The following is a 57,203-nucleotide window of genomic DNA, read 5'->3' as shown; positions in this document are numbered from 1 at the left end:
TACAGCGTCGGCAGCGCCCCCTGGGCAGCGGAGTGGTAGCGCTCGCGATCCTTGGCCCAGTTGCGGCCGAACTCGCTGTCCAGGCCCGGACCGCGTTCGATCAGCTCCGTAACGGCCACGCCAGGATGCGCGGCGATGCTCCGAATTCCCCAGCCCCGCGCCTCGCTGCGGCGCTGCAGTTCGAAGGCGAACATCAGACCGGCCAGCTTGGACTGGGCATAGGCCGCGTAAGGGTTGTAGGACCGCTCGGATTGCAGGTCATCGAAATCGATGCTGCCGCGCGCGGCAGCGATGCTGGACAAGGTCACCACCCGTGCGCCATCGCCCTTGCGCAGAAGCGGCAGCAAGTGGGCCGTCAGGGCGAAGTGGCCCAGATAGTTGGTGGCCAGTTGCGACTCGTAGCCATCGGCCGAGGTGGCGCGCTGCGGAGGCGCCATAATCGCGGCGTTATTGATCAACCCATCGAGGCGCGGCAAGGTCGCGCCGAGACGTTCGCCGAGCGCCTGGACCGATGCCAGATCGGCCAGGTCCAGCGCTTCGAAATGTACCTGCGCGCCGGCAACCTCCTGCTTGATACGGGCGATGGCCTCATCGCCCCGTTGCGGGTTCCGCGCAGCGATCACCACCTGGGCGCCAGCGGCCGCGAGGGCCTTGGCGTCCTCATAGCCCATGCCGCTGGTGCCTCCCGTGACCAGGAAGATACGCCCGCTCTGCGAAGGCATGTCTGCCAGGCTCCAATCCGGTTCTGGCTGGCTCTGGCCACTCGCGATGCCGGAGTCCAGCACGCAGCCCAGCGCCAGGCCAATGGTGGCGAGGCCTCTGCGCCAGGCAGCGCTGGCGATATTGATGGGATCCATCCGCAGGGTTGCACTAGTCATCGTTCGATCCTCACGTAGGGAATGTTCTGGACGGACTGCTACGAGGCGGTGCCGTCGACGTGAGGCATTGTTAACCCCTGGATTGCTGCCGATAAGCCGTACTGAAATGGACGCTATGTACGCTCAACCGTACAATCCGCTCTTCCTTTTAGGAGAGCCGCCATGCGCCAGCCCAACCTGACCGATGTCGCACTCTTCGCCGCGGTAGTGGAAGCGGGTGGGTTCCGGGTGGCCGCCCAGAAACGTGGCATGTCGGCCTCGTCCATCAGCGATGGTGTGCGTCGGTTGGAAAGCGATCTGGGCATCAGGCTGCTCAACCGCACGACCCGCAGCGTGGTCCCGACGGAAGTCGGTGCACGCTTGCTGGAGCGGCTACGCCCGGCTCTTGAGCAAATGAGCGCGGCCTTCGGCGACCTTCACGAAGATGCGCAGCGTCCTGTGGGGACTCTGCGCCTTAATGTACCGGTGCCCGTCGCGCGCTTCGTACTGCCCAAGCTGGTCCCTGCGTTTCTCGCACGCTACCCGGGGGTGAGCATCGAAGTGACGATGGATAACACCTTCCTCGATGTCATCGCCGCCGGCTACGACGCGGGCGTCCGCTACGAGGAAAGCCTGGCCAAGGACATGATTGCGGTGCCCATCGGCCCACGTCGACAACGCTTCGTAGCCGCCGCAGCGCCCGCCTATCTGGAGCGGAACGGCACACCGTTGCATCCCCGCGACCTTCTCAATCACCGCCTGATCGGTCACCGCTTCGAGAGCGGCAAGCTGGGTGTATGGGAGTTCGAAAAAGACGCCGCGAGAATCCGCGTCCCGCCCCAGGGACCGTTGATCAGCTCCTCCCAGGATCTGGAGGTGGGCGCCGCGCTGGGCGGCGTCGGGATCATCTACACCTTCGAGGAATACCTGGGGCCGTTGATCGAACAGGGCGCGCTCCTGCCGGTACTGGAAGACTGGTGGCAGGCTTTCGACGGCCCCTACCTGTACTACAACGACCGCAGGCACGTGCCTTCGCCCCTTCGCGCATTCATAGATTTTCTGAAAACCGAAACCTGGGCGGGCTGAGTCGCCCGCGCCGGGCAGTCGGGGCGTGAACGTTACAGGCCGACGCTGTCGTCGCCCCCACATCCTCCACAGACCGCGTCAGTCTCGACGAAGGGCGCCGATCCGTCGCGTCCTGCTCCCGGACACCGTACCGGCCTGGCGAGCCAAACGCGGACTCATGCGCCCCCACTCAGCGGCAGTTTTAGGCAAGACAGCCAGCGAATCGTGCTAACGAGCCGCCTTCCCTTGCGTAGATGATGGTCGTAACGCTATGGACCGGGCGACCGGGTGCCGAGGTGCGCCGCTCGTAGCCGCTGCTACTTTTCCAAGATGCCCTACCGGCACTCGAATGTCGGAGTCCCAATAACATCATCGTGATGAGCAGGTGAGCCATGGAATTGCGAATTAACCAGAAAACCTATCAGGTCGACGCCGAAGCCGACACGCCGCTGCTGTGGGTCATCCGCGATGACCTGGGGCTGACCGGCACCAAGTACGGCTGCGGCCTGGCGCAATGTGGCGCCTGCTCGGTGCTGGTGGATGGCAACGTGGTGCGCTCCTGCGTCACGCCGGTCGCCGGGGTGGTGGGCCGCGAGGTCACCACCATCGAGGCGATCGAGGCCGACGAAGTGGGCAAGCGCGTGGTCGCCGCTTGGGTCGAGCATCAGGTGGCCCAGTGCGGCTACTGCCAGTCCGGCCAGGTGGTCGCCGCCACCGCCCTGCTGAAGAACAACCCCAAGCCCGATGACGGGCAGATCGCCGCCGCGATGGTGAACCTGTGCCGCTGCGGCACCTACAACGCCATCCAGGCCGCCGTTCACGATCTGGCCAACAGCCTGGCCACGCCCGCTGCGCCTGCCGGGGGGAACGCCTGATGAGTGCCCGTATGAATAGAGAAGCTTCGCCGCTGGGTGAACCCATCAACCTTTCGCGCCGGCGTTTCCTGCTGGCTTCGGGCACGGTGACGGGCGCCCTGGTGCTCGGTTTCGCGCTGCCTTCCGGGTCTGCGCGGATGCAGGCGATGGCCGCCGAAAGCAAGGCGGCGGGCACCCAGGTGGGCGCCTTCCTGGAGATACGGCCGGACAGCACCGTTCGGCTTCTGTGCCCGTTCATCGAAGGCGGACAAGGCACCTACACCGCCATGGCGCAGATCGTCGGCGAGGAGCTGGACGCCGATCCCTCGACCTTTCTGGTCGAGAGCGCGCCGCCCGGCGAGGCCTATGTGGTGATGGAGAATGGCATGCGCATCACCGGCGGCAGCATGTCGGTGCGCATGAGCTACCCGACCATGCGCCGCCTCGGCGCGCTGGCGCGGGCCATGCTGTTGCAGGCCGCCAGCGCGCGGCTGAACGTCCCCGTGGCGGCGTTGACCACCGAGCCCGGCCGCGTGCTGCACCCGGCTTCGGGGCGCTCGCTGACCTACGGCGAGCTGGCTGCGGATGCCCTCGACCTGCCCGTGCCGGACGTCGACAGCGTCACCCTGCGCGATCCCGCCCAGTTCCGCTGGATCGGCAAGCCGGTGCGCCGCCTGGACGCCTACGAAAAATCCACCGGCAAGGCCCTGTACTCCATCGACATGCAGGTGGACGGCATGCTGCACGCCGCGGTGCAGCACGCGCCGCGCCTGGGAATGACGGTGGGCGAGCTGCGCAACGAGGCGCAGGTCAAGGCGATGAAGGGTGTGCATTCGGTCCACCGCCTGCCCGGCGCCGTGGCGGTGGTCGCCGAGCGCTGGTGGCATGCCAAGCGCGCGGTCGAAGCCATCCAGGTGGACTGGCAGGAGGCCGCCGCCGATGCGACCGGGCGGGTGATGCCGGCGGGCTTCTCCACCGTGGCCTACCGTGAACGCCTGGCCAACGAACCCGGTCCGGGACGTGAAGCCGAGAAGGAAGGCGACTTCGCCGGCACCCTGGCCAAGGCGGCCACCAAGGTCGAGGCCACCTACCACAACCAGTACCTCAATCACGCGCAACTCGAGCCACCGTCGGCCCTGGCCCGTTTCAATCCGGACGGCACGCTGGATATCTGGCTGCCCAACCAGGCGCAGGACATGTTCCTGGCCGATATCGCCAAATGCGCCGCCATCGACCCCTCCAGGATCAATCTGCATAGCCCGTTGCTGGGCGGTTTCTTCGGCCGGCACTTTCTCTACGAGACCGCCAACCCGTACCCGCAGGCCATCGAGCTGGCCAAGGCGGTCGGCCGGCCGATCAAGCTGATCTGGAGCCGCGAGGAAGAGTTCCTGCGCGACGCGTTGCGACCGATGGCGGTGGTGAAATTCCGCGCCGCGCTGGACGACAAGGGCCTGCCCGTCGCACTGGAGGCGGTCAGCGCCACGGAGGGGCCGACCGAGTCGCTCGCCGGCAAACCGGGCGACCAGCCCGACCCGACGGCGCTCGAAGGGCTGGCTGGCAAGTCCTATGCGATCCCGCACCGGCGCATCGCGCAGAACTATGTCAAAGGCCCGGTGGTGCTCGGCTACTGGCGCTCGGTGGGCAACTCGCTCAACGACTTCTTCTACGAGGCGTTTCTCGATGAACTGGCCGACAAAGGCGGGCAGGACCCGTTCGAGCTGCGCCTGCACCTGCTGCGAGACAACCCGCGCCTGACCCACTTGCTGCAGAGCGTCGCCGAGCTGTCCGGCGGCTGGAAGCGCGGCCCCTTCACCGCCGAGGATGGCTCGCGGCGCGCGCGGGGCGTGGCCATGGCCTCGCCGTTCGGCACGGAAACGGCGGTGGTCGCCGAGGTGTCCATCGAGAACGGGCAGGTGAAGGTGCATGACATCTGGCAAGCCATCGATCCGGGCAGCATCGTCAACCCGGCCATCGTCGAGGCGCAGGTGAATGGGGGGGTGTCGCTGGGCTTGTCCCAGGCGCTGGTGGAGGAGGCGGTGTACGTCGACGGCAAGCCACGCGGACGCAATTTTGATCTGTACCCGATCCTGCCGCCCGCGCGCATGGCACGCGTGCACGTCAAGGTGATCGAAAGCGGCGCCAAGATGGGCGGGATCGGCGAACCGCCGTTGCCGGCCGTGGCGCCCGCGGTGGCCAATGCGGTGGCGCGGCTGACCGGCCAGCGCATTCGCAGCATGCCCTTCTCGAGCTACACCTTCAGCCAACCCGCCTGACGGAAAGACCTGCCCATGAGCACACGGCCCTACACCAAAATCGCCGGCGCAGTCGTCCTGGCCGGCCTGGTTCTGCTGGCGTTGCTGGTCTGGTACGGCACGCGCGTGCCGACCTCGACGCTCGCCGACGCGGGAAGCGACACCCCGGACGCCGGGCTCATCCAGCGCGGCGAGTATGTGGCGCGCGCCAGTGACTGCGTGGCATGCCACAGCCTGCCGGACGCGGCACCCTTCGCCGGCGGGCTGAAAATGGCCACGCCCCTGGGGGCCATCTACGCCACCAACATCACCCCGGACGGCACGACCGGCATCGGCGGCTACAGCCTGGCCGACTTCGACCGCGCGGTGCGCCACGGCGTGGCCCCGGAGGGTCGCAGGCTGTATCCGGCCATGCCGTATCCGTCGTACTCCAAGCTCAGCGATGACGATGTGCGTGCGCTCTACGCCTTCTTCATGCATGGCGTCTCGCCGGTGGCGCAGGCGAACAAGCCCAGCGAAATCCCCTGGCCGCTGAACATGCGCTGGCCCATCGCCCTGTGGAACCATCTGTTCACCGAACCCGGCAGCTTTGCCGGGCAGCCCGGGCAGAACGCGCAATGGAACCGCGGCGCCTACCTGGTCCAGGGCGCCGGCCACTGCGGCAGCTGCCATACGCCGCGCGGCCTGGCGTTCAACGAGAAGGCCCTGAGCGAATCAGGCGAGCAGTACCTGGCCGGCGCGCTGCTGGATGGCTGGTACGCCCCCAGCCTGCGCAACGACCCCAATACCGGGCTGGGTCGCTGGAGCGAGGCGGATATCGCGCAGCTCCTGAAGACCGGGCGCAACACGCATGCCGTGGTGTTCGGCTCGATGACCGAGGCGTTCAACAACTCCACGCAGTACCTGGGTGACGACGACCTCGCCGCCATCGCCCATTACCTCAAATCCCTGCCGGGCGACCCGCAGCGCGACGGGCCGCCCTGGCAGTACGAAGTCGCGGACGCCTCGGCATTTTCCGGCCCAGGCGGGCACCTGTACCTGACGCAGTGCGCCGCCTGCCACGGCCGGGACGGCAAGGGACAGGCACCCTGGATACCGCCGCTGGCAGGCGCGACCTCGGCGCTGACCACGGCGCCGGATTCGGCCATCAACATCAGCCTCAACGGCTCGCTGCGGGTGGTCAGCGCCGGCGTGCCGGACGCGTATCGAATGCCGGCGTTGCGCGGGCAGCTGTCGGATCAGCAGATCGCCGACGTGCTGTCGTTCGTGCGCACCACCTGGGGCAACCGGGGCGGCAAGGTCGACCCGCAAGCCGTGGCCAAGCTGCGCGCGCACACCGATCCGGCCAGCCCCACGCCGATCGTTCTGCACATGCGCTGAACGACGGGAGGCCCGATGGAAAGTATCGATCTGTTGGTGCTGCGCACCGCCCGCGACTGGCTGCGCGCGGGCGAGCGCGTGGTGCTGGTCACCGTCGCCCGCACCTGGGGTTCCTCGCCGCGGCCGGTGGGCTCGATGATGGCGCTGCGCAACGACGGGCGCGTGGTGGGCAGCGTGTCCGGCGGCTGTATCGAAGACGACCTGATCCAGCGCTACACCACGGCCAACGGCGCGGCGGGGTTGCCGCAGCAGTTACCCGAACGGGTTCGCTACGGCGTCAGCGCCGATGAGGCGCATCGTTTCGGCCTGCCGTGCGGCGGCACGCTGGAACTGGTGATGGAGTTCATGCCGGCCATGGAGCCCCTCGAGGACCTGCTCGCCCGGCTGGAGGCGGGCCAGCTGGTGCGTCGCCAGCTGGACCTGGGCACCGGGCAGGTCAGCCTGGAAAACACCGCGACGCCCGAGCAGTTCAGCTTCGATGGCCAAAGCATGAGCAGCACCCTTGGGCCGGGCTATCGCATGCTGCTGATCGGTGCCGGCGCGCTGGCCGAGTACCTGGCCGTAATGGCGCAGTTCAACGGCTTTCAGGTGACCCTCTGCGACCCACGCCCGCAGCACCTCGAGGGCTGGAGCGTGCCTGGCGTGGAGCGTATCCGCGCCATGCCGGACGACGTGGTCCGGGCATTCGCCGCCGACGTGCGCAGTTGCATCATCGCCCTCACCCACGACCCCAGGCTGGACGACCTGGCGCTGCTGGAGGCTCTGCAAGGGCCGGCGTTCTACATCGGCGCCATCGGCTCGCGGCGCAACAGCCAGGAGCGGCGGCGGCGCCTGATCGAGCACTTCGGCGAGACCGAGCAATCGCTGCGACGCTTGCGCGGGCCGATCGGCCTGTACATCGACAGCAAGACGCCACCGGAGATCGCCGTTAGCGTGATGGCCGAGGTACTGGCCGCGAAGAATGCCGTGGCACTGCCGGACGAGCTTTCCATCAGCCAGGCAAAGGCCCGCGACGACGTGCAACGCTGCGCCTGACCGGAGGCCTTGCGGCAAGTCCGTCACAGCCGCCCAAGGGAATTTCCCCGGCGTTCGTCGCTGACGCCGACAGTGAAGGCAAAGGGGAGAACAATTTCAGTAACAAGAAAACATCATTGACCAATTATGAACAATGATGCTCAATTTATTCCTCCCAATAAGAGGAATACCCAATGCCCCGGCCGCTCGTTGCGCTTCTATCGGTGGTCGCTGTTTCGATCCTCGGATTTCTGGCCCATGCCTATTGGCCAACGACTCACGCGGCGACGGCTCCCGAGGCCATCCACCGCGGCTCGCTGCTCATCGAGAATGCGACCCTCGTCGACCCGAGGACGGGCTCGAAAACGGCCGGCCAGTGGATCGCGATCCGCGAGGGGCGCATCGAGGACATCGGCCCCGCGTCGATGCGCCAGCGTTATCCGGCCTACCGGCGGGTGAACGCGGGAGGTCAGTTCGCGGTGCCGGGATTCAACAACATGCACTCCCATGCGCTTCAGTCAGAGAACGCTCCGGGCGTGCTCACGCTGATGCTCGCCGAGGGCGTGACCGGCTTTCGGCAGATGGCGGGGACGCCCGAGCTGCTCGCTCAACGGGCGGCGGGGCAGCTTCCCCTCACCGAGAAAGCCCCTGCCCTGCTGGCGATGCCCGCCGAGCCGCTGGTTCCCACCAGCGCCGGAACGGTGGACGAACTCGCCGACGTGTTGCGCCAGCAACGCGACGAGGGCGCGGACTTCATCAAGGTCGGCTGGGTGACCCCGCCGATGTTCTATGCCGCGATAGCGCAAGCCCGTGCGCTGGGCATCCCGATTGCCGGGCATGTGCCGGAAGGTGTCGACCCGTCGCGCGCCGAGCTGGCCGGCTTCCGGTCGATCGAGCACCTGGGCCCCGGCGACGTCATATGGATCGCCTGCTCCACGGAAAAGCCGGCCCTGCTCAGCGAGTCCATCGAGCACCCGACGCGCAGCATGCCGAGCTTCAAGCTTCCCAACTTCGCCGCGCCCATCGTCCAGGCCGCCATCGCGGGCAAGATGAAGCGCTACCTGATCAATCCCATCGTCGCGGACAGCCCGGCGCGGGTGGCACGCCTGCACGAGGCGATGACGAGTTTCGACCGGGCGAAATGCGACACGCTGGCGGAGCAGTTCGCCCGCAACGAGACCTGGATGGTGCCGACCCTGGTCAGGCTGCGCACGCAATACATGCAGGACGACCCGGCGTATCGGGAAGACCCGGCGATTCCCTTCATTCCGCCGGCTTCATACCAGCTATGGCTGGAGGTCCTGGGCGACTTCAACCGGCTGCCAGGCCAAACGAAGCAGATATACAAGGACGCCTATGCCAAGCAGAAGACCCTGACGAAGCTGCTCGCCGATGCCGGAGTGCCGATGATGACGGGAACCGACGGCAGCGGTCAGGCGCCGGGGCTTTTCTTGCAGCAGGAGTTCAAGGAGCTTGCCGCCGCCGGGTTGTCGCCGCTGCAGGTGTTGCAGATGACCACGACGCTCCCGGCACGCTTCATGAAGCGAACCGACAGCATGGGGCTGATCGCCAAAGACATGAACGCCGACCTGGTGCTCCTGGCCGCCGACCCTACCAGCAGCGTGGATAACCTGGACCGCATATCGGGCGTGGTTCGGGCCGGAAACTACTACTCCAGGGACGAGCTGGAGGCTTTCAAGAAGGCTATCGCCGACAACCCGGAGAGAACCCTGCCGGTGACGACGAGCGACGTCCACGCCGCCAAGGGCGAGTGACGGCGCAGGCGGGATTCATCGCCCGTAGCGCTCCAACGCTTGCAGCCGGGGATCGCCAGGAGCCACCCGGCGCATCCTGCCGAGGTACGCCTGAGCCTCGGCCCTCTCGCCCTGCTTCGTGTGCAGGTAGATCAGCGCATAGAGCAGGTCGGGGTCGTCCGGGGAAATCTCCAGGCCGTCCCGCAGCACCTTCACCGCCTCATCGTGGCGCTGCAGGCGGGCCAGCAGCAGCCCGTCGTTGTAGCGGATGCGCGAAGAGCCGGGGATCGCGGCCAGGGCCTTATCCATCCAGACCAGCGCTTCGGCTTCCTGGCCGTTTTCCACCAGCAGCAAGGCAAGCATGTAGGCGAGATTGCCCTGGTCGGTGGTCGGCATCTTCCCGAGGTCCACACCTTCGCGCAGCAGTCGCTCGGCCTGGTCCGGATGGCCGAGGCTGTTCGCCAGGGTCACCAGGTTGATCCGGGCCGGGGAAAAGTAAGGGTCCAGCGTCAAGGCGCGGCGGTATTCCTCCATCGCCACGTCGGCGTTGCCCTGACGGGCCAGTAGCTCCGCCAGCTCGAAGCGCCCGCCGGGGAGGTCGGCGTTGCTCCGCAAGCGACGCTCGTAGTCCGCCAGTGCGGCGCTGAACCGGTCGCGCCGGGCTTCGGGTATCCGTTCGATCGGGACGTCCGCCAGCGCGCGCACGGCCTGATCACGCACCGCCAATGCGGGGTCCTCGATCAGTGGCAGCAGCGGCTTCACACGCTCCTGCGCCGGCATGCCGATGAAACCCGAAGCGGCATAGGCCCGAACCAGTGCGCTTTCGTCCCGAACGGCCCTGCTCAGCTCGGGAACGGCGACAGGCCCGAGCGCGGCGAGCCGCTCGACGCCGGTTGCGCGGACGATGGCCGGGTTGCTCTTGTCGTCGATCACCTGAACGAGCGGCCCCAGCGCGCTGCCCTCCCCGCGGCGTGAGGCCTGGAATGCCGCCGCGAATCCGGCGGGCCGAGGGCGCGGGCCAAACCAGCCCTCGATGGCTTCGGCGGCCCAGGCGGGCGACTTGTCCTGATGGCAGCGCGTACAGGCATCGGGGCTGGCCGTGTCGGGGGCGGCATCGGGACGCGGAATCCGTATCGAATGATCGCGGCGCGGATCGACCTGCATATAGGTCGTTTGCGGCATGTGGCAGTTGACGCACTGCGCGCCCGCCGTGCCGGCCAGGTGCCGGTGGTGGGATTCGCTGTCGTAATCCCGGGCCTTGAGCGCCGGGAACCGGTCCAGCGGAGGCTGGGTGTTGTGGCACTGCAGGCAGAGCCCGTTGCCCTGCATCCGCAGCTTGGTGGTGTGGGCATCGTGACAGTCGGTGCAGGCCACGCCGGCGGCGTACATCCGGCTCTGGGTGAAGGAACCGAACTCGTAGACTTCGCCCTTGATCTGCCCATCGGCGTGGTACATGTCTTCGCTCAGGATCGCCGGCAGGCTCTGATCCAGTTGCGGGTGGCCGGGTAGCTGCCCGACGCCCAGCGTCTGCCGCCGGCTGTGGCAGAACGCGCACTGCTCGACCTGCTGCCGGTTGTTCATCGAGCGCAGGTCCACCTGCAGTCCGTTGCCTTCGCCAGCGGCGCGCGGCGCCTCGGAACTGACCTTGCCACGAGCCCAGTCCACATGTGCCTGACCAGGTCCGTGACAGCCCTGGCAACCAACATTCTTCTCCTGCCAGGTGGTGGCGAAGCTGTCGTCCCGGTCATCGTAGCCCTTGAGTAGCCGGGTCGAATGACAGTCGGCGCACATGGCATTCCAGTTCTGGTAGCGACCGGTCCAGTGCAAGGGATCGTCGGGAGCGAAGCGCTGCCCGGGGTAGAGGGAGAACCAGCGCTGTCCGCCCTCCTCTCGCGGGCGGCTGTCCCAGGCGAGGGTCAGCGCCTGCAGGCGGCCGCGGGGAAAGCCCACCAGGTATTGCTGCAACGGGTAGTGACCGAAGGTGTAGCGGATGGGGACGTCCGCCGGCTGGCCGTCTTCTCCCTCGAGGTTGACGAAGAAGTCCTGGCCCTTGCGAAAAAAGCGGGCCTTGACGCCCGCGTCCTCGAACAGCGTTCCATCGAACCTACCCAGCACGTTGTCCGGCGTCGCATCGCGCATCGCCCAGGCGTGGTCCGAATCCTTCCACGCGTTCGCCTGCGCCGAGTGACAGCCCAGGCAGCTGCCGGCGTCCGCGTAACCTTCACGCGCCGTCGCGAGTGCGGGAGGCTGGCCGGCGCCCTGGGCGATCCCCGCGCAGGCGCAGGCGATCATCAGCAGCATCAAGCCGATGCAGCGCATCCGCGGCAGGCCGCTTATCCAGGCGTCTCGCATTCCCGTCCTCATGTTCCGAACTCGGCTTCGATGGCTGCACCCGGTTTCCCGGGCAACGGGCCGCCCGGGAAGTCCCGGCGCGCAAACGGTAGTCGGGCCGTGCCACCCGCGCTACTACGTAGCGGGATCATCTTCGCCAAAAAAAGGCCGCCCGAAGGCGGCAAAGGCATCCAACCGATAGCGCCGGCGGTTCGCGTTCCTAGCGGATACCGACTTTGCGCAAGGCGGACGGCGTGTACTCCGAAGACGACACCACCGAGCCGAAATCGACCTTCGAACGCTCTTCGTTACGCAGGCCGGAGACGATGTAGCGGCCATTCTGCAGGTCATACAGCGTCGAAACGCTCAGCCAGGGAATCTGTTTGTCGTACATCTGGATCGTAAAACCCTCGCCGACTCGCCACAGCGCGCCCCTATTGTCGTAGAGGTCCGCAATCGAGATCTGCCAGCTGTCCTCGTCGACATAGAACTTGCGCTTGGCGTAGATGTGTCGCTGCCCCTCTTTCAACGTGGCCTCGACGACCCACACGCGATGCAGTTCGTAACGGGTCAGGTCCGAGTTGATATGACCGGGCTTGACGATCTCGCTGTACTTCAACGACGGCAACTGCAGGGTGTACGCGTTGTAAGGAATGTACAGCTCCTGCTTGCCCAGGAGTTTCCAGTCGTAGCGATCCGGCGAGCCGTTGTACATGTCGACGTTGTCCGCCACATTCTGGCCCTCGGAGCCCGGCGACGGGCCGTCGTAGGCCACCTGGGGCGCCCGGCGCACCCGACGCTGACCGGCGGTGTAGATCCACGCCTTGCGCGGCTCCTTCACCTGGTCGAGCGTTTCGTGCACCAGCAGCACGTTGCCGGACAGGCGCGCCGGAGAGGTGATGGTCTGCATGAAGTAGAACAGGATGTTGCCGGGATCGGCCGGGTCGTATTCCTTCACGTGGTCGCGGTAGGTGAACCACTGCGTCAGCGTGATCGGAACGTACTGCCCGTCAGCTTGCGGCGCCGTCTGCATGATCGTTCCGCGAATGCTGCCGCCGCGGTAGCGCCCGATGTGGTTCCAGATCACTTCGAGGCCGTTCTGCGGGATGGGGAACGGAATCGCCGTCGAGAATCCCTTCAGGCCGTTGCCCCCCTCCACCAGGCTGGCGGTGGTGGCGTTCTGCCTGATTTCCCGGCCGACCGAATCCGGAATGCCGGCGGTGCGGTGGGTGGTGTAGACCTTCATCTTGAAGGAGCTCGGGTAGCGCTTGAACATCGCCAGCTGCCCCTCGCTCAGCTTGTCCCGATACTTCTCGACGTTTTCCGCGGTGATGGTGAACAGCGGAGACTCCGCTGCGAACGGATCGGTGAGATGCCCGGAGCCATCCACGCTCCCGGCGTCGGCCTTGAGGCCGCCCGTCCAGGCCGGAATGCTTCCGTCGTGGTTCGCCGGGCGCTCGGCGCCCATCGGGGTGAGGCTGTCCCCCAGCTTCGCGGCCTGCTCCGCGGACACCGCGGCATGCAGATTCAGCGCGACCAGCGCCATGGCCATACCCGAGAGGGTGGTGAAAGAACGTTTCATGGGAAATCCTCAGAAGGTCACGCCAAAGCTAAGGGCGACGAAGTCACGATCGGCGTTCATGTTGTACGTGCCGCCGAAGTAGTTGGTATAGGAGAGGCTGGCGTTGTAGGTGCTCAGGTACGTGGCATCCAGGCCCACGCTGACCGCCTTCGCGCCCTCGCTGAAACCCGGCTCCGGTCCGTAGCCATCGACGTCATGGGACCAGACCAGGCTGGGACGGAACTGGACGCCCGGGACGAGGTTGTCGTACTCCCACCCCGCCCGGACGCGATAGCCCCAGGAGGTCGTCGTGACGAAGCCGGAGTTGTTGCAGTACTCGCCACCGCACAGGCTGTTGTCGGGATAGAGTTCGCCCTGGCCGAACACCGAGGCCCGGCCGTAGCGCAGGCCGCCCCGGCCTTCGAGCCCGCCGACGTGGGTTACCCCGACTTCCCCCACCAGCGTCATCCGGCTCGCGCCCATGACGTTCTCGAACAGGTGCAGCGCGGTGACCTGCGCCTGGGCGACTTCCTTGCGCTGATAGCCGTTGCTGCGCCCGCCATCGAGCAGCGGGTACGCACCCGACGAATAGACCGGCGTGAGGGCGGGGTTGCCCACGGCGGCGGTCGTCATGTCCGGGGAATTGATCTGCAGCGGCAGGTTGGGCCGGTAGCTGACTTCTCCCGAAAGGGTCGTGCCGGTCTGCAGCATGGTGCTGAAGCTCAGCCCGTAGAGGCGGATGTCCTCGGGGAAATCGACGTAATACTGGGAAGTCCCCAGACGATACGCCGCCACCAGCTGCTGCCCGGACGCACTCGAGAGAAAGCCGGCGCAACCCGGCGCCGGGATGCCCAGGTTGGAGCAGAGCTGCGGGGCGAACGCCAGGTTGGTCAGGTTGGGGCTGGAAATGGAACTGACGTAGGCCTGGCGGCTGTGATAGTTGGCGGCGTAGGCGCCGAACTCGGTATCGAGCCTGGCCGAAAACCAGCGGAACGCGACGCCCCACTGACCGTCGTCGCGGGGCTCGTTGTTCGCCGCCCGCTTGATCTCGACACCCTCGCTGGTCAGATTGACGCCGAAGGGCGCGAGCGCTTGCTGCGCCAGTGCGTTCTGATCGAGCTTGGGCCCGACCGTGGCGCCGCCACAGCCATCCGCGACGAAGTCGTTCTGGGAAAAGAACGTACCGCAGTTCTCCATCACGGACTTTTCCCAACCCAACTGGTAGAACATGTCCACGCTGAGCTCTTCGGTCAGGGTCTGCGACACGTACAGCATGTTGACGGGAATCAGGCCTTCCTTGACCTCGGAACCGGGTTGGCGGAGGGCGGACACATCGATGACGTTCATCGAGTTGATGCCGCCCCGGATGAAGGTGCTTTCGCCCCAGTTGACGACCTGCTTGCCGAGGCGGACGGTGCCGGACAAGTCGTCCATCAACGTGTAGTTGTGGTAGAGGAACGCGTCGAGAAACTGCGCACCCGAAGCCTTGGCCAATGGCTCGCGACCGCTGTCGTCGATGTCCTTGAAGGGACGGCTTTCGTCCTTCAACTCGAAGTCGTACCAGTAGCGTCCCCGCACGAACAGGCCGCTGTCGCGATACTTGAGTTCCAGGTCGTGAATGCCCTTGAACACCTTCGAGAAGGTCTCGCCGGAGTCGAAATTTCGACGTCCGTCATCCCCACTGCTGCCCCACAGGTCCTTGTCGGGAGACTGGACCGACCAGCTTGCGCCCACGGAAAGCGTGGAATCGAACTGGCCTTCGATATCGCCCATCTGGAAGGTCGCCGCGGGCGCATGGCTGGGCACGAAGGCGTACATGCCCAGGACTATCGGTAAGCGAACGGAACATTTTTTGATCATTGTTATTATCTCTTGGCAAGCAAGTGGTCACTACGGGTCAGGCTTCAGGGCATCTCCCCAGGCAACACCTCCATCGAACGCTGGAACTCACTGAACCCATTCGATGGGGAAGGTGAATTTTCCAAGCCGCTCCTCCAGCCGCGGCCGAAAGTCTCCCGCACGGATATGGGCGACGAGCCCCCGGCGGCTGTCCTGCTGCATGTCGATCGACACCCCGGAAATACCGGCCAGCTCGGACTCCTGCTGGATCACCCAGGTGATTTCTCGCTGCTGCAGGGCGGGTTTGAAGATCTTCCCGACCGGGGTTACCGGCAGGGCCTCGAGAATCTCGATGCGCTTGGGCAGCGCGGCGCGCTCGCTGATGGTCCTGGCGGCGAACGCGATGAGTTCCTCGCGAGTGCAGTGCATCCCCGGGTTCAGCTGCACGTAGGCCACCGGCACCTCACCCGCATGGGCGTCCGGGCAGCCCACGGCCGCCGAAAGGGCCACCGCCGGATGAGCCTGCAACGCCTCCTCGATCTGCTTCGGATCGATGTTGTGGCCACCGCGGATGATCAGTTCCTTCTTCCGCCCGGTCAGCCAGAAGTAACCCTGCGCGTCCTGCCGGCCGAGGTCGCCGGTGTTCAGCCAGGTCTGCCCGCCGATGGCGAGCCAGACGCCCTTGTTGTGCACGGCCTCCAGGTAACCGGCGAACACGTTCGGCCCCTGGATGACGATGACGCCCACTTCGTCGACCTCGGCGTCGCACTGGTACTGACCCTCCTCGTCGAGGATCACCGCGCGCATCCGCTGGTACGGCAGCCGCAAGCCGATGGAGCCCACGCGGCGCTCGCCGTCCGCCGGATTCACCGACGACACGCACGCGGCCTCGGTCAGGCCGTAGCCCTCCAGAATCCGTACGCCGACCAGCGCCTCGAACTCGCGGAACAGCTCCACCGGCATCGGTGCCGCGCCGCACAGGGCGTACTGCAGGCTGGACAGGTCGCGGCCTTCGACCGGCTGCTGGAGAAGCGCCGAATAGACCGTGGGAACGCCGGAGAAGAAGTTGACGCGAAAATGCTCGACCAGCGCCCAGAAGTTGCCGATGACGCCCTCGCCCCGGTATCCCTGCGGCGTGCCGATGACGACCCGGTCGCCGTGGGTCCAGGGCATCAGTCCGGTCACCAGCTGGCCGTTCACATGGAACAGCGGCAGGCCGCAGAAGATCACCTGGCCACTGGCCCTGGGCTGCAGGTTGGTGGCCATGGCCCAGGCGTTGAAGACTTCCGAACCGTGGGTCCGCACGGCGATCTTCGGCAGGCCGGTGGTACCTCCCGTACAGAAATAGGACGACGGCTCATCCGCGCGAATCTGCCGGCCGCTCTTCAGGTAATCGCCGGGCTGCTTGCGCATCAGCGTGCGCAGGTCGTGAATCCGCACGCCCGGATGGCGATGTCGCTCACGCAGCGCCATCCAGCGCAGGACCCCTCCGGGAACGACCCCCACGTAGGATTGCATGCCGACCCAGACGACCTGTTCGACACACGGCAGGGCGGGCAGCTGGCTGGAGAGCTTTTGCCAGAGATCCGCTCCGGGCGTCGGGGCCAGCGTCACCACCACCTTCGCATCGGCCGCGCGCAGCAACTCGGCGATCTGAGCCGCTTCAAGCAACGGGTTGATGGCCAGGACGATGCCGGCGGCTTCGCCGCCCCAGATGGTGAAGTGGGTTTCCGGCAAGTTAGGCAACAGAAACGCGACGACATCCCGAGGCCCGATACCCAACTGGTGAAACGCGTTCGCCGCGCGGGTGATGTCGGCGAACAGCTCGGCGTAGGTCCAGTCGTGGGTACGCTGGTAAGCCTTGGCATCGAGGATGAAGCTGAGCGCCGGTGCCGAACCGTTGGCCAGCGCGCAACGCTGCAAGGCCGCGTAGGTGCTGGGCGGCAGCTGTCGTTCAGCGAGGGGAACCCGCTCCAGCGACTCGATATCGGCCAGGGTTTTGACGGCCATCAGACCTCTCCCACCACGACGTTGCGCTGGGTGCCGAGGTCGATCACGCCGTCCGCGCTGCGAATCGTGGCCTGCACCACGTCGCCGTTCTTCAGGTAGAAATCACTGCGCGCCTCCTGGGCCTTGAGGAACGCCTTCCACTTCACCGCCTCGGGCAGCAGCGCGGCGGCCAGACGTTGCTTGGCGGGCGACGGAATGGCGAGCGCGCAGCCGGAGGGCGTGCCGGTGGCGATCAGGTCGCCCACGCTGAAGTCATGCACGGCGGAGAGTTCACTCAGCGTCTCGGCCGGCCCATGCACCAGATTCGCGGTGCTATCGGACTGCCGCGGGCGATCATTCACCGTCAGGCGCAGCTGCAGTTGCTGGAGGTATCGCATGTCCGTCGCGTCGAGCAGGCACAGGTGCGGGCCGACCGGGCCGAACGTGCGGAAGCTCTTGCCCTTGTAGAACTGCATCTGCGGAATCTGGATATCGCGCGCGGAATAGTCGTTGACGATGACCAGCCCGGCCACGAACTCGTGCAGGTTGTGCGCATCGACCTTCACCGGGCCGGTGATATCGCGGGCGAGGACGAGCCCCAGCTCGATTTCGTAATCGAGGAAGCGAACCTGCCGTGGCTTCACCAGGTCGCTGTCGGCCGCGACGATGCAGCTCGAGGCCTTGGTGAAGATCATGTTGTAGTGCTTGGCATCCGGGTCCATGCCCGACTCGATCATGTGCTGCCGGTAGTTCGCGCCCTGGCAGACGAACTGCTGGTTGCGCGTCACCGGCGACAGCAGCCGTACCTGGCTCATCTCCAGCGCGTCGCCCTCCAGGCGGGCGAGCTGTTCGCGCGAAACCTGGCGGATCAGCTCGCCCGTGGTTTCATAACGCCCGGAAATCGGCACGATGCGCCCCTGGCGCACCACCCCCCAGCGATTCTCGTTCTGATACTCGAAGCGGACTACGTTGACGGACATCGATGTAACTCCTGGCACAGCGAGGCGCCGCGAGCAGGCGGCAGTTTTCGAATGGGGTGTTGCCATGGTCGCGTGCAGCGACAGCGGGCTCAGGCTTCCCAGGACGGCAGCCGCCCTGAGCAGGCCTCGACGGCTGAGAGGACGCATGGGCGCGCTCAGCCGAATAGCCGTTTCAAGGCCATGAGTTTGCGCAGGGTCAGGTCCGGGCTGGAGCGAAGGTTGCGCACCAGCGTCCGGAGATTCCTCAGGTTCATCGCCGGCTTGGTGAAGCTCTTCGGCATCCGCTGGCCCCACTGCGACATCGCCTCGGCACTGACCGCGTGCAACCCCACGGGTTGGTCCGCGGTGAAGAGGTCGCCGTCGCAGTAGTGCTCGTGCTTCTGTCCCCAGGGGTCTTGCCAGTAATCGAAGATCTGGCTGCCGAGGATGTGCCGGCCGATGCCCCAGGCATGCTTCCAGCCGCGCTCGCGCAGGATGCGTTGCCCGACGCCCACCGCATCGGCGTCCACCACTTCGAACGCGCTATGGCTGTACGCCGCCATGAAGCCCTGGGCGAGCGCCAGGGTGTGGTGGTCGGCGGGCTCGTCACCCAGGTCGAGGCGCATGAACGCCACCACCGGATAGCCGTCCTCGAGCACCTGGATATCGCTGGGAATGAAGCCGAAGTGGCGGGTGTACCAGGCGCAGGTGGCCTGGAAGTCAGCGAGTTCGAGCACCACGTGGCCGAGCTTGACCACTTCGGGAGGCGCGATCGGCGGCCGCTGCGTCGCATTGATACGCGGGGATTCGTCCACCAGGTTCAGGGGCAACGCCGGGCGGCGCGCGGCGGGCTCGCAGGGCTGGCGGCCATGGACCGCTTCGACGAGGAATCCGGACGGGTCGGTCAGGCGAACCCGGCGCCCGCCACCCGGCCCTTCCAGCGGCTCGATGGCCGAAGCGCCGGGCAGTCGCGCCAGCGTTTCAAGATCGTCGTACGACGCCAGTTCCAGCGCGAAGCCCAGGAAGCTCGCCTGCGCCGCACGTTCTATCCGGTAGCAGTAAGGCACCGTCCCGGTGCCTCGCAGGTAGAGCCGGTCCGCCTCTCGATGCGCCGTTTGCAAGCCGAAATCGAGCAGGAAGCGCTCGGCGAGATCCAGGTCGGGACGGGCGAAGATCAGGTAGCCCAGGGCCCGCGCCTTCACCGTTGGCGAGGGATGGCGGGCGGGCTGCTGGGTCAGCAGGCGGAGTGAATCGATGTCCTGTTTCATTATTGTTGTTCTCCACAGCTGTTTTCAGGTGACGCCGCTACTCACCCCACGCAAGGCCTCGGCGAGGCGCCGGACCTCACCCTCCTCCGGCTTACACGTCGCACGACATGCCTGCCGATCGACACCCGCAAGGAACTCTCGACGCATCAATTGAACAGTAATGTTCAAATATGGTCAACGAGTATTTTCTTTTTATTGATTTGCAGCATAATCACTCAAGTGAACACTAGTGTTCATTTTTGATGCGACAGTCGTCCGCCAGATAACAACAACCAGGGCCCCGCCGCGGGCTACCCACAACAAGGACCGGCATGAACCTTCCACTCCCTCACCTCCTTCCCGATTCGGTCGATGTCCTCGTCATCGGCAACGGCCCGGTCGGCGCTTCGCTCGTGGCCTTGCTCGGGCGGCACGGCATCAACACACTGGTAGTCGACAAGGTGCATGACGTGCTGCTGCTACCGCGCGCCATCGCCCTGGACAACGAAGCGCTGCGGATCCTGCAGCTCGCAGGCCTCGAGGAAGGCGCCTTCGAGAAAATCGTGATTCCGGAAGTGCGCATGCATTGCCCGATCGTCGGCCAGTTCGGCCGGGCCAACACCCGTGGCAGCCTCGACGGCCACCCCAAGCTGGTGACCTTCTACCAGCCGGATCTGGAGCGCACCTTGCGCGACCAGTGCCGGCACCTCGACAGCGTGACCAGCCTGGGCGGTTTCGAGCTGCTGAATCTGACCCAGGACGCGGAAGGCGTGGACGCCGAACTGCGCGCCGAGGATGGCAGCACCCGGCGCATCAGGGCGCGCTACCTGGTCGGTGCCGACGGCGCCAGCTCGAAGGCCCGCAGCCTGATCGGCCAGGACTTTCGCGGTCGCAGCTACGCCGAGGACTGGCTGATCGTCGATGCCCGCGGCCGGGAGCAGGCGGCGATCGACCATGTCGAATTCCTCTGTGACCATCGCCGGCCGACGCCCCACATGCCCGCGCCAGGGGGCCGGGAACGCTGGGAGTTCATGCTCAAGGGCGGGGAAACGCGCGAGCAGATGGAAGATGCGGAGCACATCGCCAAGCTGCTGGAAAAATGGGTCAAGCCGGATCAGCTGGAGATCGAGCGCAAAGCGGTCTATCGCTTCCACGCGCGGTGCTGCGAACGCTTCCAGAACGGGCGGGTGTTCCTGGTCGGCGATGCCGCACACATCACGCCGCCCTTCGTCGGCCAGGGGCTGGTCGCCGGCCTGCGCGACGCGGCCAACCTGGCCTGGAAGCTGGCATGGGTACTCAAGGGGCGCGCCGCGCCGGGCATCCTCGACAGCTACGACCAGGAGCGCCGCCCCCACGCCCGGGAAATGATCGCCCTCGCCAAGCTGATGGGACGCATGGTGATGCCGGGCAACGCGCCCACCGCGATGCTGGTGCACGGCCTGATGCGCCTGACGCACCTGATCCCGCCCCTGCGCCGCCACTTCGAGGAGCTGGACATCAAGCCGAAGAACATCTTCAAGCGCGGGCTGTTCATGCCTGCCGGCCGCGGTCGCCGCCTGCGCCGTGGCGGGCTGTTCCCCCAGGGGCTGGTACGCCAGGAAAACGGCTCGATCGTCCTCAGCGACGCGGTATTGGGCGACAACCTGGTACTGGTGGGATTGGGTATCGATCCCCGCGCCAGCCTGACAGCGGAGCTTTGCCAACAGTGGGAAAGGCACGGTGGAAGCTACCTTCAGGTCGGCCTGCACGGCCAGAAGCGCCGCGACACGACGCCGTTCGTCGAGGACATCGGCCAGACGCTGCTGACCAGCGCGCCCGCGGGCTCGCTGGCGGTGGTTCGACCGGATCGCATCGTGATGCACGAAGGCGACCCGGCGAAGGCCCGGCAACTGGTGCAGGAAAGCCTGCGCCTGCTCGGGTCCTGAGCCGCCGGTGGATGCCGGGACGCGGTCCCGGCGTCCGCACCGCCGGCATCAGCGGGGTTGGCCCGCCTCAATCAGCGCTGGCGATCCATTTGCGGTAGCGGCTCGACTGCCAGCGGGCCTTCAACTGGCTGCCCAGCAGCGCCAGCAAGGGCGAGGCACCGGGGTGGGTGGGCCGTCCGCTGGCGAGCAGCACCAGCTGTTTCTTGACGATGGCCTGAATGGCAGCGGACGCGAATGCCTTGTTCTTCCAGGATACGGTGAGTGGCGCCACGTCATGCTCGCCGCCCTGCCGCCAGCGGTTCGGCAGGGCCGGCTCGATGGCCAGCGCGGTGGCCATGCCCACCATCGAGACCTGCCCGGACAGCACCCGCTGCGCCACTTCGCGGCGGCGAATGCCGCCGGTCACCATCAGCGGCATCGTCGCCTTCGCGGCGATCCGCTCGGCGAACTCCAGGAAGTAGGCCTCGCGCGCCAGGGAAGCGCCGTCCCGCGTCCGCCCCTGCATGGCCGGGCTTTCGTAGCTGCCGCCGGACAGCTCGACCAGATCGACGCCCATGCCCTCGAGCATGCCCACCACCTGAACGGCGTCCCCGGTGTCGAAACCACCCTTCTGAAAATCCGCGGAGTTGAGCTTGACCGCTACGCAGAACGACGGCCGGACCTTCGCGCGCACGGCCTCGACGGTGCGCAGCAGGATTCGCGCGCGATTCTCCAGGCTGCCGCCCCAGCGATCCGTGCGGCGATTGGAGAGCGGCGAGAGGAACTGGCTGAACAGGTAGCCGTGGGCGGCATGAATCTGCACCCCGCTGAACCCGGCCTGCTCGGCCAGTTCGGCGGCGCGCACGTAACGCTGGATCAGCGCGTCGATTTCGCCCTCTTCGAGCGCCCGCGGCCTGGCGAACAGCTTGTCCAGGCCGGGCATGTCGAGCGCCACCTCCGAGGGTGCGACGGCGACTTGCCCCAGAGCCGCCATCAGTTGGCGGCCGGGATGATTGATCTGCATCCAGGCCTGGGCGCCGTTGCTGCGACAGGCGTCGGCCCAGCGGCGAAAGCGATCCAGGTGGCGATCGTCTTCCAGGACGACGCCGCAGGGTCCGGTCAGCGCGCGCCGATCCACCATCACGTTGCCGGTGATGATCAATCCGGCTCCGCCCTCGGCCCAGGTACGATACAGGCGAATCAGGCGCTCGCTGGGCGCGTGGTCGGCATCGGCGAGGTTCTCTTCCATCGCCGCCTTGGCGATCCGGTTGGCGATCTCCACGCCATTGGGCAGGCGTAGCGGTTCGAAAAGCAGGCTCATGCGGGTCAATCCTTGAGCCGCTGCGCGGCGGCCGAAAGGGGTTTGATGGCGGTGCGCCGCAGCCATTGCAGGGTGTTTTCCGAGGCGTGCACGGGGGCGGCAACGACCGTCTCGTCGGCGCGCGCATAGCGCGAAAACAGCCGCAATGAATTGCCGCGGGCGATGGCCGAGTAGTCGGCCTGCGACCACAACGGGGAAGTCGCCAGCGCCTGGAGTTCGCGCTGCACGGAGGCGTGCGCGAGCATGGGAAGGCCGCTGCCGAACAGCACCTGCGACGGCGCGACGAGTTCCCTGAGCACGGCCATCGACGGAGCGCCCGCGGCGAGCGTGGTGTCGAAATAGAAGCGCCGCAGGTAGGTCATGACGCCCAGCGGAACCTTGTCCTGGAACTCCGGCAGGGCGTTGGCCAGCGAGACCCGCCAGGCGGCGTAGGGCAGGAATCCGCCGCCATTGGCGAGAATCCAGCGGATACGCGGGTAGCGCTCCAGGGTGCCGGCCAGGATCAGGTTGACCGCCGCCCGGGTGATGTCGCAGACGAGTTCGAGCATGACGCCTGGCACCTCCAGCGCCAGCGACTGGCTGCCCGGATGCAGGTTCGCCTGCACGAACACCGTGGCCTGGCGCGCGTCCAGCTCGGCCATCAGTTCATCGAACCGGGGGTCGCCGAGAAAGCGCCCGTCATTGCTGGCGAGCAGCATCACGCCATCCGACTTCAGCGTATCCAGGGCATGTATCGCCTCGGCGCAGGCCTGCTCGGTCGCCGGCAGCGGCAACGCGGCGAAACTTCCGTAGCGCCCGGGATGACGCTGGCCCAGCTCGGCGACGAATTCGTTCGCGCGGCGGGCCTGTTGCGCGGCCGCCTGCGGTTCTCCGCGCCATACCCCGGGCGCGGGCAACGAGAGGATCGCCGTGGCGATGCCGCACCGATCCATCGCCGCGAGGGAATCCGCTTCCGACCATCGAACCGGGCGCCCGCCCGGGCTTGCGGTAGCCAATGAGTCTTCGAGAAATGCAGGCACCACCTGGTGATGCACATCGACGAGATCACCCGCCCTCTCGCGCTTCGCCGCCACTGGAGTCGCCAACTGAACACTCCTCGCCGCCTCATCGCTGGACGGCCCCCGCCCGCCGAGGGCCAGGCAGGATGCGCCCGCGAGAACCCCGGTTCCGATCACAAAGTTTCGACGCTTCATTCGTTCTTCTCCCCGTCGTCTCAGCGACTTCTCATGCGCTCGACGATGGCGCCAACGGGACCGGACAACGTCCGCTTGATCCGATTCGAGAACGGCTCGTCGACATAGAGAGCCTCCGGCTCCGCCCGCTCGTTTGCCTGGCGGCAGCGGGGAAACAGATCCAACGCGTTCCCCCGATGGATGCCATAGAGCTCCTGTGCCGACCACAGCGGATTCTCTTCCAGGGTCTGGCATTGCAGGGTGGTGATCGGGGCCGGGGCGAAGGGGAAATCGCTGCCGAACAGGATGCGCGACGGATCGACGAGCGTCTTCAGGGCTGCCATGGAGTAGCGCGACGGCGACAGGGCGGTGTCGAAGTGAAAGCGCCTGACACCCGCCAGTACGTCCTGCGGGCGGCCCTGTAACGCCGCCAGTTGCTCCAGCCGCCAGGCGACGTAGGGCAGAAAACCGCCGCCGTGGGCCAGAATCCAGCGTATCCGCGGGTACTTTTCCAGCGTGCCGGTGAAGATGAGGTTCACCGCCGCGCGGGTGGTGTCGCAGAGGAATTCGACGAGAAACCCGGGTGCCTGCATGTCCAGCGCCTCACTGGTCTTGTGCAGGTTGGGGTGGACGAAGACCACCGCGTCGCGCGCGTTCAGCTCGGCCATCAGTTCGTCGAAGCGCGCATCACCGAGGAACACGCCATCCGAACTGCCGAAGACCACGACCCCATCGGCGCCGAGCGTGTCCAGGGCATGGACCGCCTCGGCGCAGGAGGCCTCGGTGAACGGCAGCGGCAACAGGGCGAAGCTGCCGTAACGGTCCGGGTGGAGCGCGGTGAGTTCGGCCGCGTACTCATTGCAGGCACGCGCCAGCGCAGCGGCCTGGCCGACCCCGCCGCCCAGGTGTGCCCCGGGCGTGGTCAGCGAGGTGATGCCCCACTGGATGCCGTTGACATCCATGACGTCCAGCGACTTCTGCGCGGACCACCGGGGCAGTTGGGCGCCAGCGTGCGCTTCGAGCCCGTAGCGGTAGATGGCCTCGGAATAGACCGGGGGAATGATGTGGTGATGAACGTCGATACGGCCCTGCTGGATTGTCATTGTTATTGTTCCTGACGTAGGCGGTCGTGGGGTTCAGGTCTTCAGGTCGGGTGGAACGAAAGGCGGCGCGAGCCCCGCCGCGGAAGTCGGACGCTCACCGTGCCCGGAGTCGGCGGCGGTTGCGCCACCGGCGAAGGCCCAGCACCAGGATCAGCACCCCGCCCAGCAGCAACGCCAGGCGGGGCAGATAGAAGAACACCAGCGAGTTGATCTGGACCTGGCGCTTGTAGTCGTAGCCCTCCGGCACGGGCAGTACGCCGACCCGTTCGGCGTACTGGCGGTACTCGTCCTGCAACCGGGCGTAGAGCTCCGGCAGTTGCTCGCGCACATCCGTCGTCTCGCCCGGGTCGCGGCTCAGGTCGTAGAGGTGCCATTGGTTGTCGCCGGCGGGCGGCAGATTGCGCAGCAACTTGTAGTCGCCCTGGAACACCGCCGAGTTGCCGGCGAGCTCGTAGCCAATCGCCTCGCCCGCGGCGTGGACCGACGCGCTTTCCCCGCGCACCAGAGGCAACAGACTGCCGCCGCGCATGGCCTCGACCTCTCGACCGGCGTAGCTGCCGGCCGGCGGCTTGACGCCCGCGATCTCGAGGAGCGTGGGGGCGATGTCCGCGATATGGACGAAGGCCGGCGTCGTTTGCGGGCGGATATGCAGCCCGGGCCCGCTGATGATCATCGGCACACGGGTACCGCCCTCGCTCGCCATGAACTTGTAGCCCGCCAGGGGCGCATTGGCGACGCTGGCCCAGTGGGGGCCGATGGCCGTCCAGGTGCCCTTCTCACCCAGGCGCTCGAAGCTCTGGTCGTACGTCCAGTCCAGCCATTTCCGGAACAGCGCACTGGTCGTGGGATCGGTGGCGGAACCACCGTTGTCAGATAGGAAAACGAAAAGGGTGTTGTCGAACTGCCCGGTGCGCTGGAGGTAGTCGACGAGCCGGCCGATTTCCTGATCCATCGCCGTCGCCATGCCGGCATAGACCTCCATCTTGCGCGCCTCATAGGCGCGCTGCCGATCGCTCAGGCTTTCCCAGGACGCGAAGTCCCCGCCGCCGGCCTTGCTGTCTTCCGGCAGCAGCCCCTGCTCGATCACCCGTTGGCGCCGTTCGTTGCGCAGCACCTCCCAGCCCCGGTCGTAACGGCCCTGATAGCGGTCGCGGAACGGCCTGGGCACCTGGACGGGCGTGTGGTTGGCCTGGAACGCCACGTAGGCGAAGAACGGCTTGCCGCTCTGCCGGTTCTGTTGAAGGTAATCGATGGTCTTGTCGACGAAGAAGCGGGACGAATAGAAGTCCTCCGGCAACGCGCTCAGTTCCCGGCCATCCTCGAACCATTCGGCCTGGGATTTCGTTGGCAGATAAGGGCGCATCTCGAAGTTGTCCGAACCGCTGTCGGCCTGGATGACGGAACGGTCGAAGCCGCGGGCCGGCGGCAGGTTCTGCGGCGTGTCGCCCAGGTGCCATTTGCCCGCCACCGAAGTTCGGTAGCCGGCATCGCGCAACAGCTGGGCGATGGTCACCACCCGCTCGCCCAGCACACCCTGGTAACGGGGGCTCAGCTTCTGTGACAGCGGCGTGGTATCCACCATGTTGCCCACACCCGCGAGGTGGTGATCCACGCCCGTCAGCAATGTGGCGCGAGTCGGTGCACAGGCGGCCGTCGCGTGAAAGTTGCTGAAGCGCACGCCCTGGGAGGCGAGCGAATCGATGGCCGGCGTTTCGATTTCCGAGCCGAACGCGCCGATGTCGGAATACCCCATGTCGTCGGCCACCAGCAGGACGATGTTGGGCGGACGCGGCGAGGAAGCATCGGCGTGAGCCGCGCCTATCAGGGAAAGGCAGCAGGCGAGCAGGCGCAGCGAGGTGCGGGTGAAGAAGGGCATGTTTTCTGACCGGCAGTCATTTGCGAACTGCCGAAGTAAACACCAGGCAATAAATGAACACAAGTGTTCATTTATTGCTTTTAATACACTATTCAGTCCAGGGTATGGACAGCATCAGGCGGGAGCGAGCGGCGGCAGGTCGACGGTCGCCAACTGCTTGGCCTCGTCCTTCGAAAGCCCGAGCGCGCGCAAGGCCAGCTCGGCGATGTCGCTACCGGCATCGCGCCAGGTCCGGTGGCCGTCCTGCACCAGGGTGATCGCGGTCAGCACCGAACCGCCGATCATTGCCAGCACCGATACCAACTGTTCCTGGCGGACGTCGTAGCGCTTCTGGCCCAGCCCCGCCACCAGGTCCGCCAGCGGCTGGCCCGCCCACATCCCACGCAGCGACTGCGAGCTCACCGAGTAGCGCACGATGAACTTGCCCCAGCTCGGCTCCTCGTGGGCACGGCGGATGTAGTAGCGAATGCCGTTGGCCAGACGCAGCGCCGGATCGACATCTTCCGGCGAGCTGCGGGCCACGCGCTGATCCATCTCTTCGCTGAGCTGGGAGGCGACATTGCGGAACAGCCCTTCAACGCTGTCCAGATGCTTGTAGATCGTCCCTCTCGCGACACCCGCCGCTTCGGCCAGCTCACTGATGCTGATCTCGCCCGCGCCCCTCTCGGCGAACAGGCGCATGGCGGCTTCGTGTATACGACGTTGTGCAGCAGTCATAGGTGTTGGCTTCTGTCTGAAATCGAAGCGGAATTGGACATTCATGTTCAGAAAAAATCAAGCCGCGCTTCCCGTGGAACGGCGCCCTTGCCCCATCGGTCAGGCGTACTCGCGCAGGAACATCTTCAGTCCCAGGTCGGTTCCCATGAGCCACAGCACCGTCAACACCAGCAGCAACACCAGCGCCAGGCCGAGGCGCCAGCCCCGTCGCGGGCTGCGGAATGCTATCGCCATGTCCGGCACGCTCATGCACATCAAGGCCAGCAGCGCCGGATTACGCCAGGCCGTGAAGACCAGCCCGAGCAGCACGAGCTTGCTCAGGACGTAAAAGCCAGACGCCATCAGGTTCGCCCTGCCACTCCTCCGGCCTTTGAGGGCGACGAGCGATTGCCCGGCCACCAGGACGAACGCGAACAGCACCAGCCCCTTGAACAGGACGATGGCCACGCCAATGCCACCCGGCGGGCTGTAGATGACGCCATGGGCCTGCTCATAGGCCGCCTGGTCTTTCCGCAATGCCTCCAGCCGCTCGGGGTATTGCCCCGCGAGATCGCGGGTTTCGCCCGGATCGGTGCGAAGATCGAACAACTGCCACATCCCCGAGCCAAGCGGCATCGGCGTCAGCACCGCCTTCCAGTCGCCGTCGATGTAGGCGCGCGAACCATGCACTTCGTAGCCCACGTCCTTCAGCGGCTGCATCTCGTCTGGCCGGCCACGCAGCAGCGGCAGCCATGAGCGGCCTTCGGGAGCGGCCAGCGCCAGGTTGCGCTGCGCCGGGTGCTCGATCCCCACCAGCGCCAGTACCGTGGGCACCACATCGCGGATATGGGTGAAGGTCGAGATGATCTGCCCCGTACCAGGCTCACCCACGGGCTTGACGATGGCGGGCGTGCGGATGCCGCCTTCGTAGACGAAGAACTTGAACAGGTTGAACGCCGCGGTGCTGGCCGTTGCCCAGCCGGCGCCCTGGGAGATGAACGACCCTCTCGCGCCCCGGTTCTGCAGTGAATTGTCGAAGGTATCGTGATAGCGCTGCGTGTGGGTCGAGTACACCTTGGAGGGCGCGCCGTTGGCGCCGTTGTCGCTCATGAACAGGACCAGCGTGTTGCCCAGCTCGCCCTGCCGCTCGAGCAGATCCAGCACCCGGCCGATCTGTTCATCCATGAAGTCGATCATCGCGGCATAGACCTCCATGTCCCTGCGGCTGTTGGCCCGCTCGCCGTCGCTGAGGGAATCCCAGCGCGCGATCACGTCGGGCCAGGCCGCCAGCGTCTGCTCCTTGTCGATCAAGCCGAGCGCCTGCAGCTGGCTGAAGCGTTTCTGCCGCAACGCCTCGTAGCCGGCGTCGTACACGCCCCGGTACTTGGCGATGTAGTCGGCCGGGGCCTGCAATGGGTCGTGGGGCGCCGTGTAGGCCAGGTAGGCGAAGAACGGCTTGTCGCTGCCCCGATCCCGCTCCAGCCATTGCACCAGCCAGTTCGTGTAGTCGCGGGTCGAATAGAAGTCGTCCGGCAGCGTGTCGACCACCTTGCCGTCATGCACGTAGAGGGTCGGCTCGGCGGGGTGCAGCGGCCGGGCATCCGCGTAATGGCTGGCGCCGCCAGGCATCAGCGCGAAGGACTCCTGGAAGCCCCGCTGCGAAGGGCCATAGCGTGGCTCGTCGCCCAGGTGCCATTTCCCCGCATGGTAGGTGCGGTAGCCGTGCTGGGCGAGAATCTCGGCGAGTGTCACCACCCGTTCGTTCAGATGCCCTTCGTAGCCGGGCTGCCCGACCTGGTCGCCCGAAATCACTTGGGAACCGATGCCGGAGACATGATTGTCGACGCCGGTCAGAAGCACGGAACGCGCCGGGGCGCAGGTGGGCAGCGTGTGGAAGTTGCTCAGCCGCACACCCGAAGACGCCAGGCGGTCGATGTTGGGCGTATGGATGTCGCTGCCGCCGAAGGCCCCGATGTCCGTGTAGCCCATGTCGTCGGCGACGATGATCAGGACGTTGGGCGGCTTGGCGCCGCCCTCGGCGGCATACGAGACATTGACCAGCGAAGCGAGAGCGGTGCAGAGCACCAGCAGATACGGCGTCACGCGACTTCGGGCGATGAACATCGAAAAGACCTTCTTGGAGTTATTTTTCTCAGCCTTCGGCGCGGCATTCAGCCACACTCGATCAGGCGTCAATCAAACCACAAAACTGAACAATCGTGTTCATTTTTAACGACGGATAGCAAAACCTGGCTGACTGAAGTTCAACCATCCAGGACGCACCAGTCAGCCCGCTGCGCGGTTTTCGCCTCGCAGCAGGCATCCGGCATTCCACTCATTGCCATTCCCAGGCGAGCACCAGGCCCCTCAATGCCCCCCGCAGCCACATCCCGACGGGTGCCGGGCGGGCGGCGGCAGGCGCTCGGTGCGTTCGGAGCGGTTGGTGAGCAGGGTCGGCAGGAAGTTCACCTGGCGCGTGGCCGGCCCCTGACAGTGCACACAGCGCGCCTCGGCGTCGCGGTCGGCCACCGCGCGACGTTCCTCGAAGAGGCCGCAGTGTTCGCAGCGGTACTCGTAGATCGGCATCGCGGCCTCCCCCTTACCAGTATTTGCCCAGTTCGCCGCGCGGCACGTAGCGGCCCTGGCCGGTCTTGCCGACCCACTGGCCGTCGTCGACCAGCAGCTCGCCGCGCAGCAGCACCTTCTTCACCTTGCCGTGTACGTGGTGGCCCTCGAACAGGGTGAAGTCGCAGTCGCTGTGCTGGGTGGCGGCGCTGATGGTGTGCGCCTCGTTGGGGTCGAAGATGACGATGTCGGCGTCGCTGCCGACGGCGATGGTGCCCTTGCGCGGGAACAGCCCGAAGAGCTTGGCCGGCGCGGTGGACATCAGCTCGACGAAGCGATTGAGCGAGATCCGTCCATTGCGCACGCCGCCGTCGTAGACCACGGTCATGCGCGTCTCGACGCCCGGCACGCCGTTGGGAATCCTGGAGAAATCGTCGCGGCCCAGCGGCTTCTGGTTGACCTTGCCCAGGTGCCCTTCCTTCAGGCAGTAAGGACAGTGGTCGGTGGAGACCAGTTGCAGGTCGTCGGTCTTCAGCGCGGTCCACAGCGCGTTCTGCGAATCCTTCGAGCGCAGCGGCGGGCTCATGACGAAGCGCGCGTGTTCGTAGGTGTCCTCGGCGTCGCTCGCGGCGTAGGCCGAGTCGTCGAAGAACAGGTAGTGCGGGCAGGTCTCGGCGAACACCGGGATGCCCAGGTCGCGGGCCTCGACGACGTGCTTGAGCGCCTCCTTGGCCGACAGGTGAACGAAGTACACCGGCGCCTCGGCCAGTTCGGCAAGCTTGATGCCGCGATGGGTCGCCTCGCCTTCGAGGATCGCCGGACGGGTCAGCGCGTGGTGGCGCGGCGACGTGTGTCCCTGGGCCAGCGCCTCGCGGATCAACAGGTCGACCACGGTGCCGTTCTCCGCGTGCAGGGCGATCATCCCGCCGTGCTGGCCGACCATGCGCATGGCCTGGAAGATCGCCGCGTCGTCGGACATCACGGTGCCCGGATAGGCCATGAACATCTTGAAGCTGGAAACGCCCTCGTGACGGATGGCGTGGCGCATGTCGGCCAGTACCTGCTCGTCGACCTGGGTGACGATGACGTGGAAGCCGTAGTCGATGCTGGCGGTGGAGGCGGCCTTGGACTGCGCGCGCTCGATCGCCTGCAGCGGGCTGGTGCCGGGAATCTGCAGGGCGAAATCGATGATCGTGGTGGTGCCGCCGTGGGCCGCGGAACGCGTGCCCGAGGCGAAGTTGTCGGCGGTCACCGAGGGGCCGAAGGTGTTCTCCATGTGCGTGTGGCAATCCACGCCGCCGGGAAACACCAGCATGCCGGCCGCGTCGATCACCCGCGTGTCGCTGCTGGCCGGCAACTGGCGGCCGATGGCGACGATCTGCTCGCCGTCCACCAGGATGTCGGCGACGTAGTCGTCGACGGCGGTGACGATGCGGCCACCACGGATAAGGGTCAGAGACATGCTTCACTCCGGTCTGCTTGGGCGTTGTTGGCGAAGGCGCGGGCATGCTCGAGGGCGGCCTGCAGGCGCTGGTACTGGAGGCTGTCGATCAGCGGCACCGGCGGGCGCATGGCCGCGCTGGGGAAGCGCCCGAGCATGTGCAGGCAGGCCTTGAGACGCGCGTTGGCGTGGGTGCCGGGCGCGGTGCCGTAGATCGCCTTGGCCAGCGGATAGACGTGTTCGTGCAGGCGCTGCGCCTCGCCGAGGTCCTTCGCCGCCACCGCGCGGTAGAGCGCGACGACCAGTTCGGGAACCACGGCCGCGAGGCTGACCAGGCTGCCTTCGGTGCCGAGGGCGAAACAGGTGAACAGGTGCTCGTCACCCGAGGCCATCACCGCCACGTGCGGCGCGACCTCCTTCACCAGCCGGCGGTTGGCGTCGTAGGCGGCGGTTTCCCAGCTGCCCTCCTTCACCGCCACCACCTCCGGCAGCGCCACCAGCGCGGCGAGGATCTGCGCGGTGTAGGCCATGCCGCCGGTGCCCACGCCGGCCTGGTAGAGCATCAGCGGCAACTGTGCGTTGGCATTGGCGATGCGGTGGTGATTGACCACCGTGGCGAGGTCGGTGGACAGCGTCCAGGAGTACGGCGGGAACAGCAGGATCGAATCGGCGCCAGCCTGTTTGGCATCGTCGGCCTGGGCCTGGGCGTCGTAGCTGTCCTCGGAATTGACCCCGGCGACGATGATCGAGTCGGCCGGGCAGACCGCGCGGGCGATCTCCACCACGCGGCGCTTGTCCTTGCGCGAGAGGGCGAAGTTCTCCCCGGCGTGACCGTTGATCAGAAGCCCGCGAATGCCGTCGACCTGGGCGATCTCGCCCATGTGCCGCGCCAGGCTGTCTTCGTCGAGCAGGCGCCCGTCGTTGTCCATCGGGCACAGCGTGGCCGCGTAGATGCCGTGGAAGGGATGTGGCTGGAGTGGGCTCATGCGCATCGTCTCAGTGGGTCTGTGCGGGGGCGGCCGGCGTTGCGAGCAGCCGGGCCGGATCGAAAAGGGGCATTTCCGGCGTCTCGCCGAGGATGCGCTGGGCCAGCAACTTGCCCATGTACGGGCCGCTGGTGTAGCCGGAATGCACGCAGCCGATGACGTAGGCCTCGTCGAGGCCGGGCAGCGCGCCGAGCATCGGCATGGCGTCGGCGGTTTCCGATTCCAGGCCCAGCCAGATGCGCGCCACGCGGGCATCGGCGAGCGCCGGGATGACGTGCTGGGCCAGGCGCAGGTTGCCGATCAGGTTCGCCGGAATGGTCTCCACGCCGCCGCGCTCGCGGTCGCCGAGGCCCTGCCAGCCGCCGCCGATGAGCACGCTGCCGTTGGCGAACTGCTTCATCGAGAGCAGCCCGCTGGCGATGCTCAGCACCGTGCGCATCACCGGCGGCATGCGCTCGGTGACGATCAGCTGGTTGATCAGGGTCTTCACCGGAATGTGTACGTCGAGCAGCGCCAGCAGTGGCTCCAGCCAGACGCCGCCGGCGAGCACCAGGCGCGTGGCGTCGAAGCTCACGGCGCCGTCCAGGCCGTGCACGCGGTAGCCGCCGGCGAGCCGCTCGACGCGCGTCACCGGAGTCTGCTCGACGATGCGCACGCCGGCCGCGCTGAGCGCGGCGTGGTAGGCGCGGCCGGTCAGGTAGGCACTGGCGAAACCGTCGGTGGTGCAGTGCGCGGCTTCGAGCACGGCCGGGTTGAGCCCGGGCTCGATGGCGCAGGCGGCGGCCGGGTCGAGCAGGTCGATCTGCGCGCCGTATTCGCGGCGGGCCGCGGCGCGGGCGGCAAGAATCTCCCGTTCGTTGTCGGTGAAGGCCAGCGACAGCCCGGGCGCGGCGGTGGCCAGCACGCCCTGGCCGAGCCAGGTTTCGGCTTGCATCCACATGCTCCACGCCTGGATTGCGTAGGGCACCAGCGCGGCGCGGGTCATGTGCAGGGTCAGGGTTCCGGCATTCACTCCGGACGCGCTGCGGCACAGCGCATTGCGCTCCACCAGCACCACGCGCATGCCGGCGCGGGCGAGGAACAGCGCGGTGGTGCAGCCCATCACGCCGCCGCCGACCACGCAGACGTCGAAGCCCTGGGAAATGTTGGAGGAAGTCATCACAGCGGCGCCGCCTTGGGGATCGGAATGTCGGCGTAGACGAACGCGCCGGTCAGCGCGCCGACGCTCATCGGCCGCAACGGCGTGCGCGCGGAGAAGATGCCGACGGCCTCACGCGGCACGTCCAGCCGGGTCGCCAGCAGCTCGGCGGCGACGTCGCCGCAGGTGCGGCCCTGGCAAGGGCCCATGCCGCAGCGCGTCCAGGCCTTGAGCTGGTTGACGTCACGCGCGCCGGCGTCGCAGGCGGCGTCGATTTCGCCACGAGTGACGTCTTCGCAGCGGCAGACTATGGTGTCGGCCGCGATGCCTTGCACATGGCCTTCGCGCAGCGCCATCAGGCGCGCCATCGCATGACCGAATTGTGCGGCGCGGGCGTGGCGCTGCCGTGCCTGGCCCAGCGCCGGGTCGAGCGACCCGGCCGCCGCGCCCAGCTCGCCTGCACAGGCGAGACCCGCCAGCGTGCCGTGTTCCGCAGCGGCCGCGGCACCGGCGATGCCCGCGGCGTCGCCGACGACATAGAGACGCTCGCGGGAAGTCCGCCCGCAATCGTCGGTGATCGCGACCCAGCCGCCGGCCTTGCGCGAATAACGGTGCCGGGCATGCAGCAGGCGGGTGATCTCGGTGGACGGCGTGAGTCCGTGACCGACCGCCACGCAATCCACCAGCACCTGCTTGCGCTCGCCGGGCAAGGCACGCCCGGCGCGGTCGCAGGGCGCCAGCTCGGCGCGCAGGCGCTCGCCCTCGGGAGTGACCCGCACCAGCGTATGCCGCGCGTACAGGGAAGTTCGCGAACGGCGAATCGCCCAGGCCCAGGCCAGGCCCTGGCGCAGGATGTCCGGGCGCGCCAGCATCGCCGGCAGCGCGCGCAGCCAGTCGCCGAAACCGGCCACGTCGACGATCCCGCGCAGTTCGCCACCGGCCTTCAGCGTGCCGGCCGCGACCGCCGCCAGCAGTGGCCCGCAGCCGGCCACCAGGGTGGTCTTGCCGGGCAGGACTTTCTGCGACTTGAGCAGGATGGTGGCAGCGGCCAGCCCGATCACCCCCGGCGTGGTCCAGCCCTCGAACGGGACGACGCGTTCGGTGGTTCCAGAAGCGACAATCAACGCCCGCGACGTGCAGCTCAGCGAACCCTGCGGGCCGACCGCGTCGACCTGGAAGTCGGCGGTCACCGCCCACACCTGGTGGCCGAGGAAGGCGCTCACCCGGCTCTGCGCCAGGGCCTCGCGCAAGGCGTCGCCGGCCTGGCGCTCGGCACTGTCATCGGTCATCCCGGCGAACGCCGGCGCGCGATAGACCTGCCCGCCCGCCGCGCGATTTTCGTCGAACAGGGCGACGCGCAGCCCCGCGGCGGACGCCGCCAGCGCGGCATTGACGCCGGCCGGACCGGCGCCGAGCACGATGAGGTCGTAGTCAGTCATGCAGGCCGACCTCGGCCACACGGCTCACCGAAAGGCCTTCGCTGACTTCGGTCTGGCAGGCCAGCACACGGCGGCCGTCGACCATCACCAGGCACTCCTGGCACGAGCCCATCAGGCAGAACATGCCGCGCGGCTGCTGCTCACGCGGGCTTTCGCGCAGGCCGCGCACGCCTTCGGCGAAGAGTGCCGCGGCGACGCTCTGGCCGGCACGGGCAGAGTAGCGGCGGCCCTCGAAGTGGAAATCGACGACGACCCCACGGTTTGCATCTTGCATGGCGTATCCCGGTATTGGCGGGCCCTGGAACCGGCCCCGCTTGACAAGTCTTACGCCATGCTATCGTATATGTTCCGTATACGCAAAATACGCGAACGATAGATTCCAGCGAACGAAGCGCCTCTTCCGCCCTGGCCCAGCCGATCCCTCCAAGGAGTTAGCACATGAAGCGACCCCAAGCCCTTAGCCATTTATTGACTGCAGGGCTCATCGCCTGCGCAGTGTTCGGCTCGATGAACGCCAGCGCCCGCTCGCTCGACGAGATCATGCAATCGAAGACGCTCATCGTCGGGGTCAACCCGAACCTGCCGCCGCTGGGCGTGTACGACGAGAAGAACGAGATCTCCGGCTTCGATGTCTCGGTCGCACGCAAGATCGCCGACTCGATGGGGGTGAAACTGGAGCTGGTGCCGATCGGCTCGAACGACCGCGTGCCCTTCATCCTCTCGGACAAGATCGACGCGGTGATGGGCGGCATGACGCGCAACGCCGACCGCCTCAAGGTGGTCGACTTCACCGACCCGGTGAACACCGAAGTGCTGGGCATCCTCACCACCGAGGAAAAACCCTACAAGAGCTGGGAAGAGCTCAACGATCCGGCGGTGCGCCTGGTGCAGGTGCGCGGCACCACGCCGGTCAAGCTGATCCAGGAGAAGATTCCCAAGGCCCAGCTGCTGATCCTCGACAACTACCCGGATGCCGTGCGCGCCATCGCCCAGGGCCGTGCCGACGCGCTGATCGACGTGCTCGACTTCATGCTCAGCTACACCAAGAACTACTCGACCAAATGGCGCGTGGTGGATGCACCGATCGAGGTCGACTACGACTGCATCGGCGTGCAGAAAGGCAACACCGAACTCACCGCGCGGCTGAACAGCGAGATCGCTACGCTGCACAAGTCCGGCTTCATCGCCGAAAGCTGGAAGAAGTGGTTCGGCAGCGCGATGCTGCATGATCCGACCGCCGCGCCCGCTGCCGCCCAGTAGCGCTTCCTGAAACAGACGACGACGCCCGCCATCCGCAGCGGGCGTCGTCTCATCCGTCGAGTAAACCCTTGCGATGACCCTGAATTTCCAACCCCTGCTCGAGCAGTGGCCCTATCTGCTCGGCGGCGCCTGGATCAGCCTGCAGATCGCCGTGCTGGCGTTCGCCTTCGGCATGCTCATCGGCCTGCTCTGCGCGGCCGTGCTGCGCTATGGCCCGCGCTTCGCCCGCAGGATCGTCAGCGCCTACGTGATCTTCGCCACCAACACCCCGCAACTGGTGCAGATCTACTTCCTGTTCTTCGCCCTGCCGGAGATCGGCGTGACGCTCTCGCCGTTCACCGCGGTGCTGATCGGCGCGACCTTCAACGCCGGCGCCTACCTCTGCGAGATACAGCGCGCCGGCTTCGACTCGGTTCGCCAGATGGAGATCGAGGCCGCCGAGGTGCTGGGCTTCTCGACACCGCAGATCATCCGCCACGTGATCCTCCCGCACGTGCTGAAGGTGATGTTCCCGCCCCTGTCCAACCAGTTCATCGTGATGACCCTGGGCACCTCGATGGCCTCGATCTTCGGGGTCGAGGAACTCACCGGGCGCACCTACAACCTGAGCTCGCAGACCTACCTGTCGGTGGAGGCATTCTCCATCGCCGCGGTGCTCTACATCGCCATCACGCTGATCGCCACGCTGGTCCTGGCGAGCGCCGGGCGCTACCTGTTCCGCGCCAAGATAAAGGCCTTCTGATGTCCGACTTCCACCTGGCCGAGCTGTTTTCCTATTACAACGTCGTGCTGCTGCTCAAGGGGCTGGCGGCGACCTTCCTGCTCTCGGTGATCGGCTGCTTCGCCGGTTTCGTCGCCGGCTTCGTCATCGCCATCCTGCGCATGACCCAGTCGCTGGCCCTCGCGCCGCTGCGCGCGGCGGCGTTCACCTACTGCTTCCTGTTCCGGCGGATTCCGTTCCTGGTCACGCTGATGCTGGTGTTCTTCGCCAGCCAGTCGTCGAAACTGGAGCTGTCGACCTTCTCCGTGGCACTGGTCAGCGTCTGCCTGATCGCCGCCGCCTACCTGGGCGAGATCATCCGCAGCGGCCTGGAGTCGGTGCACAAGAACCAGTGGGAAGCCGCGCAGACGCTCAACTTCAGCTACCTGGAAAGCCTGCGCCACGTGATCGTCCCGCAGGCTTGGCCGATCATCGTGCCGCCGACCTTCAGCTTCTTCGTGATGTTCATCAAGGACACCGCGCTGGCCTCGCAGATCGGCGTGATGGAGCTGACCTCGGCGAGCAAGGTGCTCACCAACAAGGGCTTTTCGGCCGCGCTGGTCTACGGGACGGTTCTGGTCCTGTATTTCCTGATCTCTTACCCGCTGTCGCGCTTAGGTAAGCGCCTGGAGAACTCTCTTGCCGCAACTCGAAATCGTCGACCTTAAGGCTTCCTACGGGTCGCAGAAGGTACTCGAACATATCAACCTGTCCGTCGAGAAAGGCGAGATCGTCAGCCTGATTGGGCCCTCCGGCTCGGGCAAGAGCACCCTGCTGCGGGTTCTCATGGGCCTGCTGCCGCCCGAACAGGGCACGGTGCGCCTCGACGGCAAGTCGGTGAACTACGCCAACAAGGCCGAGGTGCGCGAACTGCGCTCGTCCATCGCCATCGTCTTCCAGCAGTACAACCTGTTCCAGAACATGACCGTGCTGGAAAACGTGATGATCACCCCGACCCGCATCAAGGGCTGGCCGAAGGCGCAGGTGGAAGCCGACGCCATCCGCCTGCTGACCCGCGTCGGCCTGGCGCATCGCCTCAAGGCCTACCCGGACGAACTCTCCGGCGGCCAGCAGCAGCGCGTCGCCATCGCCCGCGCGCTGGCGCTGAAACCCGAGGTGCTGCTGCTCGACGAGGTCACCGCCGCGCTCGATCCGGAGCTGGTCACCGAGGTGCTCGACACCATTCGCGAACTCGCCTCCGAAGGCATCACGATGTTCATCGTCTCCCACGAAATGAGCTTCGTCCGCGAGGTCTCGTCCAAGGTGGTGTTCATGGCCGACGGCCTGGTCGTGGAAAGCGGCTCGCCGCAGCAGATATTCGACAACCCGCAGGAGCCGCGTGCGCGCGACTTCGTCGGCAAGATCCTTCGCCACTGATCCCTCTTTCAGGTAGCCCCGCGTGAATCAGAGTCCCCTCGTCACCCAATTGCGCCACAGCGTCGACCAGCACTTCCAGGCCGAGGTCGAGTTCCTCGCCGACCTGGTGAGACGCCCCTCCGACAACCCCGCCGGCGACTGCGCCGAGCATGCCGAACTCACCGCCCAAGCCCTCGAGGCGCTGGGCTTCGACGTCGAGCGGCATGCGGTTCCGCAGGCCGAGGTGCACGCCGCCGGCATGCTCAGCGTGACCAACCTGGTGATCCGCCAGCGCTTCGGCGACGGCCCGGTGATCGCCCTCAACGCCCACGGCGACGTGGTCCCGCCCGGCGATGGCTGGAGCTGCGACCCGTATGGCGCGCAGATCCGCGACGGCATGATGTACGGGCGCGGCGCCGCGGTATCGAAGTCGGACTTCGCCACTTACGCCTTCGCCCTGAAGGCGCTGATCGAATCCGGCGCCCCGCTGGCCGGCAGCGTCGAGCTGCACCTGACCTACGACGAGGAAGCCGGCGGCCTGGTCGGCCCGGCGTGGCTGCTGCAGCAGGGCATCGTCAAACCCGATTTCGCCATCTGCGCCGGCTTCACTCACTCGATCACCACTGCGCACAACGGCGCGGTGCACCTGGAAGTGACCGTGCGCGGCAAGTCCGCCCATGCCGCCCGCCCGGACACCGGCCACGATGCCCTGGAGGCGACGAACAAGGTGCTCACGGCGCTCTACGCCTACCGCGACACGCTGAGCCAGACCCGCTCGCAAACCCGCGGTATCGAGCACCCGACGCTGGTGGTCGGCCTGATCGAGGGCGGGATCAACACCAACGTGGTGCCCGACCGGGTCACCCTGCGCCTGGACCGCCGGGTGATTCCTGAGGAAACCCCGCAAGCCGTGCTCGCCGAGGTGAAGGCGCTGATCGCTGGCAGCGTGGCCGGGCTGCCGGGCATCAGCGTCGAGATGAAGGAAATCCTGGTGACCACGCCGCTTTACCAGATCGACGGTGCCGGGCGCCTCGCCGAAGCCCTGCAGCAGGCCTCCGAGCTGACTCTCGGCCACTCGATTCCCACCGAAGGCGTGCCGCTCTACACCGATGCGCGGCTGTACTGCGAGGCGGGCATTCCCACGGTGATCTACGGCGCCGGCCCGCGCACGCTGCTGGAAGCCAACGGCCACCGGGCGGACGAGCGGGTGTCGCTGGAAGACCTGCGCATCGCCACCCAGACGCTCGCCATCGCCCTCAGCGAGCTGCTCAAGCCGGCAAGCTGAGTGGCCCTGGCGGGCGATACGAAGAAAGCTGGACGACGGCGGGCCGAGGCCCGCCAGCGGAGCGGTTACTAAGCGCCTTCGCTGATGCGGTCGAGGACGAACAGCCGCAGGTTCTGCAGGTGGGTGCGCACGGCGGCGCGGGCGGCATCGGCGTCGCCGGAGAGGTAGGCCTCGAGGATCGCCAGGTGCTCGGCGCGGTCCTCTTCGATGCGGTTGAAAGGGCTGACCAGCTCGAACAGCCGGCTATGGGTGCGCACCTGCTCGATCAGCCTGGCCAGCACCGGGTTGCCCGACGCCTGCGCGTACATGGTGTGGACCTGGTCGTCGATCTGCCAGTGCGCCGGCTCCTGCTGGCCCTTGCCGAGGGACTTGAGCTTCTTGATCAGCTGTTCGATCAGGCGTTTGTCGATCTTGCCGATGGACAGGCCGATGGCCTCGGTCTCCAGCAGCTCGCGCACCTTCATGGTCTGGAAATATTCCTGCGCGCTGACGAAGCGCACCGAATAGGACCGCGCCCCGGCGCGCACCAGCAGGCCTTCCCCTTCCAGCCGCAGCAGCGCTTCGCGCAGCGGCGTGCGCGAGATGTTCAACTCTTCGATGAGGCGGCCTTCGACTACCGGCCCGCCGCTGCGCAGGGCCTTTTCCAGGATCATCCGGCGCAACGTCTGATAGGCCAGCTCACCGAGTTTTTCCGGGGCGTTCGTGGGTACTGAGGTCACGGCATTTCCGCTCTGGGATTTGTCCCAAAGTATATGTTATGTATGCGCTCGGAGGAACGCCGGACGCGGCCCTGCAACACGTCTGAAATCCACCCGCCCTATGCTTCAGAGGGGTTGCAGGCGACAGTGCAGGCCGCGCCCTCGCGCCGGTGCGGCATCTGGACGCTGAGCACGGCCCGACCGTACAATCCTTCGCTGCACCTAACGGGCAGGAACAGGCGTCAATTCCCCCATGAACGGACTCGAACTCCCGAAGAGCGTACCCGGCAGCCGGCCAACGCAGGCGATTCCGGCCGAGTTGCGTTCTGCCTTCGACGACTACGTCCGCCAGCACTGCCGTTCGTTCCTCATCGCGATCAACCTGATCGCCGCCGCGGCCTATCTGTCCTACGCCGCCGTCGACGCCGTCATCATCCCGGACGTCGCCCTGCTCTCACTGCTGATGCGCGTGGTTCTCGTCGCCATCGGCCTGTGCAACATCTACCTGCTTTTCCGCTTCGGCCAGAGCATCCTGCTGATGGACCTGCTGCTGCCGCTGCACACGCTGATCTGCACCGCCGCCTGGTTCGAACTGCTCAAGCACAGCCAGTCGCCGGACATCCCGACGTTCATCTATGCCTCGATCGCCTTCATCGTGCTGTGCAACATGGGCGCGCGGGTATCCTTCGGCGGCGCGCTGGCCTGTTCGCTGGCGATCAGTGCGGTGATCCTGGCCAGCGTCGTGCAGTTGAGCCCCGACGACTCCCGTGCGGCGCTGGTGTTCCTCCTGGTCTATCTGCCGGTGCTCTGCCTGAGTCTGTTCATCAGCTGGACCAGCACGCGCAACGTGCGCCAGGCGTTTCTCGCCGATGTCGAGGTGCGTCGCCAGCAGGCGGAACTGTCCACCCTCAACCAGTGCCTGGAACAACTCGCCGCCACCGACGCCCTCACCTGCGTCGGCAACCGCCGCGCCTTCGACCAGCGCCTGGCGGAAAGCTGGACGATGCAGCAGGCGCACGGCCGGGGCTTCGCCCTGTTGCTGGTCGACATCGACTACTTCAAGGCTTTCAACGACCATTTCGGCCACCAGGCCGGCGATCAGTGCCTGCAGGAAGTCGCGCGCAGCATGGTCGAGACCCTGCGCCACGGGCAGGCGCAGACCTTCCGCTACGGCGGCGAGGAGTTCGCCATCCTGTTGCAGGTGAGCGACGCCGAGGAACTGCGCAGCATCGCCGAACGGCTGGTCGATCAGGTCGCCGAGCTGGACATCCCCCACCCACATCGCCCCGACGCCCAGGAGCGCCTGACCATCAGCGTCGGCGTGGCGCTGTCGCACGACGAGGGCGTGCAGAGCCCCGAGGATCTGGTAGCCCGCTGCGACCGCCTGCTCTACCTCGCCAAGCAGCTGGGCCGCAACCAGGTGTGCCTGGCCCAGGCCTGAGCCCTCGGCAGCGCGCCGGCCTTCAACCCAGATCCAGCCGTTTCAGTCGCGAGGCCAGCGTGGTCGGCTTGAGACCGAGCAGCTCGGCGGCGCCATTCTTGCCGAACAGCCGCCCGCCCGCCGCCTGCAGCGCCGCCTTCAGGTTGTCGCGCTCGAGCTGGCGCAGCTGGGCGTCGGTGAGAATGCCGGCCGGTACCGCCGGGCTTTCCGGCTCGGCCGCCACCACCGCGCGCGCCGCCGCGCCGGTCGGCAGGTCGATGCGCAGGTCGAGGCCTTCGCTGGTGATCAGCGCCCGCTCGATGACGTTCTGCAATTCGCGGATGTTGCCCGGCCAGGCGTAGGCCTGGAGCCGTTCGATGTCGGACTTGCGCAGGCGCCGGCCGGGCATGTTCAGGCGCTGGCCGACCTGCTTGAGGAAGTGCGCGGCCAGTTGCGGAATGTCCATGGGCCGCTCGCGCAACGCCGGCGAATGAATCGGGAACACGTTGAGGCGGAAGTACAGGTCCTCGCGAAAGCGCTTGGCCTCGGCTTCGGCGCGCAGGTCACGGTTGGTGGCGGCGACGATGCGCACGTCCACGCGCCGCGTGCGCTCCTCGCCGACCCGCTCGAACTGCCCTTCCTGCAACACGCGCAGCAGCTTGCTCTGCAGCTCCAGCGGAATCTCGCCGATCTCGTCGAGGAACAGCGTGCCGCCGTCGGCCAGCTCGAAACGCCCGACGCGGTCGCGCAGCGCGCCGGTGAAGGCACCGCGCACGTGGCCGAAGAACTCGCTCTCGAACAGCTCGGCCGGAATCGCCGCGCAGTTCACCCGGATCAGCGGGTTCTGCGCGCGGCGGCTGGCCTGGTGGATGGCCCGCGCGATCAGCTCCTTGCCGGTGCCGGACTCGCCGTGGATCAGCACGCTGGCGTCGGTAGGCGCGACCACGTCGATCTGCTTGACGATCTTCAGGATCGGCTCGCTCTGGCCGACGATCTCCCGGTAGTTGTGCTCGATGTGAATCTCTTCCTGGAGGTAGGCGTTCTGCTGTTCCAGGCGCTGCTTGAGCTCCTGCAACTCGGTCAGCGCGGTGTGCAGCTGCGCCTCGGTGCTGCGCCGCTCGGTGATGTCGCGGAACACCACCACCGACCCGACGATGCGTCCGTCGGCGATCACCGGGGTGCTGGTGAATTCCACCGGGAACATGCTGCCGTCGCGGCGCCAGAAGACTTCCTGGCGGCCCTCGTGGATCAGCCCGTCGTGCACCGCCTTGTAGATCGGGCAGTCCTCCACCGGGTAGTGGCTGCCGTCGGCGTGGCTGTGGTGATGGATGCGGTGGATGTTCTTGCCGATCATCTCGCTCGGCTCCCAGCCGAGCATGCGCGCCGCCGCCGGGTTGACGAAGGTGGCCAGGCCCTCGCTGTCGATGCTGTAGATGCCGTCGCCCACCGCACTGAGCAGCAACTGGTTGTCGCGCTCGGTTTCCTGGAACAGGTTGAGGATGTTGCGCCACTCGATCAGCCCGCCGCGCATGGTCCGCTCGGTCTGCGCCTGGTCGAGGAAATAGCGCTGCGCGCTGCGTTCGCGCAGCACCAAGATCAGGTACTGGGTGCCCTTGAGCCTGAGGCAGGTGGCGGACACCTCCACTTCGATGCGTTCGCCACTCTTGCAGGCGCAGCTCAGCTCGTCGCTCCAGCCCTTGCCTTCCTCGATCACCGCCTGGGTGAAGACGATCAGGTCGGCGAGCTGATGGCCGAACAGCCTGGTCACGGTCAGTTCGAGCATTTCCTGGCGCGGATAGCCGAACAGCTTGCAGGCGGCGATGTTGAGGTCGACGAAGCGGTTGGCCACCGGATCGAACTGGACGATGGCTTCCGGACAATGCTCGAAGACCATGTGCCGCGAGGCGTAGGCCATGTCGGCCCAGCCGGAGAGGTAATCGGGTTCCGCTGCGTTCATCGCTACGAGTCCTCGTGGTCGATGCCTACGAATTCTCGTAGTTATACGAGATTGCGTACCGCGAGGACAGCATCAGAAAGGCCTCAGAAAACCGTATCAGATTGGCAAGTTATTGATAAATAAACATTAGTTTTTATTTCAAAAAAGCTGGCACGCGCTTCGCTCTGTTCCGTTGCAGCCGCAGTCATCACTGTCGAGCCACCCATAACGGAGAAACGGACCATGCCAAGCGTAGACATTGCCCAGTATCAGGACGGCGACTTCCTGGTGAATTACGAAGAAAAGGTCTTCGAGGACGTCAAGGCCGAACCGGGCGAGAAGGCCCTGCTTACCTTTCACACCATCGCCTTCGAAGGCTCCATTGGCCTGGTCAACATGCTCCAGGCCAAGCGCCTGCTGCGCAAAGGCTTCGAGACCAAGGTGCTGCTCTACGGACCGGGCGTGCAGCTCGGCGTGCAGCGCGGTTTCCCGACCCTCGGCGCCGAAGCCTTCCCCGGCCATCTCGCGGTGAACAACCAGATCAAGGCGTTCATGGCCGAGGGCGGCGAGGTCTACGCCTGCCGCTTCGCCCTGCAGGCGCTCTACGGGCAGACCGAGAAAGCGCTGATCGAGGGCATCCGCCCGATCAACCCGCTGGACGTGATGGACCTGCGCCTGCTGATGCGCCGCGAGGGCGCGCTGATCATCGACACCTGGACGGCGTAATCACTATCTGCCCTCTCCCGTTCACGGGAGAGGGGCCGGGGGAGAGGGCCAGGGCCGCGCCGGAGTCACAGGCAAAAGCCCCTCTCCCTAACCCTCTCCACCAGGCATGCCCCCATGAATGGGAGAGGGGATGTTCAGACACACCTGCGTTCGCCCCACCCCCAAGAATGGGAGAGCGGACTGTCCAGTGTTCGAGCCACTTCATTAGGAGTTCCGCCCATGCCCACCCTCCGCGCCGCCGCCGTGCAGCTTTCGCCGGTGCTCTACAGCCGCGAAGGCACCGTCGACAAGGTCTGCCGGCAGATCGAGGCCCTCGGCCGGGAAGGCGTGCAGTTCGCCGTGTTCCCGGAAACGGTGGTGCCCTACTACCCCTATTTCTCCTTCGTCCAGCCGCCCTTCGCGATGGGCAAGCAGCACCTGAAACTGCTCGACGAGTCGGTGCAGGTGCCTTCCGCCGCGACGCTCGCCATTGGCGAGGCCTGCCGCGCGGCCAACATGGTGGTGTCGATCGGCGTCAACGAGCGCGACGGCGGCACGATCTACAACGCACAGCTGCTGTTCGACGCCGACGGCACGCTGATCCAGCACCGCCGCAAGATCACCCCGACCTACCACGAGCGCATGGTCTGGGGACAGGGCGACGGCTCGGGCCTACGCGCGGTGGACAGCGCCGCCGGTCGCATCGGCTCGCTGGCCTGCTGGGAGCACTACAACCCGCTGGCGCGCTATGCGCTGATGGCCGACGGCGAACAGATCCACGCGGCGATGTTTCCCGGTTGCCTGGTCGGCGAGATCTTCGCCGAGCAGATCGAGGTGACCATCCGCCACCACGCGCTGGAATCCGGCTGCTTCGTGGTCAACGCCACCGCCTGGCTGGAGCCGGAACAGCAGCAACGGATCATGGCCGACACCGGCTGCGAACTGGCGCCGATCTCCGGCGGCTGCTTCACCGCCATCGTCTCTCCGGAAGGCCGCCTGCTCGGCGAACCGCTGCGCAGCGGCGAGGGCGTGGTGATCGCCGACCTCGACCTGGCGCTGATCGACAAGCGCAAGCGGATGATGGATTCGGTCGGCCACTACAGCCGCCCGGAACTGCTCAGCCTGCTGATCGACCGCACCCCCGCCGCGCACCTGCACGAACGCCCGGCGGCGCTGCCGGCCCGCGCGCTCGAGGAGTTCGACCATGCCAGCCTCTGACCTGATCGCCAGCGACCTCCTCAGCGAACTGCAATGCCACGGCGTGCGCTGGCTCGACGGCAACGCCGGGCTGTCGCGCAAGGGTGGCGCCGGGCCTTCCGACCACAAGGCACTGAGCCTCGGCAACCACACCGCGATGGTGCCGATGCTCAACCAGGCGTCGCTGGATTCGCCCTACTCGGCGCGGCCCAGTGGCGAACTGGCGCTGATCTTCCGCGACGGCCTGCAGGTCGGCGAAGTGAAGATCCCCGGCGTGCCGAACTTCTATTCGCGCAGCACCGCCGACGGCATCCCCTACTGGAAGATCGCCACCTTGCACAGCCGCGACGTGCTCGCCACCACGGTGCTGCAGCACTGCATCCGGATGAACGAGGCGGCCAGCGCCTGCCAGTTCTGCGCCATCGGCCAGTCGCTGGCGAACGGCAAGACCATCGCCCGCAAGCGCCCGGCGCAGCTCGCCGAGGTGGCGAAGGCGGCGGTCGAGCTGGACGGCGTCAAGCAGATGGTGATGACCACCGGCACGCCGCAGACGCCCGATCGCGGCGCGGCGATCCTTTGCGAGTCGGCGGCCGCGGTCAGCGCCGCGGTGGACCTGCCGATCCAGGCGCAGTGCGAGCCGCCGGACGACGACGCCTGGTTCGCCCGCCTCAAGGACAGCGGCGTGGTGTCCCTCGGCATGCACCTGGAGGCGGTCACCGACGCGGTGCGCACGCGGATCATGCCGGGCAAGGCCGAGGTGCCGTTGACCCGCTATTTCTCGGCCTTCGAGGCGGCGCTCAAGGTGTTCGGCCACGGCCAGGTGAGCACCTACATCCTCGCCGGGCTGGGCGACTCCGAAGACGAGATCGCCGCCATTTCCGAGCGCCTCGCCGCGCTCGGCGTGTACCCCTTCGTGGTGCCCTTCGTGCCCATCGACGGCACGCCGCTGGCGCAGCACCCGAAACCGGACAACGCCATGCTCCAGCGGCTCTACCCGCGGATCGGCGCCAGCCTGCGCCGCCACGGACTGCACTCCGAGAAGATCAACGCCGGCTGCGCCAAGTGCGGCGCCTGCTCGGCCCTGAAGAAACACGAGTGAGGAGCACGCCGATGAACGCCTTCGCCCTTGTCGACGACCAGTTCGCCCCGTTCCGCGCCGACGACCTGCTGGTCAAGCCGGCCAGCGAGGCCTGGGAACGCCGCGCCTACTTCGCCCTGCGTCGCGCGGTGTTTTCTGAAGAGCAGCAACTGCTCGCCCAGGACCGCGACGCCCACGATTTCCAGGCCATCGCCATCGTCGCCCTGGCGAACAACTGCGCGGTGGCCGACCGGGTGATCGGCGCGGTGCGCATCTACCAGCCCGAACCCGGTCTCTGGTACGGCGGCCGGCTGTGCGTCGAGCGCGCCTACCGCCGCCACGGCCTGATCGGCACGGCACTGGTCAACGAGGCGGTGTCGCGTGCCCTCGAACTGGGCTGCACGCGCTTCCTCGCCACCGTGCAACAGGCCAACGAGGCGTACTTCTACGGCCTGCACTGGCAGACGCTGGAACACCTGGAACTGCTCGGCCAGCCGCACGCGCTGATGCAGGCGGACCTCGGCCGCTACCCGTTCATGCCGCGCCAGGTGTCGCTGCTGCCGCTGAAGGCGCGCCGCCATGACTAACGCCCTGCGCCTGCCGCTGAGCACGCCGCTCGAAGCGCTGCTCGACACCCTGCGCGACACCCCCGCGATGCGCGCCAAGCTGGCCATCCAGCGCCAGGCCCGGCAGCTGGACGCCCTGCTCGCCACGAGCCGCGACGCGCTCTACGCCCTGCCCGGCGACGACACCGCCGCGATCCGCGTCGGCGACCGTTACCAGTTGCTCGCCATCGAGGGCATGCTGCCGGCCTTCGTCGAGGCGGCGCCCTGGTTCGCCGGCTGGTCGGCGGTGATGGCCAACGTCAGCGACATCACCGCCATGGGCGGGCGCGCCTGCGCGGTGGTCAACGCCTACTGGCATCACGACGCCGAGGCCGCCGGCCAGGTGCTCGCCGGCATCCGCGCCGCCTGCGAGGCCTACGGGCTGATCCTCGCTGGCGGCCACACCAGCCAGGCCGCCGGCAACCCGGCGGCGCTGGCGGTGGCGATCACCGGCATCGCCAAGAAGCTGCTCTCGACCCTGCACGTCGCGCCCGGCCAGGTGCTGGCCATGGCGGTCGACCTCGACGGCCGCTGGCACGCCGACGCGCCCTACTGGAAAGCCTTCGAGAACGTTCCCGGCGAACGCCTGCGCGAACAGCTGGAAGTCATCCCGCGGCTGGCCGAGGCCGGCCTGCTGCTGGCCGCCAAGGACATCAGCAACGCCGGCCTGCTGGGCACCCTGCTGATGCTGCTGGAACCCACCGGCTGCGGTGCCGAGCTGGACCTCGACGCCCTGCCGCGCCCTGCCGACGGCGACCTGCCGCGCTGGCTGCAGGCGTTCCCCAGCTACGGCTACCTGCTCAGCCTCGATGAAGCCGCCTTCCCGGAAGTCCAGGCCGCCTTCGCCTTCCACGGCCTGACCTGCGCGCGCATCGGCCGGATCGACGCCAGCGCGCGCCTGGTCGTGCGCCAGGACACCGAGCGCAGCGAATTCTGGAACCTCGCAGAGACGCCCTTCACCGGCCTGCGCTACCCCACCCACACCCCCGCCCAGGAGCACTGACATGCCCGCCGTCAACTTTCGCGTGCGCTGGCCCGATGGCCAGGAAAGCCCCGGTTACTCACCGTCCACGGTGATCTACGAACACCTGCACAGCGGCGTGCCCTACGCCCTGGAGGATTTCCTGCAACGCCTGGAAACCGCGCTGAACGCGGCGTCCGAGCGGGTCAGGGAGGTGAAGGGTTTCTACTGCAGCTCGGCGATGGACACCCTCGCCTCGCTCAAGTACCAGGCCGACCGTCATGGCGAAGGCGCCGTGCAGGTGCTGGAGATGAGCACCGACAGCGAAGGCCGCGTGCTCGGCGGCTGGGGCTCGTTCCCCACCTAACGTTGCCCGCCCCACGCTCGGGGCGAACAGGACCCTAGGGTGGATCGAGGCACCTAGCCGACGCTCTTTCATCCACCGCCGCGTCGATCGGTGGATCGATGAAGCGCGATCCACCCTACGTCCTTGCCCGAGCGTTCGAAGCGAACACAACCGCAGGATGGATCGGGGCGCGTAGCCGACGCCTTTTTCATCCACCGTTGCACCGCCCGGTGGATCGATGAAGCGCGATCCACCCTACAGAAGCCATTCCGGGCGAATGCCTCAGCGGCACTCCCATCGACCAACCCTTTTTCGGAGAACCCCATGAAAAGCGCCCCTCAACCCCAGCACCACAGCGTCATCATCGTCGGCGGCGGCCAGGCCGGTCTTTCCGCCAGCTACTACCTGCAGCAGCAGGGCATCGATCACCTGCTGCTGGAGAAGAAAAGCCTGACCCACGCCTGGCGCACGCAGCGCTGGGACGCCTTCTGCCTGGTCACGCCGAACTGGCAGTGCGCGCTGCCCGGCTACCCGTACCAGGGCGACGACCCGCACGGTTTCATGAAGCGCGAGGAAATCATCGCCTACCTCGACGGCTTCATCGCCTCGGTGAACGCACCGGTGCGCGAGGGCGTCGCGGTGCAGAAGGTCAGCCCGCGGCCGCAGGGCGGCTACAGCGTGCAGACCTCGGCCGGCGAGTTCAGCGCCGACGAGGTGATCATCGCCTCGGGTGGCTACCACACGCCGATCATTCCGCGCCTGGCCGAGCGCCTGCCGCCGAGCATCACCCAGATCCACTCCGAGCAGTATCGCAACCCGGCGCAATTGCCGGCCGGCAAGGTGCTGGTGGTCGGCTCCGGGCAGTCCGGCGCGCAGATCGCCGAGGACCTGCACCTGGCCGGCCGCGAGGTGTTCCTGGCGGTCGGCGACGCGCCGCGCTGCGCCCGCTTCCACCGTGGCCGCGACGTGGTCGACTGGCTGGCGGAGATGGGCTACTACGACATCGGCGTCGACCGCCATCCGTTGCGCGAGGGCGTGCGCGACAACACCAACCACTACGTCACCGGCCGCGACGGCGGGCGCGACATCGACCTGCGCCGCTTCGCCCTCGAAGGCATGCAGCTGTTCGGCGTGCTGCGCGAGCTGGACGGCGACACCCTGCGTTTCTCCACCGACCTCGCGGCCAAGCTGGACGCGGCGGACGCGGTGTACAACCGGATCAATGCCAGCATCGACCAGTACATCGCCGAGAACGCCATCGACGCGCCGCCCGGCGAGGTCTACCAGCCGCTCTGGCAACCGCCCGCGGAGCGCGAGACGCTGAACCTGACGGAAGCCGGCATCAGCTGCATCGTCTGGTGCATCGGCTTCGCCCCGGACTTCGCCTACGTCGACGTCGGCGTGTTCAACGGTCGCGGCCATCCGGTCCATACGCGCGGCGTCAGCGCCCAGCCGGGGCTGTATTTCCTCGGCCTGCCGTGGCTCTACACCTGGGGCTCGGGACGCTTCTCCGGGGTCGCCCGGGATGCCGAGTACCTGGTGGAGCGCATCGCCGAACGGATCGCGCCGCGTAGCCGCGTGGTCAATGCCTAGCCCCCGCCCGCCCTGGAGCCGACCATGTCCACACAACGCCCGCCGCTGCCGCCGTTCACCCGCGAGAGCGCCATCGAAAAGGTCCGCCTCGCCGAAGACGGCTGGAACAGCCGCGATCCCGAACGCGTCTCGCTGGCCTACAGCCTCGATACCCAGTGGCGCAACCGCGCCGAGTTCGTCCATGACCGCGCCGGGGCGAAAGCCTTCCTCGAGCGCAAATGGGCGAAGGAACTGGACTACCGGCTGATCAAGGAGCTGTGGGCCTTCGACGGCAACCGCATCGCCGTGCGCTACGCCTACGAATGGCACGACGATTCCGGCAACTGGTTCCGCTCCTATGGCAACGAGAACTGGGAGTTCGACGGCGACGGGCTGATGACGCGGCGTTTCGCCTGCATCAACGACCTGCCGATCCGCGAGGAACAGCGCCTGTATCGCTGGCCGCTGGGGCGCCGGCCGGACGAGCATCCCGGCCTGTCCGACCTGGGGCTCTGAGCGCGGGCGCGGCCGCCCACTCCGGCAGCGCGTGTCGTTCGCGGTGATACTGTCGCTCTGGCCCTGCGGACCCTGCGGCCTTTCGCCACGGGGCCTGCAGCCAGGGCGCCGGATCATCTGATCTGGTTTTTTTAGATTTAGCTGAGTCTGTTACCGGCACAGTTCGCCGCCGATCATGGTCGGGCCTGATAAAAAGCCTGATGGGGCGACACCATGACCGACCGTATTCCCGCCCGGATCATCGACAGCATCGATCCGAGCCAGCCAATCCGCCTCACCCCCGCGCAAGCCGGCGGGCCGATCCACACCCGCAGTTTCACCGGACTGTTCCGCAACCTGCGCCGCTATGGCGCCGGGGCGCTGTTCCTGCTGTTCTTCGGCACCGCCTGGCTCGACTGGGGCGGCCGCCAGGCCGTGCTCTGGGACCTCTCCGGGCGCAAGTTCTACATCTTCGGCGCGACCTTCTGGCCACAGGACCTGGTGCTACTCTCGGCGATCCTGATCATCGCCGCCTTCGGCCTGTTCGCCATCACCGTGTTCGCCGGCCGCGTGTGGTGCGGCTACACCTGCCCGCAAAGCGTCTGGACCTGGGTGTTCATGTGGGCGGAGAAGGTCACCGAGGGCGACCGCGGCCAGCGTCTCAAGCTGGACGCCGCGCCCTGGTCGGCGACCAAGCTGCTGCGGCGTGGCGCCAAACACGCGCTCTGGCTGGCCATCAGCCTGGCCACCGCACTGGCGTTCGTCGGCTACTTCACGCCGATCCGCGACCTGGTGCGCGAGCTGTTCACCTTGCAACTGGACCTGACCACCGCCTTCTGGGTCGCCTGCTTCAGCGCCGCCACCTACCTCAACGCCGGCTGGCTGCGCGAGCAGGTGTGCCTGCACATGTGCCCCTACTCGCGCTTCCAGAGCGTGATGTTCGACGCCGACACCCTGGTGGTGACCTACGACGCCGCCCGTGGCGAGAATCGCGGTCCGCGGCGCAAGGACGTCGACCCGCGCAGCGCCGGGCTGGGCGACTGCATCGACTGCACCATCTGCGTCCAGGTCTGCCCCACCGGCATCGACATCCGTGACGGCCTGCAGCTCGACTGCCTGAGCTGTGGCGCCTGCATCGACGCCTGCGACTCGGTGATGGACAAGATGGGCTATGCCCGCGGCCTGGTGCGCTACAGCTCGGAACGCGCGATGGCGGGCGGCAAGACCCGCCTGCTGCGGCCGCGCCTGATCGGCTACGCGGCGCTGCTGGTGGCGATGATCGGCGCCTTCGTCTGGGCCCTGCAGGTTCGCCCGCTGGTGTCGCTGGACGTCACCAAGGACCGCGGCCTGTACCGCGAGAACAGCCTCGGCCAGATCGAGAACATCTACACCCTGAAGCTGATCAACAAGACCCAGCAGGCGCGCCACTACGTCATCGAACTGGCCGAGGAAGGCGACTTCCACTACAGCGGCCAGCGCGAGGTGCTCCTGCAACCGGGGGAGATCGCCGATCTGCCGGTGAGCGTGGCGCTGACCGCGGACACCGCGAACAGCTCGCAGCCACTGACCTTCGCCGTGCAGGACCTCGACGAACCGACGACCCGGATCAGCGCCGCCAGCACCTTCGTCGCGCCGATCAACCGCTGATCGGTGGCGACAGCCGCGAGGCCGCCGCTCCGACATCCCCGAAGCACCGACAGGTTGAAGTACAGTGTCCAGCACCAGCCCAGCCGCGATGACCCTGTCCACGATGAAGCGCTACGAGAAGTTCGCCGACGAAATCGCCGAATCGATCCGCAACGGCGTGCTCGCCCCCGGCGAGCGCGTCCCCTCGGTGCGACACGCCAGCCGCACCTACGGGGTCAGCCCGTCCACGGTGTTCCAGGCCTACTACCTGCTGGAGGACCGCGGGCTGATTCAGGCGCGGGCGCGTTCCGGCTACTTCGTCCGCGAGCACGCCAAGCACCCGCTGCACGAGCCGGAATCGCCGGTGGAGCGTGGCCCGCGCCAGGCGCAGACCACCGAGGTGGACGTCAGCGAACTGGTGTTCTCGGTGCTCGGCTCGCTGAAGAATCCGGCCACCGTGCCCTTCGGCTCGGCCTTCCCCAGCCCCTACCTGTTTCCCCTCGCGCGGCTGGCCCGCTCGATGGCGCAGAGCGTGCGCGACATGCCGCCGCAAGCGGTGATCGCCGACATGACCGCCGGCAATCCCGACCTGCGCCGGCAGATCGCCCTGCGCTACATGGTCGCCGGCGTGCGTTTGCCGATGGACGAGCTGGTAATCACCAACGGCGCGATGGAGGCGCTCAACCTCTGCCTGCAGAGCGTGACCCGCCCCGGCGACCTGGTGGCCATCGAGGCGCCGGCGTTCTACGCCACCCTGCAGGTGCTCGAGCGGCTGAAGCTCAAGGCGGTGGAGATTCCCGTGCACCCGCGCGAGGGCATCGACCTGGAGAGCCTCGCCGACAGCCTGCAACGCCTGCCGATCAAGGCCTGCTGGTTCATGAGCAGCCTGCAGAACCCGCTCGGCGCGAGCATGAGCGAGGACAAGAAGCGTGCCCTCTACGAACTGCTCCACGGCCATCAGGTGCCGCTGATCGAGGACGACGTCTACGCCGAGCTTTACTACGGCACGCAGCCGCCGAAACCGGTGAAGAGCTTCGACCGCGACGGACTGGTGATGCACTGCGGCTCGTTCTCCAAGAGCCTGGCGCCGGGTTACCGGGTCGGCTGGGTGGCCGGTGGGCGCTACGCCGAGCAGATCAGCCGGCTCAAGCTGATGACCACCATCTCGCCCTCGGTGCCGGCCCAGGCGGCGATCGCCGATTACCTGCAGCACGGTGGCTACGACCGCCACCTGCGCAAGCTGCGCCATGCGCTGGAGATGCAGCAGGGCGCGATGCTCGCCTCCGCCGCCCGGCATTTCCCGGCCAGCACGCGGGTCACGCGGCCCACCGGCGGCTACTTCCTGTGGTTCGAATTTCCCGAGCGGGTCGACTCGCTTCAGCTGTTCCAGCTGGCGCTCGCACAGGGCATCAGCCTGGCGCCGGGGCCGATTTTTTCCGCCACCCGCCGCTTCGGCAACTGCGCACGGCTCAACCACGGCCACCCGTGGGACGCCGGCAGCGAGCGGGCGATGGAAACCCTCGGGCTGATTCTCGCGACCTTCTGAGTGGTGCCAAGGCTTCGGCTTCACCGAGGGGAAGGTGCGCATGGCGCTCCCTACGGAAGCAGGCCCCGCGAGACCACTGACCGTAGGGTGCGCCGCGCGCACCGAGTCATAACGCCAAGGCCTCGGCTTTAGCGAGGGGTAGGTGCGCATGGCGCACCCTATAGGAGCAGGCCCAGCCAGGCGGAAACCAGCAGCAACAGCCCCATCGCCTGGTTGAAGCGGCGCAGCGCGGTGGGTGAGCGCAGCAGCCGCGCGCTGCCGACGCCCAGGCAGGCCCAGGCGGCCAGGCAGGGCAGCGAGACGACGAAAAAGATCGCCGCCAGTTGCAGCGTGCGCAGGCCCTGGTCCGGGCCGTGGCCGGCGAACACGCCGAGCACCGCCAGGGCCATCATCCAGGTCTTCGGGTTGACCAGTTGCAGGCTCGCCGCGGCGAGCAGGCCGAAGCGCCCCGGCATGGCGCCCGGCGCGCCCAGGTCCGGGGGCGGGCTGCGGAAGATCTTCCAGGCCAGGTAGCTGAGCCAGGCGATGCCCGCCGCGTTCATCGCCAGCTGCACCTGCGGCAGGCGCGCCAGCAGGTCGCCGAACCCGCTGCCCACCAGCAGCACGATGGCCGCCGCGGCGGCGCAGGCGCCGAACACCGCCGGCAGGCTGGCGAGCAGGCCGTGGCGCGCGCCGTTGTTCAACACCAGCAGGTTGGTCGGGCCGGGCGTGATCGAGGCGACCAGGGCGAACAGCACGAAGGGCAGGAAGGACGCGGACATGGGCAGCTCCTGAAGAAAGGCAGCCAAGCATGTCGCGGGCGGATTCAGCGGTCTGGACGATTTGTGCAGCGCGTGCGGTAGTCCGCCGGCGTCAGCCCGTAGGCACGGCGGAACCAGCGCCCGAGGTGGCTCTGGTCGGCGAAGCCCAGCGTCGCGGCGACCAGCGCCGGGCTCTCGCCACGCGCCAGCAGGCGGCGCGCGCGGGTCAGGCGCAGCTGGATCAGGTAGGCGTGCGGCGGCAGGCCATAGGCGGCCTTGAAGGCGCGGGTCAGGCGATAGCGATCGACCCCGGCGATCTGCGCCAGCTGGTCCATGCCCAGGTCCTGCTCCAGGTGCGCGTGCAGATAATCGCGCGCCCGCTGCGCCGCGCGCGGCAGGCGTGGGTCGCAGGCCGGCATCCGCGTGCGCCAGGTGAGATGGCGGGTCAGGCGCTCCAGCAGCAGGTCCAGCGCCGCCTGGCGGGCGATGCGGATGTCCCGCCCGTGGAGCATGGCGAAGGCGCTGGCGGTGGCGCCGGCCAGCTGCGGGTCCTCGGCGAGAACCTGGGCGAAACTCAGCTGGGCATGTTCCGGCGCCTGCTCGAACAGCCCGCACAACTCGCGTTCCAGCCAGTGCGGGTCGAGGTAGAGCATGCGGTAGGTGAACCCTTCCGCGGTCGGCGCATGGCCGTCATGGATGTCGCCGGGTTCGAGCAGGAACACCTGTCCCGGCGTGCTCGAACGCCGCGCGCCACGGCAATGGAACTGCTGCACGCCCTGCTCGGTGAAACCGACCAGATAGCTGTCGTGCCAGTGCGGATCGTAGGCATGGCCTTCGAAATGCGCCCGGATGGTCTCGATGCCGGTGTCACCGTCCTGCAGCAGTTCCACCCAGTTGTTCATACCTGCCTCCCGCGTCGCCGCTCATTATCGGCAGCGACGCGGTGCCAGGCTATCGCCGCGCGAACCGATGGTCTGGAAGATTTGTGCAGCCTGATCGGCGCCGCAACGGCACCCGCCGGTGGATCGCACCTCAGCCCGGCACCTGCTCGCGGAACACGCCCGTCAGCCAGTCGACGAACACCCGCACACGCGGCGACATGTGGCGGTTCTGCGGGTAGAGCAGCGAAACCGGCATCGGTGGCGGGGGGAACTGCGGCAGCACCTCGCACATCAGGCCCTGTTCGAGCTGCGCGGCGAAGCGGTAGCGCGGCGCCTGTACCAGGCCCAGGCCGGCGAGCGCCGACGCAGCGTAGATCTGCACGCCGAACACGGTCAACGCGCCCTGGATCTCGACCTCGCGCACCTCTCCGCCGACGCTGAACTCGAAGGGGAAGAAGCGTCCGCTGCACTTCGACACGTAGTTCACCGCGCGATGTTCGGCGAGGTCCTCCAGGCGCTGGGGCGTGCCGTACCGACTCAGGTAGGCCGGGCTGGCGGCGGTGATCTGCGCAAGAGTGGCCACCCGCCGGCCGATCAGTGAGGAGTCGCCCAGGGTGCCGGAACGCAGCACGCAGTCGACGCCCTCCTCGATCAGGTCGACGAAGCGGTCGGCCTCGCTCAGCGACAGCTCGATCTCCGGGTAGCGGGCGAGAAACTCGGGCAGCGCCGGCACCACGAAATGCCGCGCCAGGGTGCCGCTCAGATCGACGCGCAAGCGCCCCTTGGGCGCCACGCTACGAAAGGCGTGCTCGGCCTCCTCCAGCTGTGCGAGCAGGTGCACGCAGCGTTCGTGATAGGCCTCGCCATCCAGCGTCGGCCGGACCCGCCGCGTGCTGCGCTCCAGCAGCCGGGTACCAAGGCGCGCTTCCAGCTGGTTGATCACGTGAGTCAGCGTGGCGCGGGGCATCTGCAGGTCTTCGGCGGCCAGCGTGAAGCTGTTGCGCTCGAAGACCCTCACGAAGACCTTCATGGCCCTGACCTGATCCATGGAGCGGCCCCCCGATTGTTGGCGATTTCTGAATGGTAACGCCAATTCCCGCGTATTTATCCCCGGCAGTGAGCATGTGAACCTGTGGTCGTACACAAAACAGCACCCTCTATTCCCCAGGAGATTGCCCATGAACCGCCAGCCCCCATCACCCGTAGCCATCGTAACCGGTGCCTCCCGCGGCATCGGCGCCGAGATCGCCCGGCGCCTTGCCGCCGACGGCTTCGCGGTTGCCGTGAACTACGCCAGCAGCGCCAGCGAGGCGGACCTCGTGGTGGCGCAGATCGTCGCCGATGGCGGCCGCGCCGTCGCGGTCAAGGCCGACGTCGCCAGCGCCGAGGACGTGCGCCGGCTGTTCGAGGAAACCGAGGCAAGCCTCGGTCGCGTGGACGTGCTGGTGAACAACGCCGGCGTTCTCAAGACCGCGCCGCTGGCCGAACACGACGATGCGTTGTTCGAGCGGACCTTCGCGATCAACACGCGCGGCACCTTCAACACCCTGCGCGAGGCCGCGGCGCGGATGAACGACGGCGGCCGCATCGTCAACTTCTCGAGTACCGCGCTGGCCCTGAAACTGCCGGGCTACGCCATCTACAACGCCAGCAAGGCCGCGGTGGAAGCCTTAACCGCGGTGTTCGCCAAAGAACTGCGCGGGCGCAACATCCGCGTCAACGCGGTCGCTCCGGGGCCGGTCGCCACCGAGCTGTTCCTCGACGGCAAGAGCGAGGAACAGGTCCGGCAGTTCGCCCGGATGCCGCCGCTGGAACGCCTCGGCGAGCCGGACGACATCGCCGCCGTGGTGGCCTTCCTCGCCGGCCCGCAGTCGGGCTGGATCAACGGGCAGGTCCTGCGCGCCAACGGCGGCCTGGCCTGAGTCGCGGGGCCGGGTGGGGGGCGCCGCCCCCCCCCCGGGGGGGGGGCGCCCCCCCGCGCGCAGGCGCCCGG

48 protein-coding genes (1 of these 48 running past the window's edge) are annotated in these 57,203 nt (G+C 67.2%); 24 read left to right on the top strand and 24 right to left on the bottom strand.

Annotated features, from left to right (window positions below; translation table 11 throughout):
* Positions 1–857 carry the 5' portion of an SDR family oxidoreductase gene (locus QMX85_RS06030; RefSeq protein WP_282339283.1) on the bottom strand. Its footprint begins 172 nt before the window's first position, so only the first 857 of its 1,029 coding nucleotides appear in the window; it begins with the start codon at positions 855–857; its stop codon lies off the left edge, out of view.
* Positions 858–1,040: 183 nt separating this feature from the next.
* Here QMX85_RS06030 and QMX85_RS06025 point away from each other — a divergent pair, with 183 nt between their 5' ends.
* From QMX85_RS06025 to QMX85_RS06000, 6 genes are all read left to right on the top strand, one after another.
* Positions 1,041–1,943: a LysR family transcriptional regulator gene (locus QMX85_RS06025; protein WP_282339252.1), complete on the top strand. Its 903-nt coding sequence runs from the start codon at positions 1,041–1,043 to the stop codon at positions 1,941–1,943.
* Positions 1,944–2,314: 371 nt separating this feature from the next.
* The gene (locus QMX85_RS06020) at positions 2,315–2,797 is read left to right on the top strand and encodes a (2Fe-2S)-binding protein (protein ID WP_282339251.1); all 483 of its coding nucleotides are present in this window, start codon (positions 2,315–2,317) and stop codon (positions 2,795–2,797) included.
* A complete protein-coding gene (locus tag QMX85_RS06015) occupies positions 2,797–5,049 on the top strand; it encodes a molybdopterin cofactor-binding domain-containing protein (RefSeq protein WP_282339250.1) in 2,253 nt (750 codons plus the stop codon). Before QMX85_RS06020 ends, QMX85_RS06015 begins: the two co-directional genes overlap by 1 nt.
* Before the next feature lie 15 nt (positions 5,050–5,064).
* Positions 5,065–6,408, top strand: a complete 1,344-nt coding sequence (locus QMX85_RS06010; RefSeq protein WP_282339249.1) for a cytochrome c — start codon at positions 5,065–5,067, stop codon at positions 6,406–6,408.
* Positions 6,409–6,423: 15 nt separating this feature from the next.
* The gene (locus QMX85_RS06005; protein WP_282339248.1) at positions 6,424–7,443 is read left to right on the top strand and encodes an XdhC family protein; all 1,020 of its coding nucleotides are present in this window, start codon (positions 6,424–6,426) and stop codon (positions 7,441–7,443) included.
* 173 nt (positions 7,444–7,616) lie between these two features.
* Complete coding sequence (locus QMX85_RS06000; RefSeq protein WP_282339247.1) at positions 7,617–9,197, top strand: amidohydrolase family protein; 1,581 nt, start codon at positions 7,617–7,619, stop codon at positions 9,195–9,197.
* A gap of 15 nt (positions 9,198–9,212) precedes the next feature.
* On the opposite strand, the gene QMX85_RS05995 is transcribed toward QMX85_RS06000, so the two are convergent.
* The 6 genes from QMX85_RS05995 to QMX85_RS05970 all read right to left on the bottom strand — a co-directional run bounded on the left by QMX85_RS05995 (position 9,213) and on the right by QMX85_RS05970 (position 19,123).
* On the bottom strand, positions 9,213–11,528 hold the full coding sequence (locus QMX85_RS05995) for an ammonia-forming cytochrome c nitrite reductase subunit c552 (protein WP_282339246.1): 2,316 nt from the start codon (positions 11,526–11,528) through the stop codon (positions 9,213–9,215).
* Between the two features lie 199 nt (positions 11,529–11,727).
* Positions 11,728–13,089: a DUF1329 domain-containing protein gene (locus tag QMX85_RS05990; RefSeq protein WP_090223677.1), complete on the bottom strand. Its 1,362-nt coding sequence runs from the start codon at positions 13,087–13,089 to the stop codon at positions 11,728–11,730.
* 9 nt (positions 13,090–13,098) lie between these two features.
* Positions 13,099–14,886, bottom strand: a complete 1,788-nt coding sequence (locus QMX85_RS05985; protein ID WP_245728112.1) for a DUF1302 domain-containing protein — start codon at positions 14,884–14,886, stop codon at positions 13,099–13,101.
* Positions 14,887–15,015: 129 nt separating this feature from the next.
* On the bottom strand, positions 15,016–16,917 hold the full coding sequence (locus QMX85_RS05980) for an acyl-CoA synthetase (RefSeq protein ID WP_282339245.1): 1,902 nt from the start codon (positions 16,915–16,917) through the stop codon (positions 15,016–15,018).
* Positions 16,917–17,876 (bottom strand): fumarylacetoacetate hydrolase family protein, encoded by a 960-nt coding sequence (locus QMX85_RS05975; protein WP_282339244.1) that lies wholly within the window; start codon positions 17,874–17,876, stop codon positions 16,917–16,919. Before QMX85_RS05975 ends, QMX85_RS05980 begins: the two co-directional genes overlap by 1 nt.
* A 155-nt stretch (positions 17,877–18,031) precedes the next feature.
* Positions 18,032–19,123, bottom strand: a complete 1,092-nt coding sequence (locus tag QMX85_RS05970; RefSeq protein WP_282339243.1) for a VOC family protein — start codon at positions 19,121–19,123, stop codon at positions 18,032–18,034.
* A gap of 311 nt (positions 19,124–19,434) precedes the next feature.
* Here QMX85_RS05970 and QMX85_RS05965 point away from each other — a divergent pair, with 311 nt between their 5' ends.
* Positions 19,435–21,027 carry a bifunctional 3-(3-hydroxy-phenyl)propionate/3-hydroxycinnamic acid hydroxylase gene (locus QMX85_RS05965; RefSeq protein ID WP_282339242.1) on the top strand — a complete coding sequence of 531 codons (1,593 nt, stop codon included), beginning with the start codon at positions 19,435–19,437 and terminating at the stop codon, positions 21,025–21,027.
* Between the two features lie 67 nt (positions 21,028–21,094).
* Here QMX85_RS05965 and QMX85_RS05960 read toward each other — a convergent pair whose 3' ends face one another.
* The 12 genes from QMX85_RS05960 to QMX85_RS05905 form a co-directional block, all read right to left on the bottom strand.
* On the bottom strand, positions 21,095–22,327 hold the full coding sequence (locus tag QMX85_RS05960) for an NADH:flavin oxidoreductase/NADH oxidase family protein (RefSeq protein WP_282339241.1): 1,233 nt from the start codon (positions 22,325–22,327) through the stop codon (positions 21,095–21,097).
* 5 nt (positions 22,328–22,332) lie between these two features.
* Positions 22,333–23,412, bottom strand: a complete 1,080-nt coding sequence (locus QMX85_RS05955; protein WP_282339240.1) for an amidohydrolase family protein — start codon at positions 23,410–23,412, stop codon at positions 22,333–22,335.
* Positions 23,413–23,540: 128 nt separating this feature from the next.
* Positions 23,541–24,602, bottom strand: a complete 1,062-nt coding sequence (locus QMX85_RS05950; protein WP_090223690.1) for an amidohydrolase family protein — start codon at positions 24,600–24,602, stop codon at positions 23,541–23,543.
* Positions 24,603–24,696: 94 nt separating this feature from the next.
* A complete protein-coding gene (locus QMX85_RS05945) occupies positions 24,697–26,478 on the bottom strand; it encodes an arylsulfatase (RefSeq protein WP_282339239.1) in 1,782 nt (593 codons plus the stop codon).
* Between the two features lie 114 nt (positions 26,479–26,592).
* Positions 26,593–27,195: a TetR/AcrR family transcriptional regulator gene (locus QMX85_RS05940; RefSeq protein WP_282339238.1), complete on the bottom strand. Its 603-nt coding sequence runs from the start codon at positions 27,193–27,195 to the stop codon at positions 26,593–26,595.
* Positions 27,196–27,294: 99 nt separating this feature from the next.
* On the bottom strand, positions 27,295–29,298 hold the full coding sequence (locus QMX85_RS05935; RefSeq protein WP_282339237.1) for an arylsulfatase: 2,004 nt from the start codon (positions 29,296–29,298) through the stop codon (positions 27,295–27,297).
* A gap of 243 nt (positions 29,299–29,541) precedes the next feature.
* On the bottom strand, positions 29,542–29,760 hold the full coding sequence (locus QMX85_RS05930; RefSeq protein WP_282339236.1) for a zinc ribbon domain-containing protein: 219 nt from the start codon (positions 29,758–29,760) through the stop codon (positions 29,542–29,544).
* Between the two features lie 13 nt (positions 29,761–29,773).
* Positions 29,774–31,201 carry a dihydropyrimidinase gene (hydA, locus tag QMX85_RS05925; RefSeq protein WP_282339235.1) on the bottom strand — a complete coding sequence of 476 codons (1,428 nt, stop codon included), beginning with the start codon at positions 31,199–31,201 and terminating at the stop codon, positions 29,774–29,776.
* Positions 31,192–32,166, bottom strand: a complete 975-nt coding sequence (locus QMX85_RS05920; RefSeq protein WP_282339234.1) for a dihydrodipicolinate synthase family protein — start codon at positions 32,164–32,166, stop codon at positions 31,192–31,194. The genes hydA and QMX85_RS05920 overlap by 10 nt, the downstream gene beginning before the upstream one ends.
* 10 nt (positions 32,167–32,176) lie before the next feature.
* On the bottom strand, positions 32,177–33,325 hold the full coding sequence (locus tag QMX85_RS05915) for an FAD-dependent oxidoreductase (protein WP_282339233.1): 1,149 nt from the start codon (positions 33,323–33,325) through the stop codon (positions 32,177–32,179).
* Positions 33,325–34,743, bottom strand: coding sequence for an NAD(P)/FAD-dependent oxidoreductase (locus QMX85_RS05910; protein ID WP_282339232.1), 1,419 nt, complete (start codon positions 34,741–34,743; stop codon positions 33,325–33,327). The genes QMX85_RS05915 and QMX85_RS05910 overlap by 1 nt, the downstream gene beginning before the upstream one ends.
* Positions 34,736–35,017, bottom strand: a complete 282-nt coding sequence (locus tag QMX85_RS05905) for a (2Fe-2S)-binding protein (protein ID WP_090223703.1) — start codon at positions 35,015–35,017, stop codon at positions 34,736–34,738. The genes QMX85_RS05910 and QMX85_RS05905 overlap by 8 nt, the downstream gene beginning before the upstream one ends.
* 164 nt (positions 35,018–35,181) lie before the next feature.
* Here QMX85_RS05905 and QMX85_RS05900 point away from each other — a divergent pair, with 164 nt between their 5' ends.
* The 5 genes from QMX85_RS05900 (at position 35,182) to QMX85_RS05880 (ending at position 39,404) form a co-directional block, all read left to right on the top strand.
* Entirely contained in the window at positions 35,182–36,003 is an 822-nt protein-coding gene (locus QMX85_RS05900) for a transporter substrate-binding domain-containing protein (protein ID WP_090223705.1), read from the top strand.
* A 73-nt stretch (positions 36,004–36,076) separates the two neighbouring features.
* On the top strand, positions 36,077–36,745 hold the full coding sequence (locus QMX85_RS05895; protein WP_282339231.1) for an amino acid ABC transporter permease: 669 nt from the start codon (positions 36,077–36,079) through the stop codon (positions 36,743–36,745).
* Positions 36,745–37,431 carry an amino acid ABC transporter permease gene (locus QMX85_RS05890; RefSeq protein ID WP_282339230.1) on the top strand — a complete coding sequence of 229 codons (687 nt, stop codon included), beginning with the start codon at positions 36,745–36,747 and terminating at the stop codon, positions 37,429–37,431. The genes QMX85_RS05895 and QMX85_RS05890 overlap by 1 nt, the downstream gene beginning before the upstream one ends.
* On the top strand, positions 37,403–38,140 hold the full coding sequence (locus QMX85_RS05885) for an amino acid ABC transporter ATP-binding protein (protein ID WP_090223711.1): 738 nt from the start codon (positions 37,403–37,405) through the stop codon (positions 38,138–38,140). Before QMX85_RS05890 ends, QMX85_RS05885 begins: the two co-directional genes overlap by 29 nt.
* 22 nt (positions 38,141–38,162) lie before the next feature.
* Complete coding sequence (locus QMX85_RS05880; protein WP_282339229.1) at positions 38,163–39,404, top strand: ArgE/DapE family deacylase; 1,242 nt, start codon at positions 38,163–38,165, stop codon at positions 39,402–39,404.
* A gap of 68 nt (positions 39,405–39,472) precedes the next feature.
* Here the strand turns inward: QMX85_RS05880 and QMX85_RS05875 are convergent, their stop codons facing one another.
* The gene (locus QMX85_RS05875) at positions 39,473–40,123 is read right to left on the bottom strand and encodes a GntR family transcriptional regulator (RefSeq protein WP_282339228.1); all 651 of its coding nucleotides are present in this window, start codon (positions 40,121–40,123) and stop codon (positions 39,473–39,475) included.
* Positions 40,124–40,355: 232 nt separating this feature from the next.
* Here QMX85_RS05875 and QMX85_RS05870 point away from each other — a divergent pair, with 232 nt between their 5' ends.
* Positions 40,356–41,543 carry a GGDEF domain-containing protein gene (locus tag QMX85_RS05870; RefSeq protein ID WP_282339227.1) on the top strand — a complete coding sequence of 396 codons (1,188 nt, stop codon included), beginning with the start codon at positions 40,356–40,358 and terminating at the stop codon, positions 41,541–41,543.
* A gap of 22 nt (positions 41,544–41,565) precedes the next feature.
* Here the strand turns inward: QMX85_RS05870 and QMX85_RS05865 are convergent, their stop codons facing one another.
* Positions 41,566–43,479, bottom strand: coding sequence for a sigma 54-interacting transcriptional regulator (locus QMX85_RS05865; RefSeq protein ID WP_282339226.1), 1,914 nt, complete (start codon positions 43,477–43,479; stop codon positions 41,566–41,568).
* A gap of 222 nt (positions 43,480–43,701) precedes the next feature.
* Here QMX85_RS05865 and QMX85_RS05860 point away from each other — a divergent pair, with 222 nt between their 5' ends.
* The 10 genes from QMX85_RS05860 to mapR all read left to right on the top strand — a co-directional run bounded on the left by QMX85_RS05860 (position 43,702) and on the right by mapR (position 53,589).
* Positions 43,702–44,184, top strand: a complete 483-nt coding sequence (locus QMX85_RS05860) for an MSMEG_0572/Sll0783 family nitrogen starvation response protein (RefSeq protein ID WP_090223720.1) — start codon at positions 43,702–43,704, stop codon at positions 44,182–44,184.
* A 219-nt stretch (positions 44,185–44,403) separates the two neighbouring features.
* The gene (locus QMX85_RS05855; RefSeq protein ID WP_282339225.1) at positions 44,404–45,381 is read left to right on the top strand and encodes a Nit6803 family nitrilase; all 978 of its coding nucleotides are present in this window, start codon (positions 44,404–44,406) and stop codon (positions 45,379–45,381) included.
* 1 nt (position 45,382) lies between these two features.
* Positions 45,383–46,459 (top strand): MSMEG_0568 family radical SAM protein, encoded by a 1,077-nt coding sequence (locus tag QMX85_RS05850; RefSeq protein WP_348775226.1) that lies wholly within the window; start codon positions 45,383–45,385, stop codon positions 46,457–46,459.
* Between the two features lie 11 nt (positions 46,460–46,470).
* Positions 46,471–47,025: an MSMEG_0567/Sll0786 family nitrogen starvation N-acetyltransferase gene (locus QMX85_RS05845; RefSeq protein WP_282339223.1), complete on the top strand. Its 555-nt coding sequence runs from the start codon at positions 46,471–46,473 to the stop codon at positions 47,023–47,025.
* Complete coding sequence (locus tag QMX85_RS05840; protein ID WP_282339222.1) at positions 47,018–48,046, top strand: sll0787 family AIR synthase-like protein; 1,029 nt, start codon at positions 47,018–47,020, stop codon at positions 48,044–48,046. Before QMX85_RS05845 ends, QMX85_RS05840 begins: the two co-directional genes overlap by 8 nt.
* A gap of 1 nt (position 48,047) precedes the next feature.
* A complete protein-coding gene (locus tag QMX85_RS05835) occupies positions 48,048–48,371 on the top strand; it encodes an MSMEG_0570 family nitrogen starvation response protein (RefSeq protein ID WP_282339221.1) in 324 nt (107 codons plus the stop codon).
* Between the two features lie 303 nt (positions 48,372–48,674).
* Positions 48,675–49,943 carry an MSMEG_0569 family flavin-dependent oxidoreductase gene (locus QMX85_RS05830; RefSeq protein ID WP_282339220.1) on the top strand — a complete coding sequence of 423 codons (1,269 nt, stop codon included), beginning with the start codon at positions 48,675–48,677 and terminating at the stop codon, positions 49,941–49,943.
* 24 nt (positions 49,944–49,967) lie between these two features.
* Positions 49,968–50,438, top strand: coding sequence for a nuclear transport factor 2 family protein (locus tag QMX85_RS05825; RefSeq protein WP_282339219.1), 471 nt, complete (start codon positions 49,968–49,970; stop codon positions 50,436–50,438).
* A 213-nt stretch (positions 50,439–50,651) separates the two neighbouring features.
* Positions 50,652–52,064, top strand: a complete 1,413-nt coding sequence (gene ccoG, locus QMX85_RS05820; RefSeq protein ID WP_282339218.1) for a cytochrome c oxidase accessory protein CcoG — start codon at positions 50,652–50,654, stop codon at positions 52,062–52,064.
* Between the two features lie 103 nt (positions 52,065–52,167).
* The gene (mapR, locus tag QMX85_RS05815; RefSeq protein WP_090225150.1) at positions 52,168–53,589 is read left to right on the top strand and encodes a GntR family transcriptional regulator MpaR; all 1,422 of its coding nucleotides are present in this window, start codon (positions 52,168–52,170) and stop codon (positions 53,587–53,589) included.
* A 158-nt stretch (positions 53,590–53,747) separates the two neighbouring features.
* On the opposite strand, the gene QMX85_RS05810 is transcribed toward mapR, so the two are convergent.
* The 3 genes from QMX85_RS05810 to QMX85_RS05800 form a co-directional block, all read right to left on the bottom strand.
* Complete coding sequence (locus QMX85_RS05810; protein ID WP_282339217.1) at positions 53,748–54,350, bottom strand: LysE family translocator; 603 nt, start codon at positions 54,348–54,350, stop codon at positions 53,748–53,750.
* A gap of 44 nt (positions 54,351–54,394) precedes the next feature.
* Entirely contained in the window at positions 54,395–55,231 is an 837-nt protein-coding gene (locus QMX85_RS05805; RefSeq protein ID WP_282339216.1) for an AraC family transcriptional regulator, read from the bottom strand.
* A gap of 130 nt (positions 55,232–55,361) precedes the next feature.
* The gene (locus tag QMX85_RS05800) at positions 55,362–56,258 is read right to left on the bottom strand and encodes a LysR family transcriptional regulator (protein WP_282339215.1); all 897 of its coding nucleotides are present in this window, start codon (positions 56,256–56,258) and stop codon (positions 55,362–55,364) included.
* Between the two features lie 130 nt (positions 56,259–56,388).
* Between QMX85_RS05800 and QMX85_RS05795 the strand changes: the two genes are divergently transcribed.
* Positions 56,389–57,132, top strand: a complete 744-nt coding sequence (locus tag QMX85_RS05795) for an SDR family oxidoreductase (protein ID WP_282339214.1) — start codon at positions 56,389–56,391, stop codon at positions 57,130–57,132.
* Positions 57,133–57,203 lie beyond the last annotated feature (71 nt).

It is taken from the genome of Pseudomonas sp. PS02288 (genome assembly GCF_029959715.1).
GTDB classification, from domain to species: domain Bacteria; phylum Pseudomonadota; class Gammaproteobacteria; order Pseudomonadales; family Pseudomonadaceae; genus Pseudomonas_O; species Pseudomonas_O kuykendallii.
The sequence above is the reverse complement of the archived record's forward strand: the minus strand, read 5'-3'. Positions and strand labels throughout refer to the sequence as shown.

Bases quoted from the DNA above. Each gene is read 5' to 3' on its own strand.
- QMX85_RS06025 (WP_282339252.1), top strand. From the start codon at position 1,041: ATGCGCCAGCCCAACCTGACCGATGTCGCACTCTTCGCCGCGGTAGTG.
- QMX85_RS06020 (WP_282339251.1), top strand. From the start codon at position 2,315: ATGGAATTGCGAATTAACCAGAAAACCTATCAGGTCGACGCCGAAGCC.
- QMX85_RS06015 (WP_282339250.1), top strand. From the start codon at position 2,797: ATGAGTGCCCGTATGAATAGAGAAGCTTCGCCGCTGGGTGAACCCATC.
- QMX85_RS06010 (WP_282339249.1), top strand. From the start codon at position 5,065: ATGAGCACACGGCCCTACACCAAAATCGCCGGCGCAGTCGTCCTGGCC.
- QMX85_RS06005 (WP_282339248.1), top strand. From the start codon at position 6,424: ATGGAAAGTATCGATCTGTTGGTGCTGCGCACCGCCCGCGACTGGCTG.
- QMX85_RS06000 (WP_282339247.1), top strand. From the start codon at position 7,617: ATGCCCCGGCCGCTCGTTGCGCTTCTATCGGTGGTCGCTGTTTCGATC.
- QMX85_RS05995 (WP_282339246.1), bottom strand. From the start codon at position 11,528: ATGCGAGACGCCTGGATAAGCGGCCTGCCGCGGATGCGCTGCATCGGC.
- QMX85_RS05990 (WP_090223677.1), bottom strand. From the start codon at position 13,089: ATGAAACGTTCTTTCACCACCCTCTCGGGTATGGCCATGGCGCTGGTC.
- QMX85_RS05985 (WP_245728112.1), bottom strand. From the start codon at position 14,886: ATGTACGCCTTCGTGCCCAGCCATGCGCCCGCGGCGACCTTCCAGATG.
- QMX85_RS05980 (WP_282339245.1), bottom strand. From the start codon at position 16,917: ATGGCCGTCAAAACCCTGGCCGATATCGAGTCGCTGGAGCGGGTTCCC.
- QMX85_RS05975 (WP_282339244.1), bottom strand. From the start codon at position 17,876: ATGTCCGTCAACGTAGTCCGCTTCGAGTATCAGAACGAGAATCGCTGG.
- QMX85_RS05970 (WP_282339243.1), bottom strand. From the start codon at position 19,123: ATGAAACAGGACATCGATTCACTCCGCCTGCTGACCCAGCAGCCCGCC.
- QMX85_RS05965 (WP_282339242.1), top strand. From the start codon at position 19,435: ATGAACCTTCCACTCCCTCACCTCCTTCCCGATTCGGTCGATGTCCTC.
- QMX85_RS05960 (WP_282339241.1), bottom strand. From the start codon at position 22,327: ATGAGCCTGCTTTTCGAACCGCTACGCCTGCCCAATGGCGTGGAGATC.
- QMX85_RS05950 (WP_090223690.1), bottom strand. From the start codon at position 24,602: ATGACAATCCAGCAGGGCCGTATCGACGTTCATCACCACATCATTCCC.
- QMX85_RS05945 (WP_282339239.1), bottom strand. From the start codon at position 26,478: ATGCCCTTCTTCACCCGCACCTCGCTGCGCCTGCTCGCCTGCTGCCTT.
- QMX85_RS05940 (WP_282339238.1), bottom strand. From the start codon at position 27,195: ATGACTGCTGCACAACGTCGTATACACGAAGCCGCCATGCGCCTGTTC.
- QMX85_RS05935 (WP_282339237.1), bottom strand. From the start codon at position 29,298: ATGTTCATCGCCCGAAGTCGCGTGACGCCGTATCTGCTGGTGCTCTGC.
- QMX85_RS05930 (WP_282339236.1), bottom strand. From the start codon at position 29,760: ATGCCGATCTACGAGTACCGCTGCGAACACTGCGGCCTCTTCGAGGAA.
- hydA (WP_282339235.1), bottom strand. From the start codon at position 31,201: ATGTCTCTGACCCTTATCCGTGGTGGCCGCATCGTCACCGCCGTCGAC.
- QMX85_RS05920 (WP_282339234.1), bottom strand. From the start codon at position 32,166: ATGAGCCCACTCCAGCCACATCCCTTCCACGGCATCTACGCGGCCACG.
- QMX85_RS05915 (WP_282339233.1), bottom strand. From the start codon at position 33,325: ATGACTTCCTCCAACATTTCCCAGGGCTTCGACGTCTGCGTGGTCGGC.
- QMX85_RS05910 (WP_282339232.1), bottom strand. From the start codon at position 34,743: ATGACTGACTACGACCTCATCGTGCTCGGCGCCGGTCCGGCCGGCGTC.
- QMX85_RS05905 (WP_090223703.1), bottom strand. From the start codon at position 35,017: ATGCAAGATGCAAACCGTGGGGTCGTCGTCGATTTCCACTTCGAGGGC.
- QMX85_RS05900 (WP_090223705.1), top strand. From the start codon at position 35,182: ATGAAGCGACCCCAAGCCCTTAGCCATTTATTGACTGCAGGGCTCATC.
- QMX85_RS05895 (WP_282339231.1), top strand. From the start codon at position 36,077: ATGACCCTGAATTTCCAACCCCTGCTCGAGCAGTGGCCCTATCTGCTC.
- QMX85_RS05890 (WP_282339230.1), top strand. From the start codon at position 36,745: ATGTCCGACTTCCACCTGGCCGAGCTGTTTTCCTATTACAACGTCGTG.
- QMX85_RS05870 (WP_282339227.1), top strand. From the start codon at position 40,356: ATGAACGGACTCGAACTCCCGAAGAGCGTACCCGGCAGCCGGCCAACG.
- QMX85_RS05865 (WP_282339226.1), bottom strand. From the start codon at position 43,479: ATGAACGCAGCGGAACCCGATTACCTCTCCGGCTGGGCCGACATGGCC.
- QMX85_RS05860 (WP_090223720.1), top strand. From the start codon at position 43,702: ATGCCAAGCGTAGACATTGCCCAGTATCAGGACGGCGACTTCCTGGTG.
- QMX85_RS05855 (WP_282339225.1), top strand. From the start codon at position 44,404: ATGCCCACCCTCCGCGCCGCCGCCGTGCAGCTTTCGCCGGTGCTCTAC.
- QMX85_RS05845 (WP_282339223.1), top strand. From the start codon at position 46,471: ATGAACGCCTTCGCCCTTGTCGACGACCAGTTCGCCCCGTTCCGCGCC.
- QMX85_RS05840 (WP_282339222.1), top strand. From the start codon at position 47,018: ATGACTAACGCCCTGCGCCTGCCGCTGAGCACGCCGCTCGAAGCGCTG.
- QMX85_RS05835 (WP_282339221.1), top strand. From the start codon at position 48,048: ATGCCCGCCGTCAACTTTCGCGTGCGCTGGCCCGATGGCCAGGAAAGC.
- QMX85_RS05830 (WP_282339220.1), top strand. From the start codon at position 48,675: ATGAAAAGCGCCCCTCAACCCCAGCACCACAGCGTCATCATCGTCGGC.
- QMX85_RS05825 (WP_282339219.1), top strand. From the start codon at position 49,968: ATGTCCACACAACGCCCGCCGCTGCCGCCGTTCACCCGCGAGAGCGCC.
- ccoG (WP_282339218.1), top strand. From the start codon at position 50,652: ATGACCGACCGTATTCCCGCCCGGATCATCGACAGCATCGATCCGAGC.
- mapR (WP_090225150.1), top strand. From the start codon at position 52,168: ATGAAGCGCTACGAGAAGTTCGCCGACGAAATCGCCGAATCGATCCGC.
- QMX85_RS05810 (WP_282339217.1), bottom strand. From the start codon at position 54,350: ATGTCCGCGTCCTTCCTGCCCTTCGTGCTGTTCGCCCTGGTCGCCTCG.
- QMX85_RS05805 (WP_282339216.1), bottom strand. From the start codon at position 55,231: ATGAACAACTGGGTGGAACTGCTGCAGGACGGTGACACCGGCATCGAG.
- QMX85_RS05800 (WP_282339215.1), bottom strand. From the start codon at position 56,258: ATGGATCAGGTCAGGGCCATGAAGGTCTTCGTGAGGGTCTTCGAGCGC.
- QMX85_RS05795 (WP_282339214.1), top strand. From the start codon at position 56,389: ATGAACCGCCAGCCCCCATCACCCGTAGCCATCGTAACCGGTGCCTCC.